This window comes from Flavobacterium sp. NG2 (genome assembly GCF_034119845.1).
Classification (GTDB): Bacteria; Bacteroidota; Bacteroidia; order Flavobacteriales; family Flavobacteriaceae; genus Flavobacterium.
This window is the reverse complement of the sequence record NZ_CP139420.1, coordinates 3,998,769-4,056,439: the sequence shown is the minus strand read 5'-3', so window position 1 is coordinate 4,056,439 and position 57,671 is coordinate 3,998,769. Positions and strand designations below refer to the sequence as shown.

The 57,671-nt window shown below is 35.2% G+C and carries 38 protein-coding genes (2 of these 38 cut by a window edge); 14 read left to right on the top strand and 24 right to left on the bottom strand.

The features are described from left to right. From SLW70_RS16220 to SLW70_RS16120, 21 genes are all read right to left on the bottom strand, one after another. On the bottom strand, positions 1-460 hold the 5' portion of the coding sequence (locus SLW70_RS16220; RefSeq protein ID WP_320889711.1) for a dihydrofolate reductase family protein. Its footprint begins 86 nt before the window's first position; the window shows 460 of its 546 coding nt (coding positions 1-460); the start codon lies at positions 458-460; its stop codon lies off the left edge, out of view. A gap of 592 nt (positions 461-1,052) precedes the next feature. Continuing rightward, positions 1,053-1,667, bottom strand: a complete 615-nt coding sequence (locus SLW70_RS16215; protein ID WP_320889710.1) for a WG repeat-containing protein — start codon at positions 1,665-1,667, stop codon at positions 1,053-1,055. A gap of 412 nt (positions 1,668-2,079) precedes the next feature. Further along, the gene (locus tag SLW70_RS16210) at positions 2,080-2,901 is read right to left on the bottom strand and encodes an ABC transporter ATP-binding protein (protein ID WP_414458232.1); all 822 of its coding nucleotides are present in this window, start codon (positions 2,899-2,901) and stop codon (positions 2,080-2,082) included. A 345-nt stretch (positions 2,902-3,246) separates the two neighbouring features. Beyond that, positions 3,247-4,086: an ABC transporter ATP-binding protein gene (locus SLW70_RS16205; protein ID WP_320889709.1), complete on the bottom strand. Its 840-nt coding sequence runs from the start codon at positions 4,084-4,086 to the stop codon at positions 3,247-3,249. Positions 4,087-4,180: 94 nt separating this feature from the next. Continuing rightward, a complete protein-coding gene (locus tag SLW70_RS16200; RefSeq protein ID WP_320889707.1) occupies positions 4,181-5,269 on the bottom strand; it encodes an ABC transporter permease in 1,089 nt (362 codons plus the stop codon). Positions 5,270-5,509: 240 nt separating this feature from the next. Then, on the bottom strand, positions 5,510-6,889 hold the full coding sequence (locus tag SLW70_RS16195; protein ID WP_320889706.1) for a CmpA/NrtA family ABC transporter substrate-binding protein: 1,380 nt from the start codon (positions 6,887-6,889) through the stop codon (positions 5,510-5,512). 26 nt (positions 6,890-6,915) lie between these two features. Then, entirely contained in the window at positions 6,916-8,181 is a 1,266-nt protein-coding gene (locus tag SLW70_RS16190; protein WP_320889705.1) for an alginate export family protein, read from the bottom strand. A gap of 653 nt (positions 8,182-8,834) precedes the next feature. Continuing rightward, positions 8,835-9,539, bottom strand: a complete 705-nt coding sequence (locus SLW70_RS16185; protein ID WP_320889704.1) for a Crp/Fnr family transcriptional regulator — start codon at positions 9,537-9,539, stop codon at positions 8,835-8,837. Between the two features lie 450 nt (positions 9,540-9,989). Next, positions 9,990-11,468, bottom strand: coding sequence for an MFS transporter (locus SLW70_RS16180; RefSeq protein ID WP_320889703.1), 1,479 nt, complete (start codon positions 11,466-11,468; stop codon positions 9,990-9,992). Between the two features lie 452 nt (positions 11,469-11,920). Then, positions 11,921-12,577, bottom strand: a complete 657-nt coding sequence (locus SLW70_RS16175) for a response regulator transcription factor (protein ID WP_320889701.1) — start codon at positions 12,575-12,577, stop codon at positions 11,921-11,923. A 199-nt stretch (positions 12,578-12,776) separates the two neighbouring features. After that, a complete protein-coding gene (locus tag SLW70_RS16170) occupies positions 12,777-14,585 on the bottom strand; it encodes an ATP-binding protein (RefSeq protein WP_320889700.1) in 1,809 nt (602 codons plus the stop codon). Positions 14,586-14,589: 4 nt separating this feature from the next. Then, complete coding sequence (locus SLW70_RS16165) at positions 14,590-15,177, bottom strand: DUF4202 domain-containing protein (protein WP_320889699.1); 588 nt, start codon at positions 15,175-15,177, stop codon at positions 14,590-14,592. Positions 15,178-15,212: 35 nt separating this feature from the next. Continuing rightward, positions 15,213-15,590, bottom strand: coding sequence for a nitrite reductase small subunit NirD (gene nirD / locus SLW70_RS16160; RefSeq protein WP_320889698.1), 378 nt, complete (start codon positions 15,588-15,590; stop codon positions 15,213-15,215). 98 nt (positions 15,591-15,688) lie between these two features. Continuing rightward, positions 15,689-18,196, bottom strand: a complete 2,508-nt coding sequence (gene nirB / locus SLW70_RS16155) for a nitrite reductase large subunit NirB (RefSeq protein ID WP_320889697.1) — start codon at positions 18,194-18,196, stop codon at positions 15,689-15,691. A gap of 295 nt (positions 18,197-18,491) precedes the next feature. Beyond that, positions 18,492-19,565, bottom strand: a complete 1,074-nt coding sequence (gene arsB, locus SLW70_RS16150; protein ID WP_320889696.1) for an ACR3 family arsenite efflux transporter — start codon at positions 19,563-19,565, stop codon at positions 18,492-18,494. Positions 19,566-19,754: 189 nt separating this feature from the next. Beyond that, complete coding sequence (locus SLW70_RS16145; RefSeq protein ID WP_320889694.1) at positions 19,755-20,387, bottom strand: protein-tyrosine-phosphatase; 633 nt, start codon at positions 20,385-20,387, stop codon at positions 19,755-19,757. A 26-nt stretch (positions 20,388-20,413) separates the two neighbouring features. Further along, positions 20,414-20,875, bottom strand: coding sequence for a DUF6428 family protein (locus tag SLW70_RS16140; protein WP_320889692.1), 462 nt, complete (start codon positions 20,873-20,875; stop codon positions 20,414-20,416). A gap of 70 nt (positions 20,876-20,945) precedes the next feature. Next, positions 20,946-21,278 carry a metalloregulator ArsR/SmtB family transcription factor gene (locus SLW70_RS16135; protein ID WP_320889690.1) on the bottom strand — a complete coding sequence of 111 codons (333 nt, stop codon included), beginning with the start codon at positions 21,276-21,278 and terminating at the stop codon, positions 20,946-20,948. 137 nt (positions 21,279-21,415) lie between these two features. After that, on the bottom strand, positions 21,416-21,676 hold the full coding sequence (locus SLW70_RS16130) for a heavy-metal-associated domain-containing protein (RefSeq protein WP_320889688.1): 261 nt from the start codon (positions 21,674-21,676) through the stop codon (positions 21,416-21,418). 184 nt (positions 21,677-21,860) lie between these two features. Beyond that, positions 21,861-23,093, bottom strand: a complete 1,233-nt coding sequence (locus SLW70_RS16125; RefSeq protein ID WP_320889686.1) for an ammonium transporter — start codon at positions 23,091-23,093, stop codon at positions 21,861-21,863. A gap of 21 nt (positions 23,094-23,114) precedes the next feature. Further along, a complete protein-coding gene (locus SLW70_RS16120; protein ID WP_320889685.1) occupies positions 23,115-23,453 on the bottom strand; it encodes a P-II family nitrogen regulator in 339 nt (112 codons plus the stop codon). Positions 23,454-24,249: 796 nt separating this feature from the next. On the opposite strand from SLW70_RS16120, the gene SLW70_RS16115 reads away from it, so the two are divergent. From SLW70_RS16115 to SLW70_RS16060, 12 genes are all read left to right on the top strand, one after another. Further along, a complete protein-coding gene (locus tag SLW70_RS16115) occupies positions 24,250-24,594 on the top strand; it encodes a hypothetical protein (RefSeq protein ID WP_320889684.1) in 345 nt (114 codons plus the stop codon). Then, positions 24,591-42,497, top strand: a complete 17,907-nt coding sequence (locus SLW70_RS16110; RefSeq protein ID WP_320889683.1) for a hypothetical protein — start codon at positions 24,591-24,593, stop codon at positions 42,495-42,497. The genes SLW70_RS16115 and SLW70_RS16110 overlap by 4 nt, the downstream gene beginning before the upstream one ends. Before the next feature lie 231 nt (positions 42,498-42,728). Then, a complete protein-coding gene (locus tag SLW70_RS16105) occupies positions 42,729-43,274 on the top strand; it encodes a DUF4402 domain-containing protein (RefSeq protein WP_320889682.1) in 546 nt (181 codons plus the stop codon). A gap of 96 nt (positions 43,275-43,370) precedes the next feature. Further along, positions 43,371-44,192, top strand: a complete 822-nt coding sequence (locus tag SLW70_RS16100) for a hypothetical protein (RefSeq protein ID WP_320889680.1) — start codon at positions 43,371-43,373, stop codon at positions 44,190-44,192. 14 nt (positions 44,193-44,206) lie between these two features. Beyond that, the gene (locus SLW70_RS16095; protein WP_320889679.1) at positions 44,207-44,737 is read left to right on the top strand and encodes a DUF4402 domain-containing protein; all 531 of its coding nucleotides are present in this window, start codon (positions 44,207-44,209) and stop codon (positions 44,735-44,737) included. 3 nt (positions 44,738-44,740) lie between these two features. Next, the gene (locus SLW70_RS16090) at positions 44,741-47,359 is read left to right on the top strand and encodes a hypothetical protein (RefSeq protein ID WP_320889677.1); all 2,619 of its coding nucleotides are present in this window, start codon (positions 44,741-44,743) and stop codon (positions 47,357-47,359) included. A gap of 242 nt (positions 47,360-47,601) precedes the next feature. Then, positions 47,602-47,937: an arsenosugar biosynthesis-associated peroxidase-like protein gene (locus SLW70_RS16085; RefSeq protein WP_320889676.1), complete on the top strand. Its 336-nt coding sequence runs from the start codon at positions 47,602-47,604 to the stop codon at positions 47,935-47,937. Positions 47,938-48,046: 109 nt separating this feature from the next. Then, positions 48,047-49,099, top strand: coding sequence for an arsenosugar biosynthesis radical SAM (seleno)protein ArsS (gene arsS, locus SLW70_RS16080; RefSeq protein WP_320889675.1), 1,053 nt, complete (start codon positions 48,047-48,049; stop codon positions 49,097-49,099). Between the two features lie 181 nt (positions 49,100-49,280). Further along, complete coding sequence (locus SLW70_RS16075) at positions 49,281-50,090, top strand: purine-nucleoside phosphorylase (RefSeq protein ID WP_320889674.1); 810 nt, start codon at positions 49,281-49,283, stop codon at positions 50,088-50,090. Positions 50,091-50,189: 99 nt separating this feature from the next. Next, entirely contained in the window at positions 50,190-51,158 is a 969-nt protein-coding gene (gene arsM / locus SLW70_RS16070; protein WP_320889673.1) for an arsenosugar biosynthesis arsenite methyltransferase ArsM, read from the top strand. A gap of 416 nt (positions 51,159-51,574) precedes the next feature. Beyond that, the gene (locus SLW70_RS16065) at positions 51,575-52,111 is read left to right on the top strand and encodes a hypothetical protein (protein ID WP_320889672.1); all 537 of its coding nucleotides are present in this window, start codon (positions 51,575-51,577) and stop codon (positions 52,109-52,111) included. A 578-nt stretch (positions 52,112-52,689) separates the two neighbouring features. After that, the gene (locus SLW70_RS16060; RefSeq protein WP_320889671.1) at positions 52,690-53,100 is read left to right on the top strand and encodes a hypothetical protein; all 411 of its coding nucleotides are present in this window, start codon (positions 52,690-52,692) and stop codon (positions 53,098-53,100) included. A 360-nt stretch (positions 53,101-53,460) separates the two neighbouring features. Here the strand turns inward: SLW70_RS16060 and SLW70_RS16055 are convergent, their stop codons facing one another. Then, complete coding sequence (locus SLW70_RS16055) at positions 53,461-53,847, bottom strand: cupin domain-containing protein (protein WP_320889670.1); 387 nt, start codon at positions 53,845-53,847, stop codon at positions 53,461-53,463. A gap of 269 nt (positions 53,848-54,116) precedes the next feature. After that, positions 54,117-54,563, bottom strand: a complete 447-nt coding sequence (locus SLW70_RS16050; protein ID WP_320889669.1) for a UPF0158 family protein — start codon at positions 54,561-54,563, stop codon at positions 54,117-54,119. 251 nt (positions 54,564-54,814) lie between these two features. Here SLW70_RS16050 and msrA point away from each other — a divergent pair, with 251 nt between their 5' ends. Together msrA and msrB are read left to right on the top strand one after the other, a co-directional pair. After that, entirely contained in the window at positions 54,815-55,432 is a 618-nt protein-coding gene (msrA, locus tag SLW70_RS16045; RefSeq protein ID WP_320891809.1) for a peptide-methionine (S)-S-oxide reductase MsrA, read from the top strand. Between the two features lie 332 nt (positions 55,433-55,764). After that, the gene (msrB, locus tag SLW70_RS16040) at positions 55,765-56,301 is read left to right on the top strand and encodes a peptide-methionine (R)-S-oxide reductase MsrB (RefSeq protein WP_320889668.1); all 537 of its coding nucleotides are present in this window, start codon (positions 55,765-55,767) and stop codon (positions 56,299-56,301) included. Positions 56,302-57,032: 731 nt separating this feature from the next. Here the strand turns inward: msrB and SLW70_RS16035 are convergent. Further along, positions 57,033-57,671, bottom strand: partial view of a glycoside hydrolase family 113 gene (locus SLW70_RS16035; protein ID WP_320889667.1) — the 3' portion only. 384 nt of this gene lie beyond the right edge of the window; 639 of the gene's 1,023 nt are visible here — the last part of the coding sequence; its start codon lies beyond the right edge, outside the window; it ends in the stop codon at positions 57,033-57,035.

Genomic DNA, 57,671 nt, shown 5'->3' with positions numbered 1-57,671 from the left:
TGTCAAAAAGTGGTAACCCGTTACCAATGACAACTGGATGAATACACAATTGGTATTCGTCAATCAAATTAAGATTTGTCAACTGCAAAATCAAACTTCGGCTACCAATTAAAATAGGGCCTCCAGACTGTTGCTTTAATTCTGAAATCACTTGTTCAATAGTTTGGTTGGCTAAGCTTGCGCTTTCCCAATCTACATTTTTCATGGTGGTTGAAAATACAATTTTGTGAATATTATCAATAGCTTGCGCAAATTCAACCATAGCTTTTTCTCCCGAAGGCTTTTCGATATAGGCCTGCCAAAATTTCATTAGTTCAAATGTAGTTCTTCCGTATAAAATTACATCGGCTTGATTTAACAAATCAGTGTAATGCTGGTGCATTTCGGCATCTGGTATGCCAGCAGTATGGTCGCAAAAGCCGTCAATAGTGAGGTTTAGTGCTGCTATAATTTTTCTCATACTTTTTACTTTTTAAGGCTTTACGAACTAACAGAAGACTAGAATGTTTCCATTGAAAAACACGAAAATTTAAGAATATCTTAAAAAACTGCGCAACATTTTAGAAATTTTCAAAGTGGCTATATTAAGATTAGGTATACTTCGGGGAGTGGTAAACACATCAAGTTTAAGCCTCTTAATCTTATCTTCCCTATAAAGTTATTTGTTTCACTAAGATACATTAAGAAAAAACACAAAGATTCACCAAGTTTCAAGCCTTGTAACCCCAATTTTGTCTTCGTTGTAAATTTATTTGTTTCACAAAGATACACTAAGAAAAAACACAAAGATTCACCAAATTTCAAGTCTCGTAACCCCAATTTTGTCTTCCCGACGATAGGAGGGAACTCCGTAAGTAACTCTACAAAGGTTGTCTATGATTTGTTCCTTTTTATGGATTTTGAAAATATTTTTTGCAAAAGTCAGGAGACTTTGGGGCGATTTCGTTTTTTATAAACAAAAAAAATTGCGCAAAGTCAGAGACATTTGCGCAGCAGTTAGAATAATGTTTTGTACTCTTCGGAGACCGGGGAGCAGGGGAGCGCGGGTAGTACTAATATAGTTCTGGTTCTTTCCATTTTATTTTCTTCTGTATTTCTTCAAAACTAAAGTTTCCAATTTGCAAAATCTCTCCATTCTGGTTTATAAAACCGTGTTTTTTACATTCAATAGAATAATGGTGGCAATCTTCTTCTTTTGCGTGTTCTTCCCAAGGAATTTTATCACAGTTTTCTCCAATAATAGCCTTTCCTTTATGAAAAGTAGTTGCAATTTCAAATTGAGGTTTTATTATAATTTTTCCGTTATTGTCAGCAAAGCCAATTTTATCATTTTCATCAACAATTCGTATTTTATTTTCAATCAAATTATCTGGATTAATTTCATCACCTTGATTGTAAACTTTAAATAAAATCTCTTCGTTTATATCAATTGCTGACCAGCCACTTTTACCTTTTATGCCGAAAATAGCAAAACTTTGGTAGCCATTTCCATTGAATGACATATAATATTTAGCACTATCAAGTTTTTTTATAGCCTCTCCTTTTTCATCAACTATGTAATAAATCGATTTCCAATTGTCAGTATCTTCAACTTTTATTCTAAATTTCTTTTGTCCAATAGCATTTGAAAAGAATGTTAGAAGTATTAATAAAAAGGTGTATTTCATTTTATTTATTTTTTGAATTTCCGATTTTTTTTGTCGTATTATTACCAACTAGTATATAGCTTTGACGAGTCAGACTTTATTTAAACTCAAATATATTCTTTTTTTCTTACAACGGAGTAAAAGAAAATAGTATTTGTAAGATATTTTGCTAAATGATATTATGAAAACAAAACGTGATTTTTAGCCCTGATGGAGCCGGTATCCTTTTTATTTTGTTTTTAGAACTCGGGTTAACTCAGCATGATTTTGCTGTTTGAAAAAGGCTTCGACAGGCTCAGCTTGACAAAATAAAAAGATAAAGGCGAGAGCAGGAGAAGAGCTTGTTTTGGAAACCAGACATTCTGCTCAAAAAAAAATCGAACGAGCGTAGGTAGCTGTTCGATTTTGGAATGAATAGATTTGAGGCAAAATATTAATGTTCAAGGAAGTTGATGAGGTGTTCCCTGTTGGCGTAATAGGTTTCGTGCTCTAAGATGGCTTTACGGTTGCGGGGGCGATCGTAGGTGATATCGAGGATGTCGCCTATTTGAGCTCTTGGACCTGAGGTCATCATGATGACTCTGTCGGCAAGGAAAATCGATTCATCGACATCGTGGGTAATCATGATTCCTGTTGTTTTTTCTTTGTCTAAAACTTCTAGTAATACGTCTTGCAATTCGCCACGGGTTAGGGAATCCAACATTCCGAAAGGTTCGTCCAAAAGTAATACCTGGGGTTTCAAGGCCAAGGCTCTGGCGATTCCTACACGTTGTTTCATTCCTTGGGAAAGGTCTTTGGCTTTTTTGTCAAAAGCACCGTCGAGACCTACTTTACTCAAGTAATATTTGCAAATGTCTTCGCGTTGTTTTTTGGTAGCAAAAGCAAAAACTTTGTCTACTCCCAATTGTACGTTTTCGAGTGCACTCATCCAAGGCAATAGGCTTGGGGACTGAAAGATAACGCCACGGTCTGGTCCTGGTCCTGAAATAGGGGTTCCGTCCAAGATGATTTCACCGCTTGTAATTGGATTGAGTCCTGCAATCATCGATAGCAACGTTGTTTTTCCACAACCGGAATGCCCGATGATGGAAACAAATTCGCCTTCTTTGATTTTGAGGTTCAAATTTTCGAGTACTACAAAGTCGCCATTTGGGGTAGGATAGACTTTGGTAAGATTCGATAATTCGAGCATGTATTTTTCGAAACCGAGTGCGTCTCTTGCTATATCTTGTGTGTGTAGTTGTGTGTCTGTCATGTTTTCTGTTTTTTATTTTTTTGAAACACTTAGAATCCTAGATTTCTTAGTTTGTATTTTAGTTGTTTAACACACATAGGACTGATAGTGCTATGTGTATTCAACTTGTTGAACTAAGGATTCTTTTTTTTGGAACACAGATTTGAGAAATTTAAATAATTTTCACTGATAGAAATTGAAGTTAATTAAAATTAATCCGTTGCTTAAATCAAGTCAAGTCTATGATAGCTATTTCAGTGAAACGCTTTTTTAAGTTCAAAAAAAATCTATGAATCTATGTGTTTCAATTTTTTTAACTACAAAGGATAATCTCTGTCATTCTGTGAAATCTGTGTTCCAAAAAAATCAATCAAATTTCATAGGAACTAAATCCGGTAATTCGTATTCTGGGACTTCTAATCCTGCGGTTCTTTCTTGTCCTATTTCCATTAAATACTCAATGATTTTGTTTCGTAATTTCTTGAAATTATCATCGTGGTTCATGGCAACTTTGTCACGGGGACGTTCGATGTTGATGTCGAATTGTGGTCCTAAAGTCGCTTTGGGTCCTGGTCGCAATGGAATCACTCTATCGGCCATGAAAACACCTTCGTCCACATCATTAGTAATCAATAAAGCGGTGCGTTTGTCTTCGCTCCAAATCGATAAAATTTCTTCTTGCAGATTCCCTCTGGTCAAAGCATCAAGTGCTCCTAGCGGTTCGTCCATCAAAATCAATTCGGGTTTCATGGCTAAAGCTCTCGCTACTGCCACACGCTGACGCATCCCGCCTGAAAGTTCTCTTGGTTTTTTATGAATCGCATGCGAAAGGTTTACTTTTTCGATATAACTTTTCACTTGATCGTCTATTTCCTTAGCGCTCCAATTGGGGAAAACAGCTCTCACAGCCATCGCAATGTTGTCATAAACCGTTAGCCAAGGCAATAAAGAGTAGTTTTGGAAAATAATACCACGTTCGTGGCTGGTTCCTGAAATGGGTTGCCCTTTGAAAAGAATTTCTCCCGAATCGGGTTCGATTAATCCGGCTATTAAGTTGACCAAAGTAGTTTTTCCGCTTCCAGTAAAACCTACGATGGCTACAAATTCGCCTTCTTCTATTTTTAAGTTGATGTTTGATAATACCTCGGTTTTGTTTTTACCTTCACCATAGGATTTATAAACATTTTTGAGTTCTAGATAAGCCATGATTTTTCTTTTTTAGGTTCTGAGGTTCTGAGTTGCTCAGGCACTGAGGTTCTTAGTCTCTTAGTGCCTTAGCCTCTAAGTCTCTTCAAATAAATTAATCAGTAAACGTTAGTAATTTTTGGAAAATCATCATGATTCTGTCCAACATAAATCCGATGATACCAATGATGAACATGGCAACAATGATTTTAGAGTTGGAATCGCTAGAACCGTTTTGGAATTCTTCCCATACAAACGAACCTAAACCAGGGCTTTGTGCTAATAATTCAATCGCAATCAATACCATCCAAGCTACAGAAAGCGTGATACGTAATCCTGTAAAAATCATTGGGAATGATGATGGAAGTATGATTTTGAATATTTTTTTGAAAGTGCCTAATTGTAATACTTTGGCAACATTCATAAAGTCTTTATCTACAGAAGATACTCCTACGCTGGTGTTTACTAAAGTAGCCCACATAGAACATAACCCCACACTGATGAACGAAATCACAAATGATTTTTCGACATCTACATTGGTCAAAATGGTCTTTACAATCATCGAAACCAATAACAACCAAACAACTGGTGAAACGGGTTTAAAAATTTGTACAATCCAGTTGAATGACGTACGCAACGTATTACTCAATCCTAATACAATTCCGAAAGGAACAGCAATAACGATAGATAATAAAAATCCAGCAAATACGGTTTTTAAACTCGTTATGATTTGGTCCACAAAAGAAGGACGACCCGTATAAACGATTTCGGTTTCTCCTTTAGCGACTCTTTCTGCATTTAGCGATTCGTATTGCGCAATAAAATCGGCTTTTTTAGCGGCCATGATTAAGTGATCATCCCATAATTTTCCTAGTGCATCATACACCATTATAGGTGAAGGTAAGGAGTTTGGTCTGCAACTAATATCACCTGAGGCAATACAATCTTCTAATCGCTTAGCGGCTTCAGGACCTTGGTCTTTCAGTGCTTTTTCAATTTTGATTTGGGATTCAACATTTCCTAAATAGTTCGAAAATGATTGCCATAAAAGAAGAAAAAGTACCACTGAGAATAAGGGTAATAGAATTCTTTTTCCTGTTTCTATTGCATTTTTTTTAACTTCTTCACCTGTGGTCAATCGGATGAGTGGTTCTAAATAACCCAAACCCATAAATTTGACCGTTTTTATTGTTAATGCTTTCATTGCTTTGTATTTTGTTTGTTGGTAATGGTTTTGTAAAAGGTTTTAATTAGTAAAAAGAGTAGTAGCGATTTACTAAAGTTTTTTTAACACAGTTCGTCTTTGCTCAGTGCAGAATCTGGAAATAGTTTCTGTAACTAGTAAAAAACGTTTCAATTGTTGTAGTGATACATAGCCTATGCTTACTATGAAGTTTTATAATAGTGAGGATGCTGGAGTAGCATCCTCAACTATAGTAATTATTTAATTTTTGTTACCAATTTTCATGCTTTTGATGTATTCTAATGGTTTTTTACCATCATAACTCAATCCGTCGATGAATTCGGTTGTAGCTGGTTTGTAACCATCGGTAGTAGGAATATCTGCTTGATCTAAGTTTCCTTCTTTAACTAACAATTCAGCTGCTTTAGTCCAAATTTCAGGTTTGTAAACTTCTTTGATTTTTGATGCATACCATTCTGCTGGTTGTGCTTCAGTAATTTGTCCCCAACGTCTCATTTGAGTCATGTACCAGATTCCGTCAGAGTAGAAAGGGTAAGTAGCGTTGTTGTTAAAGAACACATTAAAGTTTGGTTCGTCACGCTTGTCTCCTTTTTCATATTCGAAAGTACCTGTCATTGAGTTTCCTAAAACTACTTCATCAGCACCAACATAAGCTGGACTAGATAAGATTTTTACAGCTTCAGCTCTGTTTTTTGGATCATCTAACCATTTACCTGCTCTAATTAAAGCTTTAGTAATCGCAATTGCAGTATTTGGATTTTTCTCCACAAAAGCTTTCGTCATTACGAATACTTTTTCAGGGTGGTTTTTCCAAATGTCATTTGACGTAATTACTGGAACTCCAATACCTTTAGCAACCGCTTGTTGGTTCCAAGGTTCTCCTACACAGTATCCGTTGATGGTTCCTGCTTCAAGAGTCGCTGGCATTTGTGGTGGAGGTGTTACAGAAAGTAATGCCTCTGCATTGATCATCCCTTGTACGTTGTCTTTCGTGTACATTCCAGGGTTAATTCCTCCAGCAGCTAACCAATATCTTAATTGGTAGTTGTGTGTTGATACTGGGAATACCATACCCATTTTGAAGGGCTTGTTGGCATTTTTGTATTCTTTGATTACAGGAAGTAAGGCACTAGCACTAATAGGGTGCACTGGTTTTCCGTCTTTCAATGGTAATGAAGGTTTCATTTTTGACCAAACATCGTTAGAAACTGTAATGGCATTTCCGTTTAAGTCCATTGAGAAAGTAGTTACTAATTTGGCCTGTCTTCCAAAACCAACAGCTGCTGCTATCGGTTGACCTGCTAGCATGTGCGAACCATCAATTTGTTCGTCAATCACACGGTCCAAAACGTTTTTCCAGTTGGATTGCGCCTCAAGTGTTACAAATAAACCTTCGTCTTCAAAGAATCCTTTTTCTTTGGCTATGGCCAATGGTGCCATATCGGTCAATTTGATAAATCCTAAAGTTACCTGTGGTTTCTCTAAGGCTAATTTTTCGGTTTTTGAAGCCGTAGTAGTATCGGCTTCAGTGCTACCTTCTTTTTTTGCGTCTTTTTTACAGCTCATAACACTAACAGCGGTTATGGCAAGTAAGGATATTTTAAAAATTAGTTTTTTCATATTGTTTTTGTTTTATTGTTTCCTAATTATTTTTTGCTTGAAAAGATTTGTGGGTTGATGTTTACCATCACATACGCCCAGTTGTTTGTAGTATCGTTCAGACCTGTACCGCCTTTAAGAGCAACCATTGAATCTGAAGCAAACATTTGAGAGTATCCAGCCACTAGAGTGATGTCTTTGTACACTTTGTAAACAGCTGTGATGTCTAGTTCTGTTCCTAAGTATTTATCATCCGTTGCAGCCAATTCGTTTGCAGCGTAAAATAAATGAGGAGCAACAGATAAGTTTACTTTTTTGATAGGGAAATCTAGTTTCAGTGTAAGGTCTTGTAATCCTACTGATCCACCGTGGTTTCCTACGTAGAAGTAATCCATAAAACCATTGAAAGCGTGGTTGGTACCAAATATAGGGTTGAATGATTTCACCACTGTTGAAGTTGATGTTTGATCTTTACCAGATAAGAATTCATATCCTAAAGTAGCTTTGAATTTTGGTGTAAAAGCATAGCCTAAATTAGCTGCTGTTTCCCATGCTGAAACTTCATTTTTACCAATTTTACCTGTTTGTCCGTATAAACTAAAGTCAAAAGTTACTTTTTTACCAGCATAATTAGCATAAGAACCTAATGTTTGAGAGTAATTAGTCTCTATTTCAGAAGGTGTTTTTAAATACTCTCTTCCTAAGTTTAAGGCTAGGAAACTAACTCCTAATTTTTTGATGTTGGTGTGGTACCAAGCATATTGCATGTCTTTGAAATCGGTTGCAAAAGGCGTTGCTGGGGCAACTTTTGCTTCTGAATCAGCATTTAAAGCAAATCCTAAATCTAATTGACTTTTTGCTCCTTTGAATTTTATTAAAGCGGCATCAAAACTACGTCCTTGATTTGCCCAATCTAAACCTCCAAGGATTCTTTGATTATCGTATGATAATGGTTGACGTCCTACTTTGGTACTCCATTTGTCTGAAAAACTATATTGTGCCCATCCTTCAAATAACACAAAACTATTCGTTGCATTTGAAATACCTCCTGTAAGGTTGTTTACTGCTCCCCATGTGCGTACGTTTTGCAACGCTACTTTCATTTTTAATTTGGCGTCTCCATAATTGAAGTTTACTCTTGTACGGTTTCCTATAAATGAAGTATGTTCAGTGGTAGGAGTTAGTAAAGTACCAAAACCGTTAGTATATTCGTAACGAGGTCTAATTTGAATGTCAGAGCTAAACTCTTGTGCATACGTACTAGCGGTAATTAAACCTAATAAGCTAAAAGAAATTGTTTTAAGTAACTTCATAATGATTGATTTTAATATTTGTTTTTTTCTAATGATCTACAGGACAAATGTACGTACGTATATTTACTTAAGCCTACTGTAATTAGCATCAAAAAAAAGGTTTTTAACCCTTGTTTAAAACAGACTTAAGGTGTTTTAAAACATGTGTTTTCGCATAAAATGCTTGTAAACTGTTGTTTTTAGGGGTTTTGTAAATACGTATTACGTACTAAGAGAGAAAAGAGAGGGTTTGTTTTTACTTACGTAAAAGGGAGGTTTTTGAGAAATGGGACACTGATGACACAGATTAAACAGAATATTTTTACCGCCAAGGCGCTAAGCCGCTAAGAGTAAATAGAATTATTTTGTCGAAAAGACGCCAAGGAACTAAAGAATAGAATAATTGTATTTACGTTATCGCTAGGGGACGAATAAAATCCGTGTAAATCGGTGTTTTTTAAGAAAATCAAAACACAAAGAGAGTATTTTGATCCGCGTCATCCGCGTTCCTTTTTATCATTTAATGTTCCACGTAAAGACACTAAGAATAAATGTATTGATTTCATCGCTAGAGCGCGAATAAAATCTGTGAAAATCTGTGTTTTAAAGACAATCAAAACATAAAGAAGGAAATTATATCCGTGCCATCCGTGTATCCTTTTACCGTATGGATACTAAAACTGACGGTGTTCCGCGATTTCAGCTTGTAGTTTAGGGATTTCTAACAGACTGATTTTTTTACCTACAATATTGATCAATCCTTCTTTTTTAAGGCTTGAAAAAATTCTAGTTACTTGTTCGTCTGTAGTTCCAGCGAAGTCGGCGATTTCTTTTCGGCTAAGATTAACGTTGATGAGGTGGTTGGTTTGTCCGAATTTTTTAAACAAATGCAATAAGGTATCGATAACGCGTTCTCGAACATTCATTTGGGCAATTTTTTTAACTCTGTTCTCACTTTTATTAAGCTCTTGTGCATAAAAAAGCATCATGTCATAGGTGAATTCTGGTATGGTTTTTAGAATTTCCTGCATGATTTCGTTACTAAAATTACACAGTACGGTATCTTCAAGGGCGGAAGCTCCAATTAAGTAGCGGTTGCTTGTCCCGAAACCTCTAAATCCAATGGTGTCTCCTTCTTGTGCTAAACGTACAATTTGTTCACGACCGTAAATTCCTGTTTTTAAGATTTTTACTTTTCCTTTTTGAAGAAAATATAATCCTTGTGTTGGTGCTCCTTCAATCATGAATTGCTGTCCTTTTTTACATGGAAAAGTATTTTTTTGCAAAATAAAATCTTGCATCTTTTCTAGGTGTAAATGTTTTTTGATGAAACAACTTGTATTGATACAGCTTGTACAGTCGGTATGGATGCGATTCATGATATATCTGATTTAGATTATACAATAACAAAATTAGCTAAAATTACGTACATATACTTAGTTTTATCACTAAAGAATACCAATCTTGAGTCGAATTAAGGATTTGGTAATAAGAGGATTGGTTTCTAATTATTAGATAAATTTTTTAGGAAATTTATATGGGATTTTTAATATGAGGTTTGTGATGTTGTTATGAATTAAAAACTTCTGGTTTAGCCTTGATTGTAGTAGCATTCTCTTGTGTGGTGTAGTGTTTTCTTGTGTGGTGATAACATATGCATGAAATTTACCTGTATGCCTGGAAGTGCTTCGGACAGCCGAAGTGAGTAATTTTGATAAGTAGCATGTTCAGTTCCTTATAAAAAGAAAAAAGCTGCCCGAAACGAATTTCAAGACAGCAAAAAAAAAAGTTTTTGTTCTAATTCTGGATGGAATTAGCGTCGTATTGTGTTATTTTTTTTCAATTTCTTTAGCCATTGCTGGTTGTTTTTCATTCATCATATTGGTGATGGTAATATGCATCCAGATTAAACAAATGGCAGAGAATAATAATACAAATATCCATGAACTTGACCATATTCCTGTTGTGGTTAGTAGGTAACTAAAGATGATTGGACCAAAAAATCCTCCTAGACCACCTAGTAATCCAACCATACCACCTACAACTCCTATCTCAGTAGGGAAATATTCAGGGATGTGCTTATAAACAGCTGCTTTTCCGATTCCCCATGATATACCAATTAAGATAACTAAAACTAGATATACCCACATGTTAGCGTCAAAATTGATTCTGGTAATACCTTTGGCAAGTAATTCTTTTTTGTTCACTTCTTGATTTTGAGTGACAATCACTTTTTGCCAAGAGGATTTAGTTGGGAAAATATTGCCTTCGGATATTGCTTCAGGTTTAGCATCAATAGGAAAGTCTTTATCGTCTACTCTAACATTAGTTGGGGATACTGCTGTTACGATTCCTTTTTTACCAGACATTACTCCAGGTCCAGCAGTTTTAATTTCCATTTTTGGGATCATCAATAAAAAGCTTAATACTACTGAGGAACTTAGTACCCAATACATTACAGTTCGAGCACCAAATTTATCTGATAAATAACCACCAAAAGCACGAATCACACCAGATGGCAAACTGAACATAGTAGCAAACATTCCACCCATTACAAGACTAGTGCTGTATACGTTCATGAAGTTAGGTAGTAGCCATTGTGAGTAAGCTACAAAACAACCGAATACTAAGAAATAGTAGGCTCCAAAACGCCAAACACGTGGACTTTTTAGAGTCGTTAACATTTGAGGTATGGTACGGTTTGATTTTTCTAATTTTTTATTTTCAGCAAATAAGATGAATAATATTCCTATTACTAATAAGGTTACTCCATAGGCGATAGGTAGTAGTTTCCAGCCGTTTTGAGGATCTTCAATAGAGAAATGGTTAAGTAATGAGGGAGCCAAAAAGGTTGTTATTGCTGCTCCTGCATTTCCCATTCCAAAAATCCCCAATGCTCTACCTTGCCATTCTTTTGGATAAAAAATTGAAGTGTATCCAATACCAACAGCAAAACTGGTTCCGACCATTCCAAATAAAAAGCTTAAGATAGCAAACATGAAAAAGCTATCGGCTAATGGTAAAAGGAAAAGTGGAATAGAGCAAAGGAGAAGTAAGGTGGCGAAAACATATTTTCCGCCGTATTTATCTGTTAAAATACCAATAGGTAAACGCATGATGGAACCTGTTAAAATTGGAATTCCAAGTAGCCATCCAACTTGAACAACGCTCCAGTTGAAAATTCCTTTGTCTACTAAGTAAGTAACTAGTACACCATTTAGCGTCCAACATGCAAAGCATACTGTGAAAGCCAAGGTGTTAAGAAATAACATTCTATGTGATTTTGATAATGAACTAGTATTTTCCATATATACTTGATTTATTTTTTTACAAATATAAGTATAGTTACGTATTAATACGTATTTTAATTTAGGTAATTTAGTTGATATACGTAATTTTTGAATATTCTTTGATTTAAGTAATGCTTTTTATGAAAAGCATAAAATCTAGCGATATTTTTGATTAAAAGGAATAGTTTTCTGTTTTTGGTAGGCTTTTGGGTTAGCCTAAAGTCTTGCTTTTAGTAATTGTATAGTGAGTAGTTGAGATACACTCTAGATTTTGTTTGTAATTTTAATTGGGATTTTCAATTAGCTCTATTTGATAAAGTATAGCTCTTTATATATTGTTTTTTGGGGATAAGTAATTCTGACTTGTACTGAGACTAAGTCTACGTAGTGAAAGCTTGATTGTAGGTTGTGATCTAAGTATAAAAAAAACGCTAATTTATCAATTAGCGGTTTTTAAGAATGATGTTTTTTTATATTAATGAATATTCTGTAGCTTTATTTGAGAGCTCCATTAGGTTTTTGACTTTTAGTTTTTTCATCAGATTAAAGCGGTGTACTTCGGCTGTACGTTTACTGATGTCTAAGGTTTCGGCAATTTCTTTGTTTCCTTTGCCTGAGAGTAAAAGCTTTAAAATTTCTTTTTCTCTTTTGGTTATCGTTAATTCTTCTGCCATCGTACTTTTTGCTTCAACCGCAGATGGATTAGATAATTGATTGATTAAGATAGATGAAATGTCTCCTGTGAAATACTTACCTCCATTAGTAACAGTATGTAGTGCTTTTAAGAATTCTTCTTTACTAGATCCTTTTAGTAAGTATCCGTCAGCACCTGCATTAATTGATTTAAGCACGTATTCTTCGGAATCATGCATCGATAAAACAATTGTTTTGACAAAATTGTTTGCTTTACGTAGCTTGTCCACCACCTCGATTCCTGTAAGATGAGGCATTCTAATATCGATGATTAATAAATCTGGTTTGTGCTCTTCTACCACTGTTAAAGCTTCTTGACCGTCAGTAGCTTCTCCAACAACGACGATATTTTCTTCCGATTCTAACAAGGATTTTACTCCGTCTCTTACGAATACATGGTCGTCTGCTAGAACTACTCGAATGATATTGCTCATAATTTACTTAAGATTAATTAAGGATGTGTTACGTATTAAACACTAAAATAATGTGCAATATACGTAATTATTTGAATATTTTTTCACGTACTATACGAAACGGAAATAATCAGCTGAGATTTGTGGAATTTAATTTTGAAGCACCTATGATTTGTGGTAATTCGTGTAATTTGTGTCAGTTTTTTTTACACTGAATATTCTAAATAGGAATATTAAAGGTAATTCGTGTTCCTTCTCCTGGAATAGAATTAAAAAAGATACGACCGTTAATGTATTGAATTCGTTCTTTCATAAATAGCAATCCCATTCCTGATTCGCTCGTTTTGTTTTTCTCAGCTTTGGAAACGTCAAATCCTTTTCCATTATCGTCTATTGTAACACTTAGTAAGGTTGGGCTATGTGTAAGTTGTACAATGATATGCGTAGATTCGGCATATTTTATAGCATTGTTGATGGCTTCTTGAGTCAAACGGTAAAGGTTGATTTCGATTAAAGAATCTAATCTTTGGTCAAAGTCACTTTTGTTGTAAAAAAGAATGTTTTTCCCAGTAAGTTTGGATAGTTCTAGTGTCAATTTCCCTAATGAGGAAACGATACCATGATCGCTTAATTCGGGTGGCATCAAATTGAAAGTAGCGGTACGTACACCTTTGATGATGTCGAGTGACAGTTTCTTTAGGTATTCAATTTTTTGAGCAGACTTTTCTTTGTCGTCTAAGTTGATGCTTTCAAGGCTAAATTTCAAGCCTGTTAACATTTGTCCAATTCCGTCATGAATTTCTCTAGCAATTCTGTTTTGTTCGTTTTCTTGGTTTTCTACAATTTTGCTAGAGATAATTTTTTGTTGGTTTATTTTTTCAGCTATATTTTCAGCATTTAGTCTTTCGACTTCTTGTTCGGCTGTTTTACGGATGGTAATATCAAAACAAATGATTAGTAATTCCGATTCTTCCTTTCGAATAGTAACGGGTATCATAGAGAGGTCAAGCCAAAGTGGTTCGTTGTTTGGATTAGTGATTTTAAGTTCGCCTTGCCATCCACTTTTTTGTTTCTCTTTTATAATACGGTCTATAAAGAGTTGTTCTTTTTCAATAGAAGTAAGTGCTTCGGAGAATTTCTTGTCGGCATGAAAACTACTATAATTGATGAGTTTTGCAAATTTATCTCCTATATGGATAATGCTTCCGTCATTCGAAATTCGGCAATACAATAATGTATTTTCCATAGCATAATTCAAAGATTTGAGCTCTTTAACGGAGTTCTCTTTTTGTTCGCTAATAATTTCGGTGTCGTATGCTAATTTGAGTGCTTTTTTTTCTGAAACTAAAAGTTTAGAGATAAGCTGTTCTATTTTTTTATTAGTAGGCTTAAAAATGAACTGTAGTTCGAGTAGTAAAACGAGTAGGGTGAAAAATAAAATACCATATTCAGTATTGCGCTGAAGGGTTACTTTGTAAAACGCTTCTTTTTCATATTGCCCTACAATTTGGTTCATTTTTTTTAGAAAAATGACTTGGTTGTCTAATACTGTTTGAATTAGTTGCGGTTTACGTATAGGGCTTCCGCTTAGTTTGTGCTGGTTTAAAATTTCGTTTGTAGTTGAAACTATGGTGTCGAAATTTGGGCTAATATTGATGTATAGTTGTTTGAGTTCTTTGGTTTGCTCTTTTGGGAATTGAAGATTATCATCTCCGTTTTGCAAAGCTATTTGTGTGGATTGCCAAATAGATAGAGTTTCTTTTATGTTGAAAATTTGTTGCTTTGTTTTGGGAGCATCAGAAACAGCATTCAGTATCAAAATCTCTTTGACTAATTTTTGGCTTAACATTCTTTGTTTTCCAGAGATGTTTATTAACCGAGAGTCATTAAGCTGGGTGTTAATGTTGTATTGGATTAACATTTGGCTTAAAATTACTGTAATAGCAATAGTGACTAAGGCAAAAATATAGCGCTGTTTTAGCTTTTTGAAGTTGAGGCTATTCGCTGTTTCTGAGGTGTCTTTTTTCATATTTTTACAATCCGAGAGCTTCTTTTATCAAGTCTAAATTTGCTGGGCTATAATTGATTTTTAAAGCCGCTTGGTGTCCTTTTTCAGACATTTTATTCCAAGTTTTTAGGATGATATTTTTTAATTTCTCTTTGTCGTGTTTTTCAACAAATGGCTCTAGGTAATATTCTAAGAATACTAAGCAAATGACGTCTTCTAGTAATTGTGTTTCGGCGTCTTTTTTGAGTAGTTTTTTTTCAATCAGAAAACAAACTCTGTCGATAAAACTTTGGTCGTATCCTGCTTTTTCTAGAATTTCAGCAGTTAGTTTTGCGTGAAATTTTTTCAATTCTTCTCTCCATCTTAAATAACCAACGCGATCCATAGGGTAGGATTCTCGTGCGATTTTCCAACGGCAAATATGTTGGGCTTTGGCTGCAATTTGGACTTCTTCTGAGGCAGAAGGACAAAAATCCATAAGTCTATCAAACATTCTATTAGAGTATAATAGTTCTTTTGGATGACTTATGGATTCGTGAATTTCTATATTAGGGTCTTGAGCGTTTTCGGCATCAATCCATTGGCTGGCTTTTTGAAAAGGTGTTGTAGTCATTTGGAGTATTTTTAGGATACTTCAAAGATACATATTTATTCAATAAACCCAATCAATACTTCACCTTCAACGATTTTTACTGGATAAGTAGCGATTTTTAAATCGTCACCACTTAAATTGCTTCCGTCTTTTAATGAAAAAGTTTTTTTATGGATAGGACAAGCAATTTTAGGTGTGTCTTCTGCAGAACCAATCATTCCTCTTGATAGTACCATTTCCATTTTATGAGGACATACATTTTGACAAGCATACCATTCATTTCTTCTTTCGAAATTGATTACGGCGATTTGTTTGTTTTTGTATTTAACACATCCGCCACCATCAGCTGGGAAATCTGAAGTTTTTCCTGCTTTGAACCATACTTTAACATCGTTTAGAGCAACTGATTGGTATTGAGTTAGTACGTTTTCCATGTTTACTATTTTTGATTTCCTCTACTCAACTCCTTTTGTCAGGAGTTGAGATTGGAAAGGTTGTGTTTACTATTTTTGAATTCTTTTGTTTGTTGGGATTACCAAGCTTTAGGCATTTTTTGGTCTCTAAGTGGGATGTATTCGATATTGTCATCACGGTCGTCAGAGTTGGTAAAATGACTAAAACGTTTCATCATTTCAGGGTCTTCAATTGCTTGTTTCCATTCGCATTCGAAAGTGTCCACTAATTGTTGCATCTCAGCTTCAAGAGTTTCATTGATTCCTAAACTGTCATTGATAACCACATCTTTTAAATAATCAATACCACCTTCTAGTTTTTCTAACCAAGTAGAAGTTCTAACTAATGGTCCTGCCGTACGGATGTAGTACATTAGGAAACGATCCATGTATTTGAACACAGTTTCTTTGTCGATTGTTTCAGCTAAAAGAACTGCATGTTTTGGATTCGCTCCACCGTTTCCACAGATGTATAAGTTCCAACCACCTTCAACAGCAATCACTCCAAAGTCTTTTCCTCTTGCCTCGGCGCATTCACGAATACAAGCAGAAACTCCTCCTTTTAATTTGTGTGGAGAACGGATTCCTCTGTAACGGTTTTCTAATTCGATAGCTAATGTTGTACTGTCGTCCATTCCGTAACGACACCAAGCATTACCTACACAACTTTTTACAGCTCTTAATGATTTTCCGTAAGCGTGTCCACTTTCAAAACCATTATCGATTAATTTTTTCCAAATTGCAGGTAAATCATTTAGTTCGGCACCAAATAAATCCACACGTTGTGCACCTGTAATTTTAGTGTATAAACCGTATTCTTTGGCAACTTCACCAATAGCGATTAATTTTTCGGCAGTTACTTCACCACCAGCCATTCTTGGAACAACTGAGTAGGTTCCGTTACGTTGAATATTAGCTAAGAATCTATCATTTGAATCTTGTGAAGTAACGTGTTTGTTGGCTGTGTCGTTATAGATACTAGAGAAGATAGAAGATAATACAGGGCGACAAACTTCGCAACCATCTCCTTTTCCAACAGTTCCTAGAACTTCATTGTGATTGGTGAATTTGTTGATTTTTACAATATCGTATAATTCTTGACGAGTGTAAGCAAAGTGTTCACAAACGGTATCTTTTACTTCTTTACCTAATGATTTTTGTGCTGCTTTTACTAAGTCAACTACCATTGGTTTACAACCTCCACAACCTGAAGTGGCTTTGGTTAATTTGGCAACATCACCAAAAGTTTCGCAAGTACCGTCAGTGATAGAACAACAGATAGCTCCTTTTGTAACATTTTCACAAGAACAAATTACAGCAGTATCCGGTAAATCCATTGCACTTCCTATAGCAGATGCTTCGCCACCTCTTGCTCCTAAAATTAAATCTTCAGGGTTTTTAGGGATAGCCATTCCGTTGCTATAAATTTGGAATAGGGTATTGTAATCGCTAGAATCTCCTACTAAGATACCTCCAAGAAGTTTGGTTCCGTCTTTTGAGATATTGATTCTTTTGTAGATTCCGCTTACTTTGTTTTCATATATAATAGGTGTTCCGTCTTGGTGCTCGATAAATGGGTCTCCAAAACTAGCTACTTCCACACCGATTAACTTCAATTGAGTAGACATATCAATTGTCTCTCTCATTGTTTTGTCTCCTTCTAGAATTTGTTCAGCAGCTACATCGGCCATTTCGTAACCTGGAGCTACTAAACCATAAATCATGTGATTGTAAAGAGCTACTTCTCCAATGGCAAAAATCGAAGGATCTGAGGTTTGCATTTTGTTGTTAACCACGATACCGCCTCTTACGCCAACTTCTAGACCGCAAGCTTTTCCTAGTTCATCACGAGGTTTAATACCTGCAGAAATTACTAACATGTCTACTTTTAGCAATTCTTCTTCTTCAAACATCATTCCTGTAATCTCCTCTTCACCATCGATGAATTGAGTAGATTTACTTAGGTGGATTTTAATGTTTAATTCTTCGATTTTTGAACGAAGCATATTACTAGCACCTTTGTCTAATTGTCTTGGCATTAATCGAGGAGCAAATTCTACTACATGTGGATTTAATCCTAGGTCACGTACCGCTTTAGCTGCTTCAAGACCTAATAAACCTCCACCTAGTACAGCTGCTTCTGTTGCGCCGTTTTGTTTTATTTTTTTGGCATATGCCATAATAGCGTCAAGATCTTCGATGGTTCTGTAAACAAAAACACCTTCTTTTTCTACTCCATCAATAGGAGGTACAAAAGCAGCTGAACCAGTTGCTAGAACTAAGTAGTCGTAAGTATGAGTTTTTTCAAGATGAGTCGTTATAGTCTTAGTTTCTTTATGAATATCGGTAACTAACTCAGAAGTATTTAAAATGATATTATTCTCTTCGTACCAGTTGGCAGTCGACATTGATAAATCGTCAGCTGTTTTTCCTGTAAAGTATTCACTTAGGTGAACACGATCATAAGCGCGTCTTGGTTCTTCACCAAATACGGTAATTTGATATTTTTCCTGTCCAGATTTTGATATAAATTTTTCGCAAAATTTGTATCCCACCATGCCGTTTCCGACTACTATTATTTTAATCATAATATCATTATTAAGTATTACGTAGCAAATATACGTAGTTATACTTAATTAAGTTGATTCTTTGACAACTTTTTGATATTTATTGTGGATTAATGAAAAACGAGGGGATAAAATGTATTTTGTTTATTTTTTTAATCAAAATATAATCAATTTAGAGTTTTATTTTTGTAATTATTTTGTTTTTTGGTGGGGGGTTGCTGTTTTTTAGCATATTTTTTCCTGCGATTTATACGTAAAAAAACACCTAGAAGTTACTTTAGGTGTTTTTTGTATACTTAGTTTTTTTTGTTTTTACTTAGGTTTTTTGGTTGCTGTAGTACTTTTTTTGGAACCAAAAGGCTAAGTTTACCAATGCTATTAGTGCAGGAACCTCGACTAAAGGACCTATTACGCCTGCAAATGCTTGTCCGCTATTGATGCCAAAAACACCAATGGAAACTGCAATGGCTAATTCGAAATTATTACCAGTGGCTGTAAAAGCTATGGCGGTTGCTTTTGAGTAATCAGCACCAAAATACTTTCCAGTAAAAAAACTGATGACGAACATAATGCTGAAGTAAATTATCAGTGGAATAGCAATTCGGATAACGTCCATTGGGATTTCAACTATTAATTCACCTTTCAAGCTAAACATCAAAATAATAGTGAAAAGTAAAGCAATTAGCGTAATGGGTGAGATAAATGGAACAAATTTGTTTTGAAACCAATCTTCTCCTTTGGTAGCAATTAGAGTGTATCGGCTAATGATGCCTAATGTAAAAGGAATTCCTAAATAAATCCCAACACTTTCTGCTATTTGACCAATACTAATATTTACTTCAAAGCCATTATATCCAAAATAGGGAGGGAGTATCGTAATGAAAAGGTAGGCATATATGCTGTATAATAGTACTTGAAAAATACTATTTAGAGCAATAAGTCCTGCTGCATATTCTCGGTTTCCTTTGGCTAAATCATTCCAAACAACAACCATGGCGATACAACGCGCTAGTCCTATTAAGATAACGCCAATCATGTATTCAGGATAGCCATTGAGTAGTAGTAGAGCTAATGCAAACATTAATATAGGGCCAATAATCCAATTGAGTAATAAGGAAGCGCCAAGAATTTTTGTGTTTTTAAACACTTCGCCCATTTGTTCGTATTTCACTTTTGCCAAAGGTGGGTACATCATTAATATTAATCCAATAGCCAAAGGAATGTTTGTTGTTCCCGATGAAAATGAATTTATGAAATTGCTGCTTGAAGGGATTAAATAGCCAATCGAAACACCAATGAACATGGCGATGAAAATCCAAAGTGTTAAGTAGTTGTCTAGAAATCCAAGTTTTTTTCGGTTCAGTGTAGGTGTACAATTGTTAGCGGACATATTTTATTATTTAACGTATAAGTCATTTAAGTTTGAAAAAGAATTTTAAACTTATATGACTTAAATGGTTATTGTTAGAAATCTTGATGAAGCTTAATTTCTTAATGTTTTAAAAACTCAAATATTCTTATTTTTTTACTTTTATAAAGCATTTCAATAAATCTTATATGACTTATATGTTTAAAAATTTTAGAGTGTTATTTTAGAAAAAACATAAAACATTTCAGTGGCGATTTGCAAGCTTCTTTCTTCATATTTTTCAGCTTGTTGCGGGGTGTTGTCGAATGCTTTTGGATCTTCAAAAGTAATTGGTATTCTCTTTTCGGCACCAGCGATAAACGGACAACCAACATCGGCATTCGAACAGGTCATAATAGCTGCGAATTCTGCTTGTGGGTTAAAACTATCGTCAAATGTTTTTGAAAAACAAATGATAGGATGTTCGTTCTCTGAGTATTTTACACTGTAAATTGGGTTGGAAGCTTCTGAAAGTGCTTTGATTTGGAATCCTTGATTGGTTAGTGTTTTGGCAACCATCGGAAACATTGCTGTGGCTTCAGTTCCTCCTGAGTAACAGAATACATTTTTAATATTGAAATGATGAGCGGCCGTTTGTGCCCAGATTTGAGATAAGTGACTTCTTCTAGAATTGTGGGTACATATCAAGTTGAGTCTTATTTCTTGCTGATTGTTAACTTTGGTTTGGATGTAATCCACAAGAGGTTGAAGTGTTATTTTGCGTTCTTCAGTAATGCTATCAACATTCAAACTGTTTATTAGTTTGTCAATAGCTGTAAATAATGTAGGCTTAGTTGTGATCATATTTTTTAGTTTTATTATAGAATTAATTAGCAACAGTTACCTCCAGGGGCGCAACAGCTGGTTTGAGTATCGGGATTTGTTTCTTTTTTTTCTTTAGGAAGTCCACATTGGTCTTCGGCTAGGCAGGCTGTTTGTTTATTGCGTAGTAAAAAGTTTTTACCATCAAAATCTAGGTCATACTTGCCAATGGTTTCAGTTTGGTACTCAACTTCAATCTCGTGATCTTCGATGCCTAAAGCTGTTTCAGAAAGTTTGATGATATTTAACAGTCTTTGTGGTTTTAATCTGTGTTCAGTGTCATTAGCATTCCAAAGTTGGAAATTCACAACTGTTTCTTTTCTAATTGTTCCTCCACAATCGATGAAATTTTTGGTGATTAATCCAATTTCTGTTACGTGAAAGTGTTCAGGAACAGTATCACCATTTGGTAAAATAAAGGTTACCGTTTCGGTTGATACTAGCTTTTGTTTGATTTCAGATAGTTTCATGATTTTTTTTTTTTTTTTTTTAAGTGATGAGATTATTGGAATTTGGAATTTTTTTATTTGGAATTTATTTTTAACAACATTGATTTTTCTTGTTTTCTAAATATTGGTTTACGATTTGGAAAAAACCTTTTATTTTAGAAAACCCTTCTTCGTCAAGACAGTAGCACATGGTATTTCCGTCTAAACTCCCCTTGATTAACCCAGCATTTTTTAATTCTTTTAAGTGCTGGGAAACAGTAGGTTGTGATAGGGGTAGTTCGTTAACTATGTCGCCACAGATGCAACTGTTTACTTTTATGAGGTGTTGGATAATAGCTATTCTGGCTGGATGACCAATGGCCTTGGTTAAAGTAGCTAGTTCGTTTTGTTGGTCTGTAAAGTGTTCTGTCTTAGTAGTTCCCATTGCGATATATTTATATTGCAATATTACGATATAAAAAGTTAGAATAAAAAATATTTAACTATTTATTTTAATTTAAGGGGTTGATATAGTTGTAATTCTTTTGTTTTTTTAGTCTAAAGATAGATGGGTGTTTGTAATTAGATATCCAAATTTTCTTTAGGAATAGCGTGAAATCCCGCAGATTTTACTTTGGTTTCAACCTCACGAATATCGATGATTTTAGTAGAGTAAACGGTGAACTCCCTTGGAAAAATATTTTTATTAATTGCGACCTCTTTTATTCCGTCTATTTCCAATAGTTTGGTTTCAATTGTTTCAAGGTCTACATCTTCTTTTGCATTTGTCCCGAAAACCCGCCCGTGATTGCCTGGGATGATGTTGTTTGTTATAATGCTCATGATGTTATTTTTTTTGGTTTTTGAATGTTTTTATGGCATAGTGTGTTTAGTTCTTTAAATTTAATCATTTTATCTGTTAAATGATTATAATTGGGTTTGTTTTTTATGATTGCAAAATAAAGGCAATAAAAAAACCTGTTCGGGAATTCCGAACAGGTTTTCTATAATGTAATATGAATATCGACTAGTTGTCGTTCATTCTATAGTCAGGGTAAGCGCTCATTCCGTGTTCGTGCTCATCTAAACCTTCGATTTCCTCTTCTTTAGTTACTCTAAGTCCAATTGTTTTCTTGATAACAATTAATATGATAAAAGAAGTGATTACGCAGAAAGCTCCAATGGCAGCTACACCAGTTAATTGAATTAAAAATTGATCAACACTTGCCATTGCTCCAAAGATACCTACAGCAAGAGTTCCCCAGATACCGCATACTAAGTGTACTGCAACTGCTCCAACAGGGTCGTCAAGTCTTAATTTGTCTACTAAAGCTACTGCTAAAACAACTAATATACCAGCGATAATTCCAATAAGGATTGAGTCTGTTGGTCCCATTTGGTCAGCACCCGCTGTGATACCAACTAATCCTGCAAGAACACCGTTAAGGAACATGGTTAGATCAAGATTTTTGTATAAAAATTGAGAGAACATGAAAGCGGCAACTCCACCTGCTGCTGCAGCTAAACAAGTTGTAACTAATGTTAGTGAAGTTAAAGCTGGGTCAGCTGAAAGTACAGAACCTCCATTAAAACCAAACCATCCTAACCATAAAACCAATACACCACCTGTAGCCAAAGGCATGTTGTGACCAGGAATAACTTTTGGTTTTCCGTTTTCGTCAAATTTACCAATACGTGAGCCTAATAACCAAATAGCTATAAGAGCAGCCCATCCACCTACTGAGTGAACTAAAGTAGATCCTGCGAAGTCATAAAATCCCATTTCGTCTAGGAATCCACCACCCCATTTCCATGAACCTGCGATTGGGTATACTAATCCTACGTAGATGATAGCAAAAATCATGAATGAGTTAATTTTGATTCTTTCAGCAACAGCTCCAGAAACGATTGTAGCAGCTGTCGCAGCAAACATTCCTTGGAACAAGAAGTCTGTCCAATAAGTATAGCCTTCGTTGTATGCTAAATCCAAGGCGCCATCTTTAAGAGGTGCGTCTAAGCCAAAACCTGCAAATCCTAAGAAGCCGTTAAAGTCTCCAGGGTACATAAGATTGAATCCTACTAAGCAGTATAATAGTAATCCAATACAAATAATAAATAAGTTTTTAAATAAGATGTTAATTGTATTTTTTTGTCTCGTTAAACCGATTTCTAAAAATGAAAATCCTAAGTGCATGAAAAATACTAATGCTGTACATAGCATCATCCATACGTTGTTTGTTGTTAATAATCCTGTATCCATAGTTGTATTATTTGTGTTTTATTAATTTAATGTATCTCCGCCTTTTTCACCTGTACGGATTCTGTAAGCTTCAGTAACTTCTGAAACGAATATTTTTCCGTCTCCTACATGTCCTGTAGAACCTGCTTCTAAAATTGCTTTTATTGTTGCTTGTTCAAAATCATCGTTTACAACTATAGATAGATGTCTCCTTTGGATATCGCTCGTGCTATACGATACACCACGGTATACATGGCCTTGTTTTTCGTTTCCTAATCCAGTTACATCCCAATAAGTGAAGAAATTTACTCCTACCGCATGTAATGCTTTTTTTACATCAGAAAATTTAGATTTTCTAATTGTTGCTTCAATTTTTTTCATGTTTGATTTGTTTTTGAAATTAAGGGTTACTATTTCTTTTTTTGGTAATAAAGCGTTGTGTCAGTTATTGCTTTATTGTTAATTTTTCAATTATTTTTAGCGAATTTATTAACTTTTTTCAAAGTGAAATAGGAAATGATGGACTATTTGTTAAATTTTGAGCCGAATTATTAATATTTGAAAATTGGCAAAAAATAATATGTAATTATTAGTTTTATTTGATAAAAATTATCATTTCAATAATGAGGTATTTTTTATTTACCCCTATTTATTTATGCGTCTTGTCTTTTGTAATTGATAATAAATCTAGTTTTATTTGATTTTTTTGATTCATTTTTGATTTTTGGTTGTTTTTTAAGGGGGTGTTGTGGTTTGCGTTGTGAAATTGAAGTTTTATTTAAGGAGAGAGTATTGTTAGGGTTTTTAATCCTATAAAAAACTTTAGAAGTAAGAATCTATCTTACAATAGTTGTATTGTAGATTATATTTTTATTTTTTTATTGAATTATATCAATACTTGCAATACATTTGCTTAAGTTTCAATATAAAAGGGAGGGAGGTGTTGTATTCTTTTAAAAAATCATAATATAATGATGATTTTAATTTTGAATATAAAACCAAGTGCATATAATTAGATAATAAATTTGAATAGATGATCTGATTTATGTTAGTAATCAGAGGGTTATTTTTTTTAATTCAGGACTATCTTGGATTTTAATTTATGTAGTAGCTATAAGTTTTTATTTCTAAAGCACATAAAACCTTCTCTTTTAGATTCGTTTTTAAATGTAATAAGATGTATAGCTTTTGCTTTCTAGCGATTTTCACAGGGCTGTTTGCCTATTGTATATTTATTGGGAGTGTAACTATTTCTTTTCGCAGTGCTTTTACTATCGCTGTTTTGTCTTATTCATTAGGGAAATGTTGTAAGACTGTTTATTTTGATACTCTTTTTTCTAGAGCATTTACATTATTAGATATTATTAGGAAGATGATAATTTTAAACTTTTCAAAAGATACCATTGGAAATGAAATGTATAATGGTTCTAAAACAATAGACTTATGTTGTTTAGATAGTTTTGAAAAAAGATGTTTAAATACGATTCACGTATTTGATGTTTCCAATACGCTATTGACATGAAGCATCGACTATCTTATTTTACAGTATGGACAGTACTATTAAGTTGTTTCACATTCAATAAACCAAGCATCAAAAAAATCATGAATTCCAATGCTAAGGTCAATCTTTTAGCTGTTTTTTTATGGATTTTGTTTGGTTTGTTTACCCAAAATGGTTGGTCACAAAATCTTACTACTGCCACGGCAAATGCAGGTCCTATTAGTACGACATCCAGCTCATTTGTTGATGTTACTGGAGCTTCAGTAAGTATTTCAGCCACTGCCGGAACTAAGGTTATGGTTACTGCTTCATTTTCGGGAAAAACACTTTCAGGAAGTGCTATTGCTACGTATAGGTTGGTAGACGACCAATCTCATGTGAGTGGTGAATTACAACGTACACAATCCGGAACTTATGGTATAGGTTCGGTAGTTTATATTTTTGATGTGACTAGTACTGGAACTAGGACGTATAAATTTCAGCACAAAACCACTGCGCAAACCCTAGAAACTAATGTAGCGATTACCGCTGTTGCTTTATATGATGGCTCAAATACTTTAAAAAGCAATGTAAAAACCCTGAGTACTCCAGTCGAAATGGCTTCGGATACTTTTGATTCGGCAATTGATAGTGACCTAATTACTACAACCGCTACTGGTGGTTTTTTTGTGTCTGCTTCGGTACAAACCGCAAATACTACAGGTACGGGCACGACAGTTGGAGAATGGGTTTTACAGTACAAATTGGGTAGTAGTGGTACATGGACTACTTTTAATTATCCAGTGAGTCGCTCCTCTTCAAATACAGGAATCGGAATTGTTAATATGGTAGGGGCCTTACCTAATAATTTATCTGCGGGGGATTATTATTTTAGAGTGGCTCACAGAAAAGTATCTGGAACGGACAGTTATGAAACACAGGCGGGTAATTTAGTTGTGGTAGGTTTGGGAACTAATAGCGGTTATTTTCCTGTTATGAGTACTACAAAATCAACTGCTACAAATGCAACAGCATCATTTGTAGATGTTTTCAACAACAAAATTACGCCTTTATCTGCTACCTCTTTATTCTTGCAAGCCCAATACAATTTGAGTGCATCAGCCGCAATAGATGCAAAATTTGATTTGTTTGCAAAACAAGGAGTTACCACAGTTTTGGATGGGTTAGACCATACACGTAATTTGAGTTCTTCTACTGAAATGGCTAGTGGAACGAGTATTGGATTAGTTTCATCAATGACAGCGGGTCTTCCTTACGATATAGCCTTGAGGCATGCATCTGTAGGATCTACTTCATTAACAACTACTAATGCCTATTTGGTGGGGTTTGGAACCAATCGAAGTTCGTTGCCATTTACCTCAGCCGTTCATGTCTATGCCACAGCAGGAATACCTTATTCCTCATTCAATACACTTAAAGAAGCCTTTGATGCTATAAATGGTGGAGCTTTCAATGGAACGGTTACAATACAACTTAATTCGAGTACAACAGAAACTGCGACGGCTGAACTATTGGGTAGTGGTACTGGAAGTGCAAATTATAATGCTGTTTCAATTTATCCTACCACTACTGGGATTTCAATCACAGGGAATCTAGCAACTCCATTAATCAATCTCAATGGAGCTAATAATGTTATTATCGATGGTAGAGTAAATCAAACAGGGGCTACAAAAAACTTGAATTTCATTAATACAAATACAGCTGGATCAGTAGTACAGTTTATAAATGATGCATCCAACAATACAATTAAGTATTGTACCATTCAGGGAGTCACTACCTCTATAACCAGTGGATTAATTGTTTTTAGTACTGGTACTTCTGCTGGTAATGACAATAACACAATTGAATACTGTGATATTAAAGATGGTGCTACTACTCCTGCTAATGCAATATATTCAAACGGGACATCAGTTGTTGCGGATAATAGCAGAATAACGATATCCAATAATAATATTTACAATTACTTTAGTGCAACTACTGCTTCCAATGGTGTTTTAGTTGCTGCCAATAGTTCTGCTTGGACCATTTCTGGAAATAGATTTTATCAAACTGCAACCCGAATTACCACAACTACTGCTACCACGCATAGGGCTATTAATATTATTTCGGCATCAGGAGTAGGTTTTGATATCAATTCGAATATCATTGGTTTTGCCAATGAATCGGAAACTGGTTTTACTACTTATGATTCGAATTCGTCTGTGGATTGCCGTTTTTTAGGGATTGAAATGAATGTAGGTGTTGTAGCTGCTTCAAATGTTCAAGGGAATATTATTTCGAATATTAATCTCACTAACAAAGTAACGGCAGCAGCCATAACGGCTGCTCCAGGTATTTTTAGTGGTATTTCTATACTTGGTGGAAATGTTAATGTAGGTACCATAACAGGCAACACTATTGGTACCACAACGGGAACAACTGCCATTAATATTACATCATCGGTAACACTACATTATATTGCAGGAATTTATGCTACATCGGTTGCCAATGTAACTATTGAAAACAATAAAGTTGGTGCTTTCAGTATGGGAGGAACAGCAACGATTGGTTTTACTTTTCATGGTATCAATACCACTGGAACAGGAGGAAACTTTTCGATTGCAGGCAATACCATTGGAAGTACTACTACCTCAAATGCAATTGCAGTTGGGATAAACGGAATTACTACAACTTTAAGTAATTTTAATGGTATAAGTAATGCGGCTACAGGAATCGTTTCTATAACCAACAATACTATTCAAAACACCTCTGTCTATGGAACTGGTGCCTCAGTATATAATGGGATTGTCAATTCGGGAGGAACATCAACAGTAGCAATTTCTGGAAATAGTATTATTGGAGGTACTAATACGGGTACTGGAGCTTTTATTGGAATTTCTAATACTGCAGTTGCCGCAACTTTAAGTATTAATACGAATAGTATTAGAGGACATAACAAGACAGCTGCAACAGGGACATTTACTGCAATATCAAATGCAGCGGCCGTTATTACATCAATAAATATCAATAACAATCAGCTGGGTAATGCTGATGGAGGGTTGATAACTTACACAGCAGCTAACTCAGCTGCATTAGCCGGTATCAGTAATACAGGAGGAGCAGCAAGTTGTGATCTTTCCATTCAAAATAATAATTTTCAAGGTATAGTCCATTCGGTGACAGGTTCTAGTGCACATACCTATATTTCAAATTCTGCAGCAACGCTAACTCAAAATATCAGTGGTAATACCTTCACGAATTTGACAGTAAATACTACTGGGAATGTTACTTTTATGGCTAATAGCAATAGTTTGTTTGCTAACGGAGTTCAAACAGTAAATAGCAATAGTATTGTCGGGACCTTTACTAAATCGGGTGCAGGAGGTACGGTTATTTTTTGTAATACAACTGGTGCATCATCTCAACCGGGATCATCAATAGTACAAAGTTTTAATAATTTTTCTAATGTTAGTGTATCTGGTGTAACAATCATTTCAGGTTGGATAAACAGTAACTCAAGTTTAGATAAAACGATTAGTAACAACACTTTTAGCAACTGGACCGGAGGATCGGCTGCTTTAACAGTTATGACAATCACAGGAGGTTCAAGTATTATTTCTGATAATACAATTAGTAATATGACTACTGGAACAGCAGCAGCTGCATCAATTATTGCTATAAGTTCAGGGGCTTCCGATACTATTTCCATAACCAATAATACTATATCAAATCTAGTTTCAGGAACAGCTGCATTTACAAATTCTTTTACGGGTATTACAAACAATGCGGGTACCGATGTAACTATTTCAGGAAATACCATTACCGGCTGTAGAGCAGGTGGTACTGGAGCATCTGTATTTACAGGAATTACAACCGTCACAGCTGGAAGTGGGACGCTTACAAATACAGGGAATAGTATTATTTCAGGAACCAATTCGGGTACAGGAGCATTTAACACAATTTTGAATTCCGTAGCATTTACTACAGCAAATATTAGCAATAATATTATCAGAAACAATACTGTGGCAACGGGTACATTTACTGCCATTTCTAATACGGGAGCAGTAACAAATACTATTACTATTAATAACAATCAACTGGGTAATGCTACAGGAGGTTTAGTTAACTATTCGGTAGCATCTTCAGCTACTTTATTGGGTGTAAATAATTCAGGAGGTACTATAAATAGTGATCTTTCGATTCAAAATAATGATATCAGAGGTATTACTTATTCAGTGGCTGGGACTAATGCCAATACCTACATCATTAACTCAGCTACTACATCATCACAAACAATAACTAATAATACTTTTACTAATTTAAGTGTAAATACGACTGGAGCCATTATATTTATTTCAAACAATATTGTAATGCCTTCGGATGGTGTTCAGAACATTAATTACAATAGTATTTCAGGAACGTTTACACGTGTTGCTTCTAGTGGTGCTTTAACTTTATTTACTACCACAGCCGCTAATAGTAACAACAATTTGACGGTAAATAACATAGGGAATAATTTTTCTAATATTACAATTAATGGAACAGCTACTATAGCAGGATGGATTAATACCGATGCAGGGGATGGTTTAGTTACTAAAAATATAGAAGGGAATATCTTCAACAATTGGAATGCGGGAACAGGTACTATAACCGCTTTAACGGTAAATATTAATAGTACTGATAATAGTGTAAAAAACAACATTATAAGCAATATCACAAGCGCTGGGACAATTACTGGTATTACAACAGCTGCGGGTAATGATACTATATTTTCGAATAGCATATTTAATTTGATTTCAAGTGGAACTTTGACTACAACTGTTACAGGAATAAATGTAACAGCAGGTACTACTAAAAATATTTACAGTAATACTATTTACGGAATCACGGGAAACACTTTGACTACTGGTTCTGTTAGAGGTATTTATATTTCGGGTGGAACTACGGTAAATGCCTATCAGAATACTATTTATGGAATTTCTGGAAATGCCATTTCAACGGGAACAGTTAGTGGAATTTGGGTTGTCTCTACAGGAACAGCAATTAATATCTATAGAAATAAAGTCTATGATATTTCGTCTACAAGCACAGCAATGACAGTTTCTGTTCAAGGAATTCAAGTTTCAGGAGCGACTGCTTATCAAACAGTATCGATACGAAATAATTTAATTAGTGACATACGTACACCAGCGATGAGTTTAGCGAATGCGGTGAGGGGTATCAGTGTTATTTCAACAGGAGCATTTTCAAATATTAATGTTTATTATAATACAATATACTTAAATGCGACTTCCACAGGAACTAACTTTGGTTCTTCTGGAATTTATCACACTTCAAATACAACAGCAACAACAGCTGCCTTAGATTTAAGAAATAATATCATTGTTAATATTTCTACAGCTAATGGTACGGGACAAACAGTTGCTTTTTTTAGAAGTAGTGGAACTTCAGGAATGTTGGCTAATTATGCATCTACGTCTAATAATAACCTTTTTTATGCAGGTACACCAGGCGCTAAAAATTTGATTTATGCAGATGGAACCAGTACAGCTCAAACTATAGCTGCTTACAAAACAGGGGTATTCACAGCAGGAACCATAGCTCCACGAGATCAAGCTTCAGTTTCAGAGAACCCAACATTTATTAGTACGGTTGGAACCAATGTCGATTTTATGCGAATCAATGCTACTGTTCCTACTCAAATAGAAAGTGGTGCTGTAACTATTGATGGTGTCACTTTAGACTATGCCGGACAAATTCGTCAAGGAAATCCAGGTTATGTACCAGGAAGTACTACTGCTCCAGACTTAGGTGCGCATGAAGGTAATTATACTCGTTTTGATTCATCAGCTCCTTCTATAACCTATACTTTGTTGACCAATACATCCTGTACTAGCACACAGACTATTTCGGCCACCATTACGGATGCAACAGGGGTAAATACCACTGCAGGGACTAGACCCCGTATTTATTATAAAAAATCAACCAATAGCAATATTTTTGCATTGACTAATACCAGCATCACTGATGGATGGAAATATGTTGAAGCCAGCAACACAGTAAGTCCATTTATATTTAATATCGATTATTCATTGGTTAATGGTGGTGTAACAACAGGAAGTGTAATTCAATATTTTGTTGTTGCCCAAGATATCGTAACTCCATCTCCGTACGTTGGAATAAACAACGGTACATTTACTTTAGCACCTGCAAGTGTAAACCTTTCAGTTACAGCTTTCCCTATTGGAGGAACCATAAATAGTTTCACCATATTAGCAGGATTAAGTAACACAAAAACAGTTTGTACTTCAGGTTGTGATTATACTAGCCTTACAGGAGCTGGAGGTTTATTTAGTGATATTAATGCGAAGGGACTTTCAAGTAATTTAGTTGTACTTGTAAAAAGTAATACAACGGAGACTGGGGCAAATACATTAAATCAAATATTGTATGGATGTTCTAGTAATTATACATTGACTATAAAGCCAGATGCTGGAGTGGCAGCAGTCCTTGCAGGTAACGTGAATGTCCCATTGATAAATTTAACGGGTGCAGATAATGTTATATTTGATGGATTAAACACAGGTGGTAGTTCATTAACAATTAGAAATACAAATACCGGAACAAGTGCTACAGCAATAAGTCTTACAAATGATGCGATAAACAATACTTTTACCAATTGTATTATTGAAGGATCCAGTACAAGTGCTACCTCAGGAGTGGTTGTTTTGGGTTCAGGTACTTCTACAGGAAATGATGGGAATATATTTTCTAATAACACGATAGGTGCTGCAGGAACCAACTTACCAACAAATGCTATTTACTCCGCAGGAAGTTCTACTTTGATTGATAATAGTGAAATAACAATATCGGGTAACCAAATTTCCGATTATTTTAGTGCAACTCTAGCTTCTAATGGTATTTTTGTTGCCTCAAATAGTTCTGCATGGACTATAAGTGGTAATAATTTTTTCCAGACTGCAACACGAACAGCAACAGTCGCAGTTGTACAACGGGCCATCCAAATTCTAACAGCATCTGGTTCGAATTATTTAATAAGTAACAATATAATAGGTTACGCAAATACATCTTCAACTGGTACTACAGTGTATACTGGTGCTGTAGCCAATACATTTCGAGGCATTGAAGTAACTGTAAGTAATGCAACTGCTTCAACTATACAAGGAAATACGATAGCTGGAATTTCCTACACAACTTCAAGTGCTTCTGCATTGCCTGGTATTTTTTCTGGAATTTCTGTATTGTCAGGAATGGTAAATGTTAGCGCCAATACTATTGGAGCGACTTCAGGTTCGGATTCCATCGCTGTTACATCAACAACGACTGCAGGAGTAATAACAGGTATTTATGCCAAGTCAACATCGAGTGTTACCATTCAAAATAACAACATCGGGAACATTAGTACTCCAGGAACTGAAGCTGCGATTGGTTATACTTTTCATGGTATTTATACCCTTGGTGGAGGTCAATTTACAATAGCCGCCAATTTAATTGGAAGTGAAACAATCCCTAACTCAATTACTATCGGAACAGAAGGGTTGACCACTTCAGTATGTACCCTAAATGGAATTGTCAATGCATCCACAGGAATTACCTCCATAAACAATAATACAGTCCAAAATGTTTCGGTATTTGGTACAAGCACTTCTTCATTTAATGGTATACTAAATACTGGGATTACCGATGTTATTACCATTAGTGGAAATAAAATTATTGGTATTAATAATACTGGAATAACGACAGGTACAACAACAAAAACAGGTTGGATTAAGGGGATTTCAAATACAGCTGCCGCAAATAATTTAAATATTACATCAAATATAATTCGAAATTTAATCAAAACGGTTGCTGGTGGTGAGGTATTTGGAATTGCCAACTCAGGTGGTGTATTAACTGCTATTAATATTAATAACAATCAACTTGGGAATTCAGATGGCGGGTTTATTAGCTATAGTAACCTTGCAAATTCTGCAATCTTATATGGTATAAGTAATACGGCAGGAGCAGTTAGTTGTGCCCTCTCTATACAAAATAATAATATACAAGGGATTAATTATGTGGTTGCAGGTACAAATGTGAACTCTTATATTGTTAATTCAGCCGCTACCTTATCGCAGAATATCAGCGGTAATACCTTTACAAATTTGAATGTGAATACAACAGGGAGTGTGACCTTTATAACCAATAGTAGCGGTTTGTTTGCTAACGGAGTGCAAACAGTGAATAATAATGCTATCGTAACGGCCTTTAATAAAGGTGGAGCTGGTGGTACTGTTACTTTTTGTAATACGACGGGAACGTCACAACCTGGATCAGTAATTACGCAAAATTCTAATAATTTTTCCAATGTTACCGTGACTGGTACAACAATTATTTCTGGTTGGATTAATTCTAACACCAGTCTAAATAAAACGATTAGCTCAAATACTTTTAGCAATTGGACTGGCGGTTCAGCAGCGCTCACCGTTATGACTATTACTACTGGTTCTAGTACTATATCGGATAATAGTATTAGTAATATGACTACTGGAACAGCAGCAGCAGCACCTATTGTAGCTATTAGTTCTGGTGCTACCGCTACAATGACGATAACTAATAACACTATTTCAGGTTTAGTTACCGGAACAGCTGCTTTTGTAAATTCATTTACAGGGATAACAAACAATGCGGGAACAGATGTAACCATTACAGGAAATACTATTACTGGATGTACTGCCGGAGGTACAGGGGCTTCGATATTTACAGGAATCACGACTATCACTGCGGGAAGTGGTACACTAACAAACGTCTCCAATAGTGTCATCTCAGGAACTAATAATGGAACAGGAGCGTTTAATGCCATTGTGAATGCTGTGGCATTTGCAACAGCCAATATAAACAACAATATTATTAGGAATAATACTGTAAGAACGGGAACGTTTACAGGGGTAACCAATTCAGGTACTATTACAAGTGCAATCAACATCAATAACAACCAACTCGGAAATGCGGATGGTGGTTTAGTTACCTACTCAGTTGCCTCAGCAGCTACACTTTTAGGTATTAGTAATACTAATGGTACTGCTAATACCGACCTTAGTATACAAAATAATAATATTCAAGGTATTACCTATGCTGTTGCAGGAACGAATGCTCATACTTATATCAATAATACTGCTACTACTTTATCACAAAATATAAGTAATAATACGTTTACTAATTTAAGCGTGAATACTACTGGGGCAATCAATTTTATAACAAATAATGTTATCATGCAAGCCAATGGTATTCAGAATATAAATAACAATAGTATTGTAACAGCATTTACAAGAACAGCTTCCAGTGGGGCAATTACTTTGTTTAGTAGCACAACTTCAACTAATAATAGTAATGTTATTGTAAACAACAACAACAACAATTTCTCTAATATTACTATTAATGGTTCTGCCACAATTGCTGGATGGATTAATACAGATGCTGGAATAGGTAATCCTACTAAAACTATTGAAGGGAATACTTTTAACAATTGGACAGCAGGAACAGGTACTATAACAGTATTGACTGTTAATATTTCTAGTGCTAACAATGCAACAAAAAATAATACGATTAGCAATATTTCGTCTGCTGGCCCAATTTCAGGTATAACTACAGGGGCGGGAAGTGATAGTATTTTCTCAAACACTATTCATTCGCTTATTTCTACAGGTACTCTTTCAACCACTGTAAAAGGGATTGCAATTACTACAGGAGGAACTGTAAAAAACATCTACCAAAACACAATATATAATATACAAGCCAATGGTATTTCGACAGGAAGTGTGAGTGGAATAGAGATAGCAGGTGGCGCAATTAATAATTTGTACAACAACAAAATACATACTATTTCATCTAGTAGTGCTAGTTTAGTATCAGGAGCAGTACATGGGATTCTGGTAACAGGAGCTGTAGATGATCAAATTACAACCCTATACAATAATAAAATTGGTAACATAGTTGCTACGGCTGCCAATACCACTGATGCTGTAAGAGGTATAAGTATTGCCAATACTGGATTGCGATCCCAATCCAATATTTACTTCAATACTGTTTTTCTAAATGCTACCTCAAGTGGAACCAATTTTGGATCAACAGGAATTTATCATACTGCCAATACAACAAGTACTACAGGAGCATTATACTTGAGAAACAATATTATTGTGAATCAATCTACTGCTAATGGTACAGGTTATACAGTAGCATTTCTTCGAAGCTCAGGAAGTAGTGATGCTTTAAAAAATTATTCGAACTTGTCTAATAACAATTTATTTTATGCTGGGGTTCCTAGCGCGAGTAATCTTATCTATTCTGATGGAACGAGTGCAGCGCAGACATTTGGAAGTTATACTGAAGGGATTTATACAGCAGGTACTATTGCACCACGTGATCAGGTCTCTGTATCAGAAGCGCCTAATTTTCTGAGTACCGATGGAACCCAAAATACCTTTTTGAAAATTAATTCGAACACTATTTCATTTATAGAAAGTGGAGGAGTAGCTATTGCGGGTATAACAACAGATTTTGATGGTGATATTAGGGCAGGTAATCCTGGGTTTCCAACACAAACGAATGGTTCAGGTACAGCCCCTGATATTGGAGCGGATGAGTTTGATGGAAAAGCTCCCAATGTCGTTATTGCAAATGCTCATAATAGTACCAATGGAGTTTATATCAATTTAGCTTCGGCCTTTACAGCTATTAATTCCTATGATCAGTCTGCCAAAAATATTACTATTTCATTTGTAGGTAGTTTTACCGAAAGCACACCAGCGGTTTTAAATGCGGGTTTATGGACTACTTTAAAAATGTTTCCTGCCAAAACTGGAATTACAATTACTGGTTCCCTTGACAATGCCCCGCTAATTGATTTGAATGGAGCCGATAATGTGACTATTGATGGAAGGGTAAACCAATCGGGGTCGATCAAAAATCTTTCGATTAGTAATACGAGTACAGCTGCTGCATCAACAGCTACTATCCGTTGGATTAATTCTGCCGAAAACAACACTATAAAGTACTGTAATATTTATGGTTCTTCAACCAGTACAACTTCAGGTGTTTTGTCTATTGGGACTTCAATATCTGGAAATGGAAACGATAATAATAGTATAGAATTTTGTAACATTAGTAATGCTTCTGGGAATAGGTCTGTAAACGCACTGTACTCAGCTGGTTCGAGTGGAAGTGAAAATAATGCTATTACGATAAGAAATAATAATTTTTATGATTTTCTGAATAGAAGTATAGCTTCGAATGCGATACATCTTAATTCATTTACGTCTGATTGTACGGTAACCAATAATAGTTTTTATGAAACCACTTCTTTTGTCCCAACGGGGAGTAACATTGGGTACACAGCAATCCGAATCGATAATACAGCAGGAAATAATTTTACAATAACCAATAATTTTATTGGAGGAACAGCAGCTTCTAGTGGGGGAACAGCATGGACGGTCAATGCACTTACTACCCATTCTTTTGCAGGGATGTATTTGAATGTTGGGTCAAGTACTGCCAGTTCAATTCAAAACAATGTGATCAAAAACTGGAATTATACTACTGCTTCGGCTACTCCTTGGCGAGGAATAGAAGTCAATAATGGAGCGGTAAATATTGGAACTGTTACTGCAAATACAATTGGTGCAACCACAGGTACAGGTTCGATAGTCGTAACCTCTTCTGTCAACGCGAAATCGTATGCCATTTATATTGGAAGTGTTGCTACAAATACGATATCCAAAAACAACATTGGTTCTATCAACTTATTAGGCTCTAGTAGTGCTTCGCATAGTTTTGCAGCTATTTATAAAGCCCCAGTTGCAGGATTAACTACTATTACTTCTAATTTAATAGGAAGTAATACAACTCCAAACAGTATTTATTGTGGTACCGCAGCAAGTTCAGCGACTGAGGGACAAGATTTGATTGGGATTTATGTAGAATCTTCGGGTACTACAACTTTGACCTCTAATTTAGTTTATAATTTAAAAAACGAATATTCTGGTAGCCAAATTTCTAGAACTCGAGGGGTTTACGGTACAGGAGGGACAATTACTTTAACTAAAAACAATATTTATAATTTATCAAGTGCCTCAATTGAAACGACAGTTGGTTCAGTTATTGGAGTCGAAATGAACGGAACTACCGGTAATGCAACAGTAACAGAAAGTAATATTTATAACCTCTCTAATACTAATTCGGCTTTTTCGGGTTATGTAACCGGAATTCGTATTAATGGATTAGGAGGTACAAACTTGGTGAACAGGAATTTTATTCATGACCTAGCTGTACATAATTCAACTATTGATGCTAGTATTTATGGGATACGAATCATTAACGGCGCTACTACTTTTGCGAATAATATCATAACCTTGGATTCAAATACCCAGACCACTATTTATGGAATTTATAGTCCAGGAACTAGCGGAAGTGATTCGAATGTCTATTTCAACACGGTTTATATAGGAGGTAGTTTAGGTGTTGGAGCTACTAATAAATCCTATGCGTTTTATGAGAATAACAAACAAAATACGCGAGACCTTAGAAATAATATATTTACGAATTTCCGTTCTACCGTTGGGGGTTCTAGTTTGCATTATGGTATTTATCTCAACTACAATGGCGGAAATAATTTAACAATAGATTATAACAATTATTATGCACCTGGGGTTGGGGGAGTTCCGGGGTATTACAATGGTTCGGATAAACTCTCTACACCTGTTGTCAATTCAAAAGATAGTAATAGTACCATTGTAGACCCGCAATTTATACTAGCTGGTGGTAATGCAGCAGTTGATTACAAACTTAGAGCTTCAATGGATGGAGTATATGGTACAGGAATAATTCTGGATTATAGCCAGACGGCCAGAGGAAATCCTCCTAATATAGGTTCTTGGGAATTTAATGCCAACCGTTGGTTAGGAACCATAAGTAATGATTTTGGTACGGCTGCCAACTGGTCTGCAGGGTCTGTGCCATTAGAAGAAGCCTCTGTAGTTTTTGCACTTGCACCTTTGAATCATTGTGTTTTAGATATGAATAGGACAGTAGGAAGTATTGTCAATAATCAAAGTACCTATAATTTTATTACTAATGGTCATGAGTTGACCCTAGTAGGTGGCTTGTACTTGACCGATGGAGCCAAAATTGATGCTTCAAGTTCAGGAACGAAACTTATTTTTCAAGCTGATGAATCGCAATCTATTCCAGATGGAGCATTTGTTGGTGATGCAGTGCCTTATATTACTATTGATAATCTTAATGGAGTTACAACGGAAGGAAGTTTTACAATTACAGAAACTTTAAATTTAAGCAGTGTCAATCCTTCCAGCACGCAAGGAAGTTTAGATACAGGAGCTAATACAATTACCTTAGGAGCTAATGCTATTGTAATAGGAGATGGTGATGTAACGGGAATTGTCAAAAGGACTAGTATGACTTACAATCAATATTATGCTTTTAATAATAAAAACGCAACCTTGTATTTTGAAAATAATGGAAACCCATTACCAACATCTATAAGTGTTAAAATGAGTATTGGAACGGCTTCTAGTTGGAGGCCTAATAGTATTAAACGTATTTATGAATTTATTCAAACTGGGGCCAATCAATTATTGCCAACAGCTGCTACTATTTCAGCAGCCTATCTAGATACCGAATTAAATGGAAATAATGAAAATTCATTATTGTTCCAGTCTTATCGTACCCCATCGGGTACCTTTTTTGAACATGGTCGTTCTGATAATAATTCTGATGAAAACTGGGTTAATTTGACCAATATCGACGTTTCTTTTTTCCCTGCTACATTTGGAACATTACAACTTTCATTAGGACTTACAGAGTTAGAGACCCTTACTTGGAACGGTTCAGTGAGTACGTCTTGGACAACACCTACTAACTGGACACCAAATGGAGGGCCATCTGATTTTACAAACATCATAATTCCTAATGCTTATTCGACGCTCAATAGTCCGAAAATTTCAACTATTACTAAAATTAAAACCTTGAATATGAAGAGCGGAGCTATTGTCAATTCCGCAGCCAATGCGACAGTTACCGTTGTGGGGGGAGATGGAGCTTGGGCAGATGAAGGAGGAACATTTAATTCAGGAACTAGTACTGTCATTTTTAAAAATGAAGCTGCTAAATTTTCAGGTTCAACAAGTTTTAATAATATCACTATTGACAACGATGCTTATTTATATATGACTGATGGTAGTTATATGAAAATACAAGGGGTGATGAATAATAATGGCTTATGGTCAACGGCATCTGGAGTTTCAACAACTGTGGAATATAATGGAGGAAACCAAGTAGTCGTAATTCCTAATCCAGCGACCAATAGATATTCTAGTTTAATATTAAGTGGTACAGGTGTGAAAACGATGCCAGTATCTGTTTTAACAGTTTTAAGAAATTTACAAATATCAGGTACTGCTTCTGTGACTGCTAATAACAATATAATAATTGGTGGTAATCTTACAGTCGGTGCTGGCTCCACCTTCAATTGTGGTTCAAATGAACATAACATTGGAGGAAATATTATTAAAAATGGGACATTTACAACTACAGGTAGTACAATAACGTTGGATGGATTTACTGCTCAGGCAATTTCAGGTTCAACACCAATTACATTTGAAAACCTAGTGGTCAATAATGTTGCTCATGTAAATTTAGCTACGGATACAAGTGTAAATGGCTCTCTAACTTTAACAGAAGGACAAATTATTATTAATACCAATACCTTGGGTATCGGTGGGAGTTTAATTGCTACTAACGGAAAATTAAATGCAACTTCCCTTTCATCTTTAAATGTATTTGGAACAGGCAATATAAATTTTTCGACCAATTTGTTTACCTCTAATCCATCAATCCAAAATTTAACGTTAAATCGCAATGGGATTCTAAGTCTTTCCAATCAGAATTTATCGGTAAACAATGCTTTAAGCTTAACTTTAGGAAATCTGAAATTGAATAATACCACCTTTACAATGGCTGGAAACAGTTTTACTAAAGTAAGTGGAAGTATCGATGCCAGTGAAGCAGGTGATACGTTAGTATTTCATAATTCAAGCCCAATTAGCTTGCCTAGTGGTACTTTTAGTAGTGGTATTACTAATCTTACGATTAGTGGCTCTGGAGGACTTACTTCAGAAGGTGATATAACTGTAAACAAGATTCTAAATTTACAAGCAGCTAATCCTTCTGCAACCAAAGGTATTTTGGATTTATACGATGGAGCAAATTTAAAAAATTTAACCATGGGGATTTTAGGAACAACCCTGGGAGTTGGTGATGTAACTGGTATCGTTCGACGTACAAGTTTTAATGCCAATGTTAATTATACTTTTGGTAATCAATATACTTATGTTTCTTTCGAGAATGGGGGGACTTATCCAACAGAATTAAAAGTGAAAATCCAAATTGGAACCGCTCCAACTTGGCAAACTTTGACAACTCCAATCAAGCGTATTTACGATTTTGTGCAAACAGGTGGGGTGGATTGTATCGCCTCAGTAACTACTCATTATCTCGATAGTGAGTTGAACGGAAATACAAAAAATAACTTGGTGCATTGGACTTTTGGTGCCAACGGACAATTACCAGATGGAGCGCATGAGTGGGGTAGTTCGGAAAGTAATTCGACGAACAATTGGGTAACAATAAATAATATCTTCATTTCTAGCTTTCCAACTACATTTGGAAACTTGGAAAATACGTTAGCTTCAAGTACGATATTTGATTTAATTTGGAATGGTTCCATCAGTACGGTATGGGGGAATTTAAATAATTGGACTCCAAAGACGATTCCAAGTGCTAATTCTATAGTAGTGATTCCTGATGCAGCTTCGGTACCCAATAATCCTACTTTAGCCTCTAATGTCACCATTCTAAAAATGACATTGCAAAATGGAGCTATTTTGAATGCACCTGCCAATGCATCATTGACCATAGTGGGTGCGGATGGTTCTTGGAAAAACCTTGGAGGTGTATTTAATTCAAATTCTAGTACTGTTACTTTTACTAATGCCAATGCAGATATCGAAGGAACAACTAATTTTTATAATGTGGTGATTCCAACGGGTAATGCTTTGAATATGCTTCCTTCTGCCTATGTGGGTATTGCTGGGACATTAACAAATAATGGTACTATAAACAGTTTGCCATTAAATGGATCTACCCTAGATTATAACGGAGGAGACCAAACAGTGGCACAGCCAAATCCAACAAATACTCATTATTATAATTTAAATTTGAGTGGAACAGGCATTAAAACATTGCCAAACGGTGCAATGGAAATTCAAGGTAATTTAGGCATGTCTGGTACTGTGTCCACGACTGTGAATAATCCAATTCAGATCAATGGAAATCTTAATCTTTCAGGCAATGCGACAAACATTTTAAATGCAAATAGCGTTGTATTAGGAGGAATGACTGTAATGAATGCCTCTAGTATAACAGTAAATGCGAGTAAAACACTATCTATTGACGGTACTATTTCTAATACAGTAGGCACAAATGGAATAGTTTTAAAATCGAATGCTAGTGGTACCGCTTCATTACTACACCATACAAACAATGTTTCTGCCACAGTGGAGCGATACATAAGTGGGAATGCCGAAGATTGGCATTTTCTATCATCACCAGTTTCAAATCAAAGTATTTCAGGAAATTGGACCCCGTCTGGGACTTATGGAAACGGAACAGGTTATGATGCCTATTTATGGAATGAACCTACTTTCTGCTGGAAATACAAACTTGAAACAACTTCAGTAGGGAATTGGAATTCTGTACATCCATCGCCTTATTTTACTGTTGGACGGGGTTATTTGTATTCATTTCAAGCTTTAAATCCAACAAAGGAATTTAATGGAACTTTAAATAACGGTTCTTTGGCCTACCCAATTACCAAGACAACAACTGTTGATAGTGCGCTTGTTGATTTAGAAGGTTTCAATTTAGTTGGGAATCCTTATCCGTCCTCAGTTGACTGGCAGCATCCATCAGGTTGGAGTCGAACAGATTTAGTCCCGAGCGGAAGCGGATATGATATGTGGGTGTGGAATCCAGCTGTAAATAATTATGGAGTTTGTAATTCGGCTACAGGTATTGGTACCAATTCAATTACAAGATACATCGCTCCAATGCAAGGTTTTTTTGTTAAGACAGCTACTAACGGAAGTTTAGGTTTTAATAATTCCGTAAGAGTACATACAGGCGCGTCAAATTGGAAAAAAAATGTATTAACATCAGATAATTTATTTCGTGTAACGGTTCAATCAGAAGCAAATTCTAGTGCTGATGAGGTGTTGATGCAATTTGGAAATAATACTAACGAAATGGGGGCTTCAAAATTATTTAGCCCTGTTGCTTCGGCTCCAAGTTTGTATTTAAATAGCGGTAAAGAGATACTTTCAGTTAAGTATTTTACGAATTACATAGATAATAGTTCGATACCATTAGCATTTAAAGCAGGAATCGATGGATTTTATAAATTAAACTACACTTATAATCCAAAAGAATTTAGTGAAGTTTATTTAGAAGACAAATTATTAAAGAAAGTTGTACCCGTTTCTAGTTCAGATTTTTACCGATTTAAATCGACTCAAACGGATAATGAGAATCGTTTTGTATTGCATTTTAAACCAATAGATAGTGCTTTAGGAAGTCAATTGACCCCTTATGTTTATTCAGTAGAGAATGATTTAATTGTGGATTTAAAGCATGTAAATGTACCGACAGAATTAGTTATTTATGATGTTACAGGGAAATTATTGCTTAAAAAAGGACTTGAATCTTCTGTTGTTAATATATTAAATCTGAATTTACCTACAGGTTTGATTTTGGTTAAATTACAAAATGAGTGGTTCAGTACAAATTATAAAGTTCTTTTTAATGCTGTAAAATAGAACAAACATGCGGTTTGTCGATGTATTTTGCATTTAATCCTTTATTTAGATTAATTGCAAATAACGGATAAACTGCAAATTTTACAAATAACAATTTGATTATTAAATGATTTATTACTTAATATTGCACTGTCTTTAAGGCTTACCACTGATTTTGTCAGGAATAAGTTTTACAAACAAATAAACAAATCAAAAAAATAATATTAAACCCCAAATTTAAAAACCTAAAAAATGAAAACAAACAGATTATTACTTGTAGTAGTATTTTTAATTTCTGGATTAATGACTAAAGTAGAAGCTCAGACTTCGGCGACAGTTACAGGAACAACTGCAGGAGCAAAATTGATTATACCAATGTCATTGACACAAACTTCGGCTTTGCATTTTGGTACAATAAACCTTTTATCAGGAGCTTCAGGAACTGTAGTTTTACCATCAAATAATACGACACGTAGTTTTACTGGAGGAGTTTCTGCCTCTGCTGTTGCACCTTTGGCAACTAATGCGGCTTATAATGTAACTGGAACAAAGAATGTAACTTATGCTTTAACGTTGCCTTCAACAATAACAGTAACTGAAACTATTGACGGAACGGCTACGATGACTATCAGTGATTTGAAAGCAAGATTTAATGGAGCTAGTGATGATGCGGTAACAAGCACACTAAGCCCTACAGGAACTGATAGCTTTAAATTAGGAGGAACTTTGACTGTTGCAAATTCGCAAGCGGGAGGAATCTATGCTGGTACATTTAATGTAAGTGTTGATTACAACTAAAAACTAAATCAATTACAAGATAGGGGAAAGGCAATAAATATGTTTTTCCCCTTTTTTAAATTCTGGATTTTAAATTTGTTCATAGATAAAGACTGTATGAAAAGAATATTGTTTGGATTGTTTTTTTTAGGTTTGATTGTGCAAGTAAAAGCACAAGGGGATTTATTAGTTACCCCTACTCGCGTAATATTTGAAGGAAATAAACAAAGACAAGAGTTAAGTGTTGTCAATACAGGAACTGAACCTGCAACCTATTCTATTTCATTTGTAAATAAAAACATGAAAGAAGATGGGAGTTTTGTTGATTTAAAAGACCCAGTTCAGGGTCAAAAAATTGCCGAACCTTATCTTCGAATCTTTCCAAGACAAGTTACGCTCGGACCGCAAGAATCTCAAGTAATTAGTTTACAATTCAGACGTAAAGCAGATATGGAAGAAGGAGAATATCGTTCACACCTGTATTTTAGATCTGAAAAAGATTATACTGCTCGTGGACAATCTAAAACCGAAAGAGATTCTACTTTGTTAAGAGTACAATTAATTCCAATTTTCGGGATGAGTATTCCAGTAATTATTCGAACGGGAGAGGTTACTACTCAAGCGCATTTTAGTGATTTAAAAATAGTGACTGATGAAGATAAGAATCAAATATTGAAATTGGTTTTAAATCGTTCGGGCAACTATTCCGTTTATGGTGATATTAAAGTTGAATTTGTTCCTGAAAGAGGAAAAGCTTTTGAGATTGGTGCTGTAAATGGTGTTGGTGTGTATACCAATATCAATAAAAGATATATTACAATTAAACTTGATAAATTGAATAGCAAAACTTTACCTAAAGGAAAAATAATTGCTAGATATTTGAGCAATAAAGAATCTAAACCAGAACTATATACAGAGGCCGAAATTATTCTTAATTAAGCCAATTCTTTTATATGATTCAAAAACAATTTAATTTCAATGGTACTCATATTGCTTTAAAAGGAGCGATTGTTTTGTTATTGTTATTAAATAACCTTTTTGTGTTTTCACAACCGGCTTTGCCACAACGTTCAATTACGGTGGCAGCTACTCAGGCTTTACATTTTGGAACCTTTGCTCTTACAGGTGCAGCTGGAGGAACAGTTACTGTAGGCTGGAACGGAAGTAGAACAGCGACAGGAGCTATAGGTTTGTTAAATTCGTCACCGACTGCACAACCTGCTATTTTTGAAATTAAATTATGCCAAGGTCGTAATGTTACCATTACTTTAGACCCAACGGTGACCCTTTCGGGTAGCGAAGGAGGAAGTCTAATTCTAAATTTAGGACCTACTGAAAAAGGCTCTAGTGGTGCTGTTTTCGCGACAGATGGTAATTGTAATTTTGTTAGCCTTTTACGCGTAGGCGGAACCTTAAATGTTCCTGGTGCAGCAATTCCTGGAGTCTATACAGGAACCTTTTTTATTACCTTTAATCAAGAGTAGGTAATGAATACAAGTACTTTTAGTAAGCTAAATGAATTTTATTTTCGTTGGTTAAAAAACGTTTTGTTTACTCTCCTATTTTTCGGTTATACTTTTTCTGTACATTCTGCTGAGGTTTTAAAAAAATCCAATGACCCCATCGACCCCAATCCTACCGTTTATGAACAGTTATTGGTCAACGTAGTTATTGAAGGTTTGGGTAATTTTGATTTGGATGCAGTCTATTCAGATAAAAATAATTTGTATATCAATGTTGTAGACTTATTTTCGACCCTTAAAATTCCCTGTAAGGAGGGTGAAAAAGGAATCAGTCTAGTGGGGGTGATAGGAAACATGCAACAGCCATACACAATAGATTTTGCAAGGGGAACTATTAGAATTGGAGACAAAACTTTCAAAACAAATAATAAAATCATTAAAGAATCGGGTAACATCTATATAGATGCAACGGTTTTTTCAGATGTTTTTCGGATAAAATTGGATTTTAATTTCAGAACCCTAACAATAAAATTATCGGCTGATTTTGAGTTGCCTATTATCAAGCAGATGAGACAGGAAAAAATCAGAAAAAATATTTCCAAAATTAAAAATGAAATCTTATTTGATACGCTTGTCAAGAGAAATTACCATACTTTTAAATTAGGGACTTTTGATTGGTCTATGGCTTCGTTTACCAATTTGAATGAACCCGCTACTAATTTACTTGGTTTGGGATTTGGAGCCGAACTCTTAAAAGGGGAAGCCAATGTTTCCTTAAACTATAATAGTCAATATACTTTTGATAATAGGCAATTAAACTACCGTTGGAGTTGGGTTGATAATGACAAAAAAATCATCAAACAAGCACAAATAGGTAAAATAGGTGTGCCTATGATTGCTTTTATTAATGCCCCAATGGTAGGCGCTGTTATTCGTAATACACCAACGACAGTTCGTAAAGCTAAAGGTGTTTATACCATTAATGAAACTACAGACCCCAACTGGACAGTTGAGCTTTATATCAATAAAATTTTGGTTGATTTTACCACTGCAGATGCATCTGGAGCGTTTTCATTTAAAGTACCAATAGTTTACGGCTACAGTATCTTAACATTAAAATATTATGGTCCAGCTGGTGAAGAACGTGTTGAGGAACGCGAGATGAATGTTCCCTATACGATTATGCCTAAAAATGAATTTGAATACGGTTTATCTGCGGGAATTGTACAGGACGGCAAAGGAACTCAATTTAGTAAAGGGGAGTTTTTTTATGGCTTGACCCGAACCTTTACGCTTGGGGGAGGAATAGAATATGTTTCGACTATTTCTAATAGTATGATTCCTTTTCTTAAAGCAACTTTTCAGCCTTTTAGCAAATTATTATTTAATGGGGAATACGCACATGGAGTAAGAAGTAGAGGTTTGTTGAATTATTATATTACTAAAGATATTTTGTTTGAGTTTGATTATGCTAAATATGTTGAGGGGCAAACGGCTACTTTTTTTAATGCTTCAAGAGAATTAAAAACTAAATTATCAATTCCTATTAAATTTAGTAAAGTAAACGGCTCTGTTAGATTGGATTATTCTCAATTGGACTATAAGACCTTTCAATATAATTTTGCCAATTTGATGCTATCTGCAAATTACAAGAAAATAGGGGTAAGTTCTGAGTCACAACTCAATTGGGTGGATGCTCAATCTCCTTTTATGACTACTGATTTGTTTTTTTCGTATCGACTAAAAGATAATCTTCAACTAAGACCTTCTGTTCGTTACAATATAAGTGATAATACTTTGATGTCTTATAAAGCAGAGATTGAAAAAAGGATGTTAAGAGGTGTTTTTTCGGCTTATTATGAACGAAATGCATTGTATAATTTAGATTTTGTGAATCTTAATTATAAGTACGATTTGTCTTTTGCTCGAACTGCCTTTTCGGCTTCAAGAAGTAAAGACAATACAATAATTTCAGCTAGTGCACAGGGGAGTTTAGCTTTTGGAGCTAAAAACAATTATATTCACAAAGGACCTAATTCGGCTTTAGGAAAAGGAGGAGTTGTAATCTATCCTTTCCTGGATTTAAATCAAAATGGAATTTTTGATAAAGACGAACGCTTAGTAAAAATTAAGGATGTTAAAATTAATGGTGCTACCCCTATTTTTAACGACAACGATTTGTTAGTTCGTATTCCAGATTTAAATGGATTTACAGCTTATACAATTAGCTTTAATGATAATGATTTGGAAAATATATCATGGAGATTCAAACATCGCTTGTATCAAGTTATTATTGACCCAAACCAATTCAAACGTATTAATGTACCTATTGTCCCTATGGGTGAAGTGAGCGGTACCGTTTATAAAGAAAATGAAAATGAAGTCAGAGGGTTTTCTCGAATAATAGTTAAGGTTTATAAAAAAGATTCAAAAGAATTGGTCGTTCAAACCCTTTCTGAATCGGATGGGTATATATATCATTTAGGACTTAAACCAGGTGATTATATGGCATGTATCGACCCAGAACAGTTAAAGAGTCTAAATATGACGGCAAGTCCTCCTTGTCGTTATTTCAGCATAAAAAAATCTGAAGACGGTGATATTGTTGATGGTTTAGATTTTGTTTTAAAAGAAAATGAATAGTAAGCCTCTGTGGTTAACTTTTAAATCATACGTTAGTACTGTTCTGTACTGAAATTTTTTATTTTATATTGTCAGGAATACTATAGGCTATCGTCTATATTTTCGTTTAGGTTTCTCCCATCCGTCTATATTTAAAAAATAGAATGGTAAAACCAAAAATAAAAGTTAAACCTAAGTCTTTTTGTATTCTAGATTGTATTTTTGATAGGATATAAACAGACAACTCAATAAGACACTATAAAATGGACAAAACCTATTACGACCCAGCCGACCTGAAAAAATTTGGTAAAATCTCCGATTGGAACGAAGAACTAGGGGACAAGTTTTTTGATTACTACGGAAAAGTATTTGAAGAAGGCAGTTTATCTGCTCGCGAAAAATCATTGATAGCCTTGGCAGTTTCACATACCGTACAATGTCCGTATTGTATTGATGCTTATACTGGTGATGGACTTAAACGAGGGATTACCAAAGAAGAAATGATGGAAGCGGTTCATGTAGCGGCGGCTATTCGTGGCGGTGCTACCTTAGTACATAGTGTGCAAATGATGAATAAATACGATAAACTCTCGATGTAGTTTTTTTGAGGGGCTAAGATTCTAAGTTTCTAAGGGACTAAGTCCTTTGTATTTGAACCTATAAAACCTTAGAACCTTAGCTTCTCAGAACCCTAAATACTTAAAAAAAATGCTCAAATCTTTACATGCAAAACATAGCGAACTCTCTAAAACCGAAAAACAACTCGAGATTCTTTCGACAGGCATGTTTCAAGATGGAAGTTTGCCCACTTTTGCTGATAAAATAAAAAAAGCAGGAACGTTTCCACTGCAACCTCGAAAGTTGGAAATTCTCCAAATCAATGTAGGCTATATGTGCAACCAAGTCTGTGCGCATTGCCATGTGGATGCTGGGCCTGACCGAAAAGAAATCATGACGGTCGAGACCATGCAACAGATTTTGGAGGTACTCAAAACGACTGAGGTCAACACCTTAGATTTAACGGGTGGAGCGCCAGAGATGAATCCTAATTTCCGTTGGTTTGTCGAAGAAGCTTCTAAACTAGGAGTAAAGGATTTTATAGTTCGCTCCAATCTGACCATTATTTTGGCCAATAAAAAATACCACGACTTACCCGAGTTTTTTGCCAAACACAACATTCATGTGATCTCGTCTTTGCCTTTTTACAAAAGAGAAAAAACGGATAAGCAACGAGGCGATGGAGTTTTTGACAAATCGATTCAAGCTTTGCAAATGCTGAATAAAGTTGGTTATGGCAAAGAAGGTACTGGTTTGAAATTGGATTTAGTGTACAATCCATCGGGTGCTTTTTTACCCACTGAGCAGAAGGCTTTAGAACACGATTTCAAAAAAGCCTTAAAAGAAGATTTTGACATCGATTTTAATTCGCTTTTTGCGATTACCAATCTGCCTATTTCTCGTTTTCTGGACTATTTAATCGCTTCAGATAATTACGAAGATTATATGTATGCCTTGGTCGAAGCCTTTAATCCTGTGGCTGTTGCCAATGTGATGTGTACCAATACGATTTCGGTGAGTTGGGACGGCTGGTTGTACGACTGCGATTTCAACCAAATGTTAGAACTGAAGGTCGCTTCAAAGGTCAAACACATATCCGATTTCAATCAAGAAGTTTTACAAGATAGAAACATTGTGATTTCACAACACTGCTACGGTTGTACCGCTGGAGCGGGGAGTAGTTGTCAGGGAACAGTGGTCTAGTTTAACCACAAAGGGCACAAAGATAAACACAGAAAAAGTTAAACACAAAGGCCACAAAGGAGTCACAAAGACTCACTAAGATTATTTAATAGAGCCCAAGTGAAATTAGTTTTAAACACAGATTTGTCAGATAATAATTGTGATAATTAGTGTAATTTGTGGTAAATAAAAAAAAGAAAAAATGAAAAACAACATACAAGAATCCCTAGCCTTTTTACAATCCAAAGGCTTTACTCAACCCGAATTTGGAATTGTACTTGGAACAGGACTGGGCCAACTAGTGCAACACATCCAAATAGAAAAAGAGGTCAATTATAGTGACATTCCACATTTTCCTGTTTCTACTGTCGAATCCCATTCGGGCAAACTGATTTTAGGAACTCTTGAAGGCAAGAAAGTAGTCGTAATGCAAGGCCGTTTTCATTTGTACGAAGGCTATTCGATACAAGAAATTACCTTTCCTATCCGAATTTTAAAAGCCTTAGGAATCCAAAAGTTATTGATTTCAAACGCTGCTGGAGCCATCAATCTTGATTACAAAAAAGGTGATATGATGTTGATTGACGACCATATCAACTTACAAGGAGGTTCCCCATTGGCATTCAAAACTGTATCTGATTTTGGAGACCGTTTTGTAGATATGAGTGCGCCTTATGATGCCGAAATGAATAAAAAAGCAATCGCAGTCGCTAAGGAAAACGGAATCAAATTACACAAAGGAGTCTATGTAGGAGTCGTAGGACCACAGCTAGAAACCCGTGCCGAATACCGTTATTTACGCAACATAGGTGCCGATGCCGTAGGGATGAGTACCGTTCCAGAGGTCATTGTGGCCAATCATCTGCGTTTGCCAGTTATTGCCGTTTCGGTATTGACAGACGAGTGCGACCCTGACAACCTAAAACCCGTAGATATTGCCGAAATCATCGCCATCGCCGGACAAGCAGAGCCAAAAATGGTGACGCTTTTCAAAGGTTTGGTTAGAAATTAAAAATTAGTTTCAAGTTTCAGGTTCCAAGTTCTCGCAACGAACCTGAAACCTGTAACCTGAAACCTGAAACCTGAAACCTGAAACCTGAAACAAAAATTCATGAGCTACCTAAACGCCACCAACGACCTATACAAACAAGCAGCCTTAACACCTGATGTGGGGCTTTGCTGTACCACAACACCTATTTGGAAATTCCCAGGATTGGAGATTCCGATGATTATGCAAGAGATGAATTACGGATGCGGAAGCACCATCTCGGCACAAGATTTAATCAATAATCCCAAAGTGCTATACGTGGGAGTGGGCGGCGGCATGGAATTACTGCAATTCTCCTATTTCTCCCGTCAAAAAGGCGGTGTAGTGGGAGTGGATGTGGTCGATGAAATGCTAGAAGCTTCCCGCAAAAACTTCCTCGAAGCCGAAAAACAAAACGATTGGTTTCAAAGCGATTTTATCGAACTCAAAAAAGGCGATGCTTTAAACCTTCCTATCGAGGACGAAAGCATTGATGTAGCGGCCCAAAACTGCTTGTTCAACATCTTCAAAGCCGAAGATTTAAAGAAAGCTCTGCAAGAAATGTACCGTGTATTGAAGCCTCACGGACGCTTGGTGATGAGTGACCCCACCTGCGAGCAACCCATGAACGAAGCCTTGCGTAATGACGACCACCTCCGTGCCTTGTGCTTGAGCGGAAGCATTCCCATTGCCGATTACATCAAAGCCTTGACCGATGTGGGTTTTGGAACCATCGAAATCCGTGGTCGCCGTCCGTACCGAATCCTAGACCCTGAAAATTATCCAACCGATGAATTGATTTTTATCGAAAGCATCGAAGTCTGCGCCATCAAAGACCCTATGCCAGCCGATGGCCCTTGCGTGTTCACTGGTAAAGCCGCCATCTATTACGGTAAAGAAGCCTATTTCGACGATACAAAAGGCCATACTTTACTCAAAAACCAACCCCTAGCCGTATGCGACAAAACCGCCGCCGCCCTAGCCAGTTTGGGACGCAATGACATTTATATTTCAGAGAGTACGTTTCACTATAATGGAGGTGGTTGTTGTTAATTTTTGAGAGGCTGAGTTGCTAAGGTTCTAAGAGGCTAAGGTTAGGAGGGTTTTAGTTTTTTTGATTATTAGGACCAGAATATTTAGTGTTTTTTTAGGAAGATCGCTCCCGCTTTCGGCTTTATCTCTTCGCTCCGCTACGAGGATACCGCCTCAATCGGGGGTAGAAAGGGGGATTTGTGCTTTTAAGATATTTTCAAAGAAAAGATATCTAAAACGAAACAATTTATAGAAAAAAGGTATTTATATTTGGTGTTATATACTAGATAGCATTCATGTTAATGGAAATTCATAAAGTCATATATCAACATTTAGTTGAACAAGAAAACAGAAGATTAATTCACTATAACAATTGTGAAGATAGTGAAATTGAAGATGCAAATCTTGACAGCGCAATTTTAGATACAAAAAATAGGTTGTCGGTTAGATTAATAGAAGGAAAGTGTAGTCGGCTTTTATTGGAACAAATTGCAAGACATAGATTGAATATTGGCGAAAAATTTAATGAGAGAATTGAATTTTATAATGCGTCTGAGATAATAGATATTCTTGATTTGCTTGAAAACGACAAAGTAAATTATACTGATTTTACAGGAGAAGTATTAATTGGATTTTCAAAAACACACCACGGGACATATTCGGGAAATGGCTATTCTATTGTTAGAAATATAAAGGAATATTGGTTTAAAAAAGGAAATATTAGACGTGAACTTCAAAACGAATTTCAACAAATTAGTAATGATTATGGACACCAAGGAATTTCTGTAATTTTAAATGTGATGCATTCAAGTGCTATGAGTAAAAAGGAGTTAAGAGGTGAATGGATTGTTTTTAAAAAACATAAAGGTAAAAAATACTATTTATGCTTAGCGAGTCATTATGAAGATGATAAAAAAATATTTGAAGAGAAATTAATGAAATGTTTAACTGAATTTCCTGAATTAAATAGTTAATAATACCCCGCTCCGCAAAGTCTTCACACTTTGAGGCAATTTTAAAAATCGTTAATAAGAACGATACTCGTCCCAAAGTCTCCTGACTTTTGTACCCTTATTTTATAAAATTTATTTTCCCTTGCGTCTTCGCGCCTTTGCGGTAAAAAAAACAGTTTCACAAACTCCGCTGACTTTCGTACCCTTCTTTTTATAAAATTGTTTCCCCTTGCGCCTTAGCGTCTTAGCGGTTAAAAAAAATCCAGTTTCACAAACTCTACTAACTTTAGTACACCCTCACTTTAGTTGCTTCCTAAAAGATTATATAAACAGCACTTGGGTTATAGGTGGATACTCTTCCTAATTCATAGATGATCTCTTTTTGGGCGGGTTTTATGTAAGTATCTGTTTATTAAAGGTGTATATTTAAAAATTGTAGTTAAAATTTTTATAATAGAAGTAAAAACACTAAATTTATGAGAAGTGGTTTTTGTTGATATTTAGAGTGTTTTTTATAATACTAACATGAAAAATACTTTGGTTTATTGTGGTCTGTAGGAATGAAGAAGTGGTGATTATTAACTATAAATTATAAAACGATGAAAAAAGTAGGTATTTGGATTGATAAAAAAAATGCAAAAATTGTTTCTATCGGGTCTGGAAGTGAAAGTTTCGAAACGATTGAATCTCAGGTTGAAGATTTTCATATAGGAGGCGGTAGTGGTACAAAATTCAAAGGAGGACCACAAGATGTTGTTCAGGACAGTAAATATTTAGAAAGGGAAAAGCATCAATTAGCAGATTACTTTAAGGATGTGATGAAAAATATTGCCGATGCGGAAGCAATAGTTGTTTTTGGTCCTGCTCAAACAGGTGAAAAACTGTACAAAGAGTTATTGGATAAGCACTCCCAGTTTCAACATAAAAAAATAGCGGTTGAAAAAGCAGATAGTATGACTGACAACCAAGTTAAGGCATGGGTTAGAAATTATTACACCTCTGATAAATAATATAAACAGAAATAAGAGAACAGGTTTCGGCATCAACATACCGAAACCTGTATTAATTCCACTACTCAAAGTCTCTTGACTTTTGGCTCCTTCCTTTTTATCAAATACAAAGCTAAGTAAATGCTTTGCGTGATCACAACAGTAGGTAAACCACAATTGATAAGGCATTACGAAGCCGAAGGATTCAAATGTTTATAAAAGTTGTTAAGGATTCTGGATATGATTCCTTCGGAGTCGAATACTACGATTGTCTATTTTTATAAACATTTAACTCCTTCGGAATTTACAGTATTTGTGACTTAAAAGCAGTTGAAGTTTATGAAAAATTCGCTTTTAATTTTCTAATCATAAAATTTTCGTTTACCCTTTGGTCATTTCAATCATGTGATTGATTACGTGGGAGTGTTCGTGTTGCGGACTGAACATAATAATTTCAGCATCGGCATTGACTTTTACATTGTGACCTGCGGGCCAGAAAAACAAATCTTTTGCATCAACCGTTTCTTGGATGCCTTTAGCGTCAGTAGTCGTAATTTGGCCACTCAATACATATCCCCAATGTGGTGATTGACATAAATTGCCTTCAAGTCCTATAAACAAAGGGGTGGTGTCTACTCCTGCAGAGAGGCTAAAATACTCTCCACTAATTTTACCTAATCCTGTAGCGTCACCAAAATCAGTATGTTGGCGAATTATAGCTCCTGGGATTTGCATTTTGATTTCAATGTCTTCTTTTGCAATTTTCATAATTGTTCCTTTAAGTTGTATTTGATAGCATTATCCAAGTAGGTACTTTTATGCTGTCGTTTAGGGAATTCAGGAATAAATCACTGAAGTAACAACTAAAGTTCAATTTCATCTCTAAGGTAGGGAATAAAATTGGAACTGATTGGGGAATTGAAGATTAAATAAGTAAAAGGTGTTGATAGAGAGTGAGAAGATGGGTTTTGTTAACTGTTGGTTCTTAGTGAGTCACCTAGTTTTTGGAGTTTGGATAAGTAATTTTTATTAATGGATTAGGGTTCTAAATCTTCTTCTATATTGTCCATTAAAAATTCGACTTCGCTTTCGACCCATTTTATCATCCAGTCTTTTTTGAACGCAAACCAATCTTCTCGAAATCGGGAGTTTTCAACTAATTCATTAAAATTTCGAAAAGGTTTTGGGCGTTCTAAAGCTTTTGTGAGTTCTTTTTTTAAAGCAGCAGTAGGGATGCCACTTTCAATAAAACTTTCCATCATCTGGAACGAGTCCCGACTAGTTGGTTTTTCGATTTCGATAAAATCATCCCCTTCATTTTCTAATTGGTTGATTTCGTTTTCCCAAAATTCCATTTCAATAAAACTATTGTTTTCGTCTGGAATAAATAATAAGGCATTTGTTTTAGAGTTCCAATAGCATTTTAATCCACATTCTAATTGGTCTACAATTTCTTGAATAGTTGTTTTATCAAATGGTTTCATAATCGGAGCTTTATTATTATCTCAAAAATATAAAAAAAAGAAATTGATAGTATCATAATTTAAAACATTACAACTAGTAATGAGTTTTCTTTATGGATTAGTATTTCTTAGTAGTAGAAAATAAGTAAGGAATATCAATTTTTGTCGTCTATCTAAACGGATGGAATTCCAAAACGCTTAACAAAAGTTTAGCAGCCGTTTACAATCCGAAATAAAGATTCTCCCGTATATTAGTATAAAACCTAGAAATGATGAAAGTATTCACTTATTTTGCCCTCTTATTTTTTATAGTAAGTTGTCAATCACAAACCAAAGAATTACCACTTAAAGCCAAGTCAGGCAAAGCCGTTGCAGTTTTTGCCTCAGGTTGTTTCTGGTGTACCGAACATGTTTTTGAAGCCATTTATGGCGTTGATGAAGCCATTTCTGGCTATACAGGTGGCACGACCAAAAATCCAACTTATCACCAAGTTGGAACCAATCAAACAGGTCATGCCGAGGCCGTTGCGGTTTTTTATGATCCTAAAAAAGTATCTTTTGCTCAATTAGTAGATGCTTTTTTTGCCTCTCAAGACCCAACGACGCCCAACCAACAAGGACCAGACGTGGGGTCATCTTATCGCTCGATTGCATTTTATGGAAATCTAAGCGAGAAGAAAATTATCGAAGATAAAATCAAAGCGCTAACTCTGGCAAAAGTGTTTAATAACCCTATTGTGACAGAAGTTAAACCCATTTCGGCCTTTTATGAAGCGGAAGGCTACCACCAAGATTATGTAAAAAACAACCCCAATCAAGGCTATGTAAAAGGGGTTTCAATACCGAGGTTTAATAAGTTTGTTAAGACTTATAAAGGAAAGTTGAAGTAAGGGTTAAAAGCTTAAACACAGAGGTCACAAAGGAAGCACGAAGAGCACTAAGTTTTTATTTCTTTAATCTGTGTTTCTTGTTTAAACACAAAGGTCACAAAGGAATCACGAAGAGCACAAAGATTTTGGATATCTTACAAATATGTTCCTTATTTAAACACAAAGGTCACAAAGGAAGCACAAAGGTCACTGCGTTTGAACTAAAACACAATGTTTTTATTTTTTAAAATCTGTGCTAATCTGTTTAGTTTATCTAATCTGTGTTCCTTTTTTAAGTGCAATCAACACTAAATTAATAGTCCAATAAATTCATTAATTCAAAATTTAAAATCATGAAACGTTACATACAAATCATCAGTTTACCACTTATACTCCTTGTTTTTATGGCATGTATGCAGGCCAATAAAAAAGAAGGAATCGCACTAGCTGAAACGGCTAATCCGCAGCAAGAGAAATTATCGCTCAATGATACTTCTTTGAAAAAAGTGGTTAAGACGGATGCGGACTGGAAAAAAGAATTGACCGCTACTCAATACCATATTCTACGAGAAAAAGGAACGGAATACCCGTTTAGAAATCCGTATTTTGACAACCATAAAAAAGGGTATTATTTCTGTGCAGGGTGTAAACTACCTTTGTTTTCTTCGGAAACTAAGTTTGAATCGGGGACTGGATGGCCTAGTTTTTATGATGTTTTAGATAAAAAAAGAGTCAAAGAAGTAGTTGATAAAAGCCTTGGAATGGTGCGTGGCGAAATTGTTTGTGCGCGTTGTGAAGGGCATTTAGGGCATTTGTTTGATGATGGACCTCAACCTACAGGTTTGCGTTATTGTATGAACTCTGGTGCTATGTTATTTCAGGAGAAGTAAAAATTTATAAACATATAAGTCATATAAGTTTTTTGAAAAGCAAGAAGAGGTTTAAACCATTTAAGAAATTAAAGAGCATTTAAGTAACGGGAAGCAGATAATTTTTGAACATATAAGTCATATAAGTTTTTTGAAAAGCAAGAAGAAGATTAAACCATTTAAGAAATTAAAGAGCATTTAAGTAACGGGAAGCAGATAATTTTTGAACATATAAGTCATATAAGTTTTTTGAAAAGCAAGAAGAAGATTAAACCATTTAAGAAATTAAAGAGCATTTAAGTAACGGGAAGCAGATAATTTTTGAACATATAAGTCATTTAAGTTTTTTGAAAAGCAAGAAGAAGATTAAACCATTTAAGAAATTAAAGAGCATTTAAGTAACGGGAAGCAGATAATTTTTGAACATTTAAGTCATATAAGTTTTTTGAAAAGCTAGAAGAGGTTTAACCATTTAAGAAATTTAAGAGCAATTAAGTAACGGGAAGCAGATAATTTTTGAACATATAAGTCGTATAAGTTTTTCTAAAAAAAAGTTTAAACTATTTAATAAATTTAAGAGCATTTAAGTTATTTTGACTTTTATTGAAACTGTACCAAAAACTATGTAAGTATGAAAAAAACTTATGTGACTTATATGTTAAATTAAGATTCAAATATTTATTAGACGCAAGCTGCTTTAATGTTCTTATATTTCTTAAATGTTTTAAAAAAATAAATGTTTAAAAAAAAAACTATTGGTAGCTTTTTTTAATAACCTCTAAGGCAGGTTTTTCTTGTGGTGTATAATCGATAGCTCTTTTTTTATGATAATCATCAGCATACCATTTCCAAGCAAAACCTCCTGCATACCATTTTTGATTTTTGAAGGTATTAAATAAAGCTTCATATCCGTTTGCCTGTGCGGTATTGTTGAGGTCTGAGTTGTTTTCTTTCCAAGGCTCATGAGCGGCATAATTGGAATTGCGATAGCCAAACTCTGTAAACAAAATCTTTTTCTTTTCTTTCTTTTGAAGGGCTTGCATTTTTGGGAGGTGCTTTTGCCATCCTTTTTCAAAGTCGCTAATCGATGGGTTTTCTTTGTCGGATAGGGGGAAATAGGCATCTACTCCAATATAGTCGAGTTGGTTCCAAAAAGGGACTTTGTCATATTCGTCCCAATTAGCTGCATAGGTCAGTTTTCCAGTATATATTTTCTTGATTTTTCTAATTAATTGCATCCAGAATTGGGGTCTTTTGGCTATTGGATTTTGCAATTCGGTTCCAAAACAGAAAAGATCTACTTTTTCATCTTGAGCAATTTGGGCGTATTGTAGAATGTATTTTTCATAATCAGTTTCCCAATTTTCCCATTCTTGAACAGTAGCAAAATC

Coding starts and splice junctions, on each gene's coding strand:
- arsS (WP_320889675.1), top strand. CDS start 48,047: ATGCTCAAATCTTTACATGCAAAACATAGCGAACTCTCTAAAACCGAA.
- SLW70_RS16050 (WP_320889669.1), bottom strand. CDS start 54,563: ATGAAACCATTTGATAAAACAACTATTCAAGAAATTGTAGACCAATTA.
- SLW70_RS16210 (WP_414458232.1), bottom strand. CDS start 2,901: ATGACAGACACACAACTACACACACAAGATATAGCAAGAGACGCACTC.
- SLW70_RS16195 (WP_320889706.1), bottom strand. CDS start 6,889: ATGAAAAAACTAATTTTTAAAATATCCTTACTTGCCATAACCGCTGTT.
- SLW70_RS16105 (WP_320889682.1), top strand. CDS start 42,729: ATGAAAACAAACAGATTATTACTTGTAGTAGTATTTTTAATTTCTGGA.
- SLW70_RS16125 (WP_320889686.1), bottom strand. CDS start 23,093: ATGGATACAGGATTATTAACAACAAACAACGTATGGATGATGCTATGT.
- nirD (WP_320889698.1), bottom strand. CDS start 15,590: ATGGAAAACGTACTAACTCAATACCAATCAGTTGCTCTAAACGATGTT.
- SLW70_RS16185 (WP_320889704.1), bottom strand. CDS start 9,539: ATGAATCGCATCCATACCGACTGTACAAGCTGTATCAATACAAGTTGT.
- SLW70_RS16075 (WP_320889674.1), top strand. CDS start 49,281: ATGAAAAACAACATACAAGAATCCCTAGCCTTTTTACAATCCAAAGGC.
- arsB (WP_320889696.1), bottom strand. CDS start 19,565: ATGTCCGCTAACAATTGTACACCTACACTGAACCGAAAAAAACTTGGA.
- arsM (WP_320889673.1), top strand. CDS start 50,190: ATGAGCTACCTAAACGCCACCAACGACCTATACAAACAAGCAGCCTTA.
- SLW70_RS16190 (WP_320889705.1), bottom strand. CDS start 8,181: ATGAAGTTACTTAAAACAATTTCTTTTAGCTTATTAGGTTTAATTACC.
- SLW70_RS16205 (WP_320889709.1), bottom strand. CDS start 4,086: ATGGCTTATCTAGAACTCAAAAATGTTTATAAATCCTATGGTGAAGGT.
- SLW70_RS16145 (WP_320889694.1), bottom strand. CDS start 20,387: ATGATCACAACTAAGCCTACATTATTTACAGCTATTGACAAACTAATA.
- SLW70_RS16085 (WP_320889676.1), top strand. CDS start 47,602: ATGGACAAAACCTATTACGACCCAGCCGACCTGAAAAAATTTGGTAAA.
- SLW70_RS16110 (WP_320889683.1), top strand. CDS start 24,591: ATGAAGCATCGACTATCTTATTTTACAGTATGGACAGTACTATTAAGT.
- SLW70_RS16130 (WP_320889688.1), bottom strand. CDS start 21,676: ATGAGCATTATAACAAACAACATCATCCCAGGCAATCACGGGCGGGTT.
- SLW70_RS16120 (WP_320889685.1), bottom strand. CDS start 23,453: ATGAAAAAAATTGAAGCAACAATTAGAAAATCTAAATTTTCTGATGTA.
- SLW70_RS16060 (WP_320889671.1), top strand. CDS start 52,690: ATGAAAAAAGTAGGTATTTGGATTGATAAAAAAAATGCAAAAATTGTT.
- SLW70_RS16200 (WP_320889707.1), bottom strand. CDS start 5,269: ATGAAAGCATTAACAATAAAAACGGTCAAATTTATGGGTTTGGGTTAT.
- SLW70_RS16115 (WP_320889684.1), top strand. CDS start 24,250: ATGTATAGCTTTTGCTTTCTAGCGATTTTCACAGGGCTGTTTGCCTAT.
- msrA (WP_320891809.1), top strand. CDS start 54,815: ATGAAAGTATTCACTTATTTTGCCCTCTTATTTTTTATAGTAAGTTGT.
- SLW70_RS16180 (WP_320889703.1), bottom strand. CDS start 11,468: ATGGAAAATACTAGTTCATTATCAAAATCACATAGAATGTTATTTCTT.
- msrB (WP_320889668.1), top strand. CDS start 55,765: ATGAAACGTTACATACAAATCATCAGTTTACCACTTATACTCCTTGTT.
- nirB (WP_320889697.1), bottom strand. CDS start 18,196: ATGATTAAAATAATAGTAGTCGGAAACGGCATGGTGGGATACAAATTT.
- SLW70_RS16175 (WP_320889701.1), bottom strand. CDS start 12,577: ATGAGCAATATCATTCGAGTAGTTCTAGCAGACGACCATGTATTCGTA.
- SLW70_RS16215 (WP_320889710.1), bottom strand. CDS start 1,667: ATGAAATACACCTTTTTATTAATACTTCTAACATTCTTTTCAAATGCT.
- SLW70_RS16055 (WP_320889670.1), bottom strand. CDS start 53,847: ATGAAAATTGCAAAAGAAGACATTGAAATCAAAATGCAAATCCCAGGA.
- SLW70_RS16135 (WP_320889690.1), bottom strand. CDS start 21,278: ATGGGAACTACTAAGACAGAACACTTTACAGACCAACAAAACGAACTA.
- SLW70_RS16170 (WP_320889700.1), bottom strand. CDS start 14,585: ATGAAAAAAGACACCTCAGAAACAGCGAATAGCCTCAACTTCAAAAAG.
- SLW70_RS16090 (WP_320889677.1), top strand. CDS start 44,741: ATGAATACAAGTACTTTTAGTAAGCTAAATGAATTTTATTTTCGTTGG.
- SLW70_RS16165 (WP_320889699.1), bottom strand. CDS start 15,177: ATGACTACAACACCTTTTCAAAAAGCCAGCCAATGGATTGATGCCGAA.
- SLW70_RS16095 (WP_320889679.1), top strand. CDS start 44,207: ATGATTCAAAAACAATTTAATTTCAATGGTACTCATATTGCTTTAAAA.
- SLW70_RS16100 (WP_320889680.1), top strand. CDS start 43,371: ATGAAAAGAATATTGTTTGGATTGTTTTTTTTAGGTTTGATTGTGCAA.
- SLW70_RS16140 (WP_320889692.1), bottom strand. CDS start 20,875: ATGAAACTATCTGAAATCAAACAAAAGCTAGTATCAACCGAAACGGTA.